Source organism: Glutamicibacter nicotianae (assembly GCF_006539525.1).
GTDB classification, from domain to species: domain Bacteria; phylum Actinomycetota; class Actinomycetes; order Actinomycetales; family Micrococcaceae; genus Glutamicibacter; species Glutamicibacter nicotianae.
In genome coordinates, this window is the sequence record NZ_BJNE01000020.1 from 1 (window position 1) to 40,959 (window position 40,959).

The window sequence follows — 40,959 nt, forward strand, 5'->3', positions numbered from 1 at the left end:
CGCAGAGGCTGACGCGACTGCTGATTCGACCGCTGACGCGACCGCTAACGCTGAAGCTGACGCAGCATCCGCGGGCGATTCTGCATCGAATGGATCTGACGAAGACTCCAGCTCCAACGGTCAGAACGATGGCAAGAACGATGACAAGCTGGCTGATACCGGCGCATCGGGTGTTCTCCTGGCAGGCGGTGCAGCAGTACTGCTGGCGCTGGCTGGTGCGGGCATCATGATTGCTCGTCGCAAGCGTGCCTAGTAGCTTGATCTTGTAATAAACTCGGCAAGCCGGGCTGACCGCATGGGTCAGCCCGGCTTATCGTCTATTCTGTGCTTAATATGTTGGGTGCAAAACCCTAAATAAGAAATAAAATTGACGATTGGCTGCTCGTAGAATGACGATCCATTCTACGAGCGAAAATCGGATTCCCGAACGGACAGGAATGGGAAATGACGGTATCTTCTGGCACCGCCAAGAGTAGGAAATATCCGTTATGGCTTCGGCTAGTTGGATTCGTCTGTGTCTTGCTCACTGCTTGGCATATTTTTGCGACGTTCCTCTGGGTGGCTCCCGCAAATGAGATTCGCAAAATAGTTCCAGATAATGCGTTGCGCAACTACATGATGCCCATGTTTGGACAAAGCTGGTCGGTATTTGCGCCCAAACCGGTCGATGGCGACTATTCCTTCGAAGTTCGTGTCAGCATCGTGGATGATGCAGGCGAAGAACGCACCACGGCATGGGTTGATCCTGTGAAGCGCGAAATGGACATGATCCATCACAATCTCTTCCCGCCGAGGGCCGCGCTAGCGGGAGACCGGCTCTCAAGCGTTTACCAGAATTCATGGCGAAAACTAAACGACAATCAGCAAGAATCAGTCGAGCTCAGTTACTTCAAAGGTGATGACTGGACTCAACGCATGACTAACCGCCTCAATAGCCAAATTACGAAGAACTCGAGCAATTCGAAAAATAGAACGGCTGATTTCCTGGTCGCAGAAAAGCAGGCAAGTGCCTACGCCACTCAAGTTGCAAAGGCGGTCTGGGGCGATGAAGAGATTACTAGAATCCAGTTCAGGGCGGGTCGCCAAGGAGTCATTCCTTTTTCGCAGAGGAATGATGAAAATGCGAAACGGCCAAAGCCTGTCACCATCGAATCAGGTTGGCGTGGAATGACGGTAATGGATGGTCAAAGCCAAGAAAACTTCGCCAAGGTTTTCAACTCGTTGGAAGCGGTGAATGCAAGTAAATGAATATAGCTTCGAAAGTATTGACCGCGATTGCTCGTATATGGTCCGCATTTTGGCGTGAGGGTCCACCGTACTTCCTCAATGTTTGCAAGAACGTAGTTGCTGCCGTTGAGGGCTGGCTGTATGACCAGAAACGCGCTCTCTATGGCATCGCTGTGGCTCGTATCCTGTTCGGGTCGGCTGCATTAGGCCTGCTGCTGACTAATTTCAACACCCGTTTCTACACCTATGGAAGCGGTGCAGCATGGTCCGGGCAACTTGAGGCACCAATCAGCTCATTTGGCGAAAGCGGCTTTTTCGATTTCTTCTTCTCGATTGCGAAGAATGATACGTCGGTGACCATCTTCTTCCTAATGATGATGATTCTGGCTGTAACCCTCATAGTTGGCTACCGCGCACGTATCTTGCTTCCAATATTCCTGTGGCTATGGATTGGGTTCATTGAAACCCCGTTCTTCGGCAGCGATCAAGGTGACAACGCGATGCGCATTGCCATGTTCCTAATGATGTTCACTGACCACTCGGCCCGATGGTCGCTTGATGCGCGCCGTCGTGGACGCAATGCCGACTTCAGCGGCAACGTGTTCCAAAAGCTGTGGAATGGTGCCCATGTATTGCCTGCCCCGTTGACCGCTCTTTGGCATAACTTGGCCATTATCGCCTTGGCCTGCCAAGTATTCATGATTTATGTTTCGGGTGCCTTGTTCAAGTCCACCGGTGAACCGTGGCAGGAAGGAACGGCTGTCTATGGTCCGCTGCACACGATGCGCTTTGGACCATGGCCCGAAATCAGCGAACTGATAACCACTATGGGCTGGTCTGTGGCCATCGCGAGTATTGGATCCATCATTCTGCAAGTCAGCTTCCCAGGGGCACTGCTATTCCGGTGGACACGAATACCTGTGCTGTTCGCGATGGTTTCGTTCCATATTGGTATTGCCATTTTGATGGGCCTTCCGTGGTTCTCCTTGGCAATGGTTGGCGTAGATGCCATCTTCATCCGTGACGTCACCTGGAGCCGCTTAGCGAATTGGTTCAAGAAGGCAGCCAAGGATGCGCCTGCCGATGTGGCCGCTCCAGAAATGAAGACGGTTGTGGGCGATAAACGGAATGAAGAGCTGCACGAAAAAGTCAGCGTCTAGTACCCGATAAAACCGAGGGGCTGTCTCCTGAATAATCAGGAAACAGCCCCTCGCTGCGCTTGGCGGACTATTCGCCTACGTAGAACAGGCGCTTGTTCACGAACTCGTCCATGCCCAGCGGGCCAAGTTCGCGGCCGAAGCCTGAACGCTTCACGCCGCCGAATGGCATTTCTGCACCTTCCGCGCTGGCTGCGTTCACGTTGGTCATGCCGGACTGCAGCTTCTGCGCCACCTTGGAAGCGCGCTCGACGTCGGTGGAGTGCACCGAACCTCCCAAGCCGTAGATGGTGTCGTTAGCCAGCTCGGTGGCTTCCTCGTCGCTGGATACCTTGTAGACCACGGCTACCGGGCCGAACAGCTCCTCGTAGTAGGCACGCATGTCCTTGGTGACGCCGCTCAGCACCGCAGGGGAGTAGTACGCGGAAGGGCCGTCGTGCAGCACGCCGCCGGCATGCAGGGTCGCGCCCTTGGAGACCGCATCCTGCACCTGTGCGTGCAGATCCTCGGCGGCCTTGCGCGAGGACATCGGGGCGAACGTGCCTTCCTCTTCCTTCATCGGGTCGCCGGCCTTCAAGCCCGACGCACGCTGGGTCAGCTCGGCAACGAAATCATCGAAGATGTCCTCCATGACGATCATGCGCTTGTTCGAGTTGCAAGCCTGTCCGGTGTTGTCGATGCGGAAGCCCCACGCAGTCTCGGCAATGCCGGCGACGTCGTCGGAGTCGAGAACGACGAATGGATCCGATCCGCCCAGCTCCAGCACTGCCTTCTTCAGGTTCCGGCCTGCCTGCTCGCCGATGATAGCGCCCGCGCGTTCCGAACCGGTCAGCGAAACGCCCTGGATGCGGGGATCAGCGATGATGGTCGAGATCTGATCGTGGGTGGCGAACAGGTTGTTGTAGACGCCTGCAGGCACGCCGGCCTCATCCATGATTTCCTGGATGGCCAGAGCCGAGCGCGGGCAGGACTCTGCATGCTTCAAGATGATGGTGTTGCCCAGCATCAGGTTTGGCGCCGCGAAGCGGGCCACCTGGTACAGCGGGAAGTTCCACGGCATGATGCCCAGCAATGGGCCCACCGGGCGCTTCTGTACGATGGCCTTGCCGCCGGAGAAGGACTTGATCTCCTGGTCCGCAGCCAATGCAGGGCCCTCGGTGGCGAAGTACTCGAAGATCTCCTGGCAGAATTCTGCCTCGCCCACGGCCTCGGACAGCGGCTTGCCCATCTCGGTGGTCATGATCTTGCCGAGCTCGGCAGCGCGCTCGGCGAAGAGCGCTCCGACCTTGGAGGCTATCTTGGCGCGTTCGTTGATGTCGACGTCCTGCCATGATTCGTAGGCGGTCTGCGCTGCAGCCAATGCCTGCTCGACTTGCTCGTCGGTTGCTGCGTCGAACTCCTCGACAACTTCACCGGTAGCCGGGTTCAAGACCTTGTAGGTTGGGGCGCTCATCAATGCTCCTGTCGTTTGCACAAAAGTGGCCAGCGTAAGCCGCGTGGCTCTAACGTTAGCGGACTCCACGCAATAAATGAATGTAATTCACTTCATATTGCGTCTACTCCGAGCTTATCTGCAGAAACAGCTTTCAGCCACCGAGGAACAGCAGGAATTTGGCTAGGGATGAAGATGCAGGCAGAAGCGAGCGAAAGAGCCGTGCTTTCCAAGTCATGACTTGGAAAGCACGGCTCGAGAGCACGGATATTTACTCTGTGACCAGTGGATCGCTAGCTGATGGCGGAGGTCCGCCACCAATCGATTCCTGCGTCGCCTTGGGCGATCTTGGCAATCTGGGCCAATTCAGCCTCGGAGAAGTCGAGGTTCTCCAGCGCACCAAGGTTCTCGTCCAGCTGCTTGGTGGACGAAGCGCCAATCAGCACCGAGGTTGCCGCACCTTCGCGCAGCAGCCAAGCCAAGGCCATCTGTGCCAGCGACTGCCCGCGCTTCCTGGCGACTTCGTTCAGGTTGCGGATCTTGGCGAGGTTCTCATCGGTCAGCTGGGCTTCGAGCGAACGGCGTCCGCCCTGGCGCACCACATCGGTGGTTTCCAGGTACTTGTCGGTGAGCAGGCCTTGGGCCAGCGGGGTGAAGGCGATGGTGCCCATGCGTTCCTTTTCCAAGGTCTGCAGCAGGCCGTGCTCTACCCATGGGTTCAGGATGTTGTACGACGGCTGGTGGATGACCAGAGGGGTCCCCAGGTCCTTGGCGATGGCGGCGGCTTCAGCAGTGCGTTCTGCCGAGTACGAGGAGATGCCCACATAGGTGGCCTTGCCTTGGCGGACCAGGGCATCCAGGGCGCCGATGGTTTCGTGCAGGGGAGTCTTCGGATCGAAACGGTGCGAATAGAAGATGTCCACGTAGTCCAGATTCATCTTCTTCAGCGAAGCCTCGCAGGAGGCCAGCAGGTATTTGCGGGAGCCAAAGGTGCCGTACGGGCCTGGCCACATGTCGTAGCCGGCCTTGGACGAAATGACCAGCTCGTTGCGGTAGGGCTTGAAGTCCTTGAGCATCATGCGGCCGAAGTTCTCTTCGGCTGAGCCTGCCGGAGGACCGTAGTTGTTAGCCAGGTCGAAGTGGTTGATGCCGTGGTCGAAGGCATGGCGCAGGATCTCGCGCTGGGTGTCGAAGGGGCGATTGTCGCCGAAGTTCCACCACAGTCCCAATGACAGCGGCGGCAAGCGCAGGCCGGATTCGCCCACGCGGCGGTAGCCGAAATGCTCGTAGCGGTCTGCGGCAGCAGTGTAGGGACGGTGCAATTCAGGGATGGACGGGAGGCGTTCGTATTCCACGAGGCACCTTTCTGCCAGGCCAAGCGCTGGCGAGCGGAAATCGATGAGAAGTCAATTTCCACAATAGGCCAGAGTCTGAACTAAACAAATAGAGCCCAGGTGAATCCGCTGTGTGCGTAAAGGATTAGCGGATCGCGTTAAATGATGAACCGACCCGCCAGGCCAAGGAGGTAACGCCTGTGCGGATCGGTTCATCTAGATCACTCGCACCTTGAGAAGGTATTAACCACACTAGGAGCTGATTCTTGTAAAAAGCTGAACACTACGTGTGCGGTCTCTCAGGAAAAGTTGTTGCTAGTAATTCGAGGGCGGATCCGAAGCGGGGAATGATTCGTCTTCCCACTCTTCGACGAGCGCTTCATCGTGCTCGTCATGGTGCTTCTTTTCCTCTTCGGCAAGCCGCAGCTTTTCCTCTTCAACGCCATCGGGCTGCCCAGCAGCTGATTGTTCAGGCATGCTCTTCCTCCCAACTTCCGTGGGCCACCCCCAGCGGGTGGCCTGACCCTGTGTCTTCAGTGTTCACCTATTCGACGCGGTTGTCGAGGGCGGGACGGAACTCTGATTTCGACTTCACCGCCGCTACAGGATTTAATCGGAGGCATGCCGATGATCAATAATCCCGCAGACGGTTCCGAAATCTTCTTTGACGATGACGGGGCCGCCGGGGAACCGATTCTGTTCCTCCACGGCTCCGCCCTGTCACGCTCCATCTGGAGAGGGCTCGGCTACACCAAGGCGCTCGGCGAGAACCACCGCACCATCCGCATGGACCTGCGCGGACATGGGAAATCAGCCAAATCCCACGACGTAGCCGACTACACCATGGACAAGGTGGTCAGCGACATCCACGCCGTCATGGATCATCTGGGCATCAAACGCATCCATATCGTCGGCTACTCCTTCGGCGCACGCACCGGCCTGCACATGGCCATGCACCATCCCGAGCAGGTGATTTCGCTGATCATGCTCGGCGGCACCTATGAAATCACCCCCGGCGAAATCGGGAAGCTCTTCTTTCCTGGTTACCTTGATGTCCTCCGCAACGGCGATATCGAAGGTTTCGTCACCGGGCAGGAAAAGAATGGGCGTCTGGATCCAGCCACCCGACTGGCCTTCAAGTCCAACGACCCGCTGGCGCTGGCCGCCTACTACGAAGCTGCCGAGACCCTGCAGAACATCGAGGTGTCCGAGCTGGCGAAGATCAGGATCCCGACCCTGCTGCTGATCGGCACCAGGGACCAGCCGCGCTTCGACCAGAACAAGATCATGGTCCGCACCTTGCCCAATGCGCGCATGGTGGCCTTGCCAGGCCGGACCCACGGCAGCACCCTGTACCCGATTGAACCGGTAGTGAGCGCCATCAAGTCCTTCTGGTCAGGTCGCCAGGCATGAGTTTTGCCCCCTTCGACCTGAACCGGATCTCTTCCGGCCTGGCCTTCGGGCCCAGCAGGGAAGAGCTCTTCGTATCCGTGGCGGCCAATCCCGCGCAGCCGCTGGTGATCCAGGCTCCGCCGGGATCCGGCAAGACGACCATCGTTCCGCCCACGGTAGCCAACGCGCTGCATCAGGCCGGGTTGGGCGGCAAGGTCATCGTGACCCAGCCGCGCCGTGTCGCCGCCCGCGCGGCAGCCCGCCGCCTCGCCCAGCTGGATGGATCGGCGGTAGGGCAGCGCGTCGGCTTCGCCGTGCGAGGGGAACGCAAAGCGTCGGCGCAGACCCGCGTGGAATTCGTGACAGCCGGCCTCATGCTGCGCCGGCTGCTGGCGGATCCGGATCTTGACGGTATCAGTGCGGTGATCATTGATGAGGTCCATGAGCGGTCGATTGATACCGATTTGCTGCTGGCCATGGTCAACCAGGTGAGCGAATTGCGCGATGACTTCTCGCTGATCGTGATGAGTGCTACCTTACATGCCAGCGAGCTTTCGGAGCTGATGGTGCGCGATACGGCAGCACCGGTGCTCAGCGCGCAGACCGCCCAGTTCGAGGTGGAAGAAGCCTTCGACAGTTTCGCGGGGATCAGGAATACCGAACGCGGGCTGAACGACGACTACTTGCGCCATGTAGCGTCCGTCGCGGTACGCCATGCGGCGGAAGCCAATGCGGCCAGCGACACCCCGGTGGACACGCTGGTCTTCGTGCCCGGCGTTCGGGAAGTCGAACGCGTCTGCTCGCAGATCGCAGCCGCAGGCGTGCCGGTCTTTGCCTTGCACTCGCAGATTTCTTCCAAGGAACAGGACCGGATCCTGGGCGAACCGGAACCCGGCAGCGACCCGCGGATCATCGTCTCCACCTCCATTGCCGAATCATCGGTCACGGTGCCGCGGGTGCACCTGGTCATCGATGCCGGCTACGCCCGCGAGCCGCGCCGAGACAGCTCGCGCGGCTTCTCCGGGTTGATGACCGTGGTGGCCAGCCGTTCCGCAGCCACCCAGCGGGCGGGCCGTGCAGGACGCCTTGGGCCGGGCAAGGTGGTGCGCACCCTGGATCCGAAATCCTTCGCCGCCGCACCAGCGCACTCCACGCCGGAAATCCGAACCGGAGATCTGGTGGCCGCGGGCTTGTCGCTGGCGGCGTGGGGGACCCCGCGTGGCGAGGGGCTTGCCATGTGGGAGGCTCCGCCGACTGGCGCCATGGCCAGCGACGAACAGGTCCTGCGCAGCCTGGACGCGGTGGATGAGGCAGGCCAGATCACCTCGCTGGGCGAGCAGATGATGAAGATTCCAGCGGACCCGCGTGCCGCCCGCGCGCTGCTGGAGGGAAGCCGGATCTTCGGTGCCCGGGCTGCTGCGGATGCTGTTGCCTTGCTGGCCAGCTCCGAGCGCATCGCCAGCGCGGACCTGAACGAGCTGCTGGCCGCGGTGGCCCGGATTTCGCATCCGGCGCACCGCGCCTGGAAGCATGAAGCGCAGCGCCTGGAAAAGCTCGTGGGAGCTGCGGGGCCGAGCACCGGAAGGCAGGCTGGATCGGCAGCCACGGCATTGGCAGGGGTGTGCGCGTTGGCGTACCCGCAATGGATTGCCCGCAAGACCGGGCCGGACGAGTACCTCCTGGCCTCGGGAACCCGGGCCACGCTGCCTCGGGGCAGCGCGCTGATGCATGAAGAATTTCTCGCGGTCGCCGAGGTGTCCCGCACCGGATCCAAGGCCATGATCCGGCGGGCTATCGGCATTGACTTGGAGACGGCCATAGACCTGCTGCCGCAGATGCACCAGATGCGTGAGGTGGCAGAAATGTCCGACGGCAGGATCACCGCCCGCCGGATCGAAAGCTTCGGCGAGATCGAGCTTGCAGCCCATCCGATCAAGGCCACCGAGGAACTGGGGGTGCAGGCTGTGGCCAGTGCCCTTGCCACGCAGGGCATGCGCTTCTTCGGTACCCACGAGAAATTCGATGCCTTGCGCCGGCGCATGGCGGTGGCCCGCCGTTTGCTCGGGGAACCTTTTGTCCGGGTTGACGACCAGAGCCTGGTTGACGCTGCAGATCATTGGCTGCAGCCGGTACTGCGGAAGATTGCTTCCGGCACGAATGCGGCCAAGGTCGACCTGTATTCGGCATTGCGGACATTGCTGCCCTGGGAGCATGCCCATGATTTCGATTCCCTGGTGCCCGAGCGGCTCCAGGTTCCTTCGGGATCGAGAATTTCCGTGGCCTACCCCGAGGTCGGTGAATCTGGTCCTGCGGTTGTCGCGGTGAAACTGCAGGAATGCTTCGGGCTGGAGGACTCGCCCCGCCTGGTCAATGGCAAGCTGCCGGTGCAATTCCATCTGCTGTCGCCAGGTGGCAGGCCGCTGGCGGTGACCGATGACTTGGTGAGTTTCTTCAATGGACCCTATGCCCAGGTGCGTGCTGAAATGCGCGGGCGCTACCCGAAGCATCCCTGGCCGGAGAATCCGTGGGATCACGTGGCCACCGCAAAGACGAAGAAGCGCTTGGGCGAGCAATAGAAAAAGCACGCCCGGACCGCGGCTCAGATTGAGCCAGGTCCCGGCGTGCTTTCCTGCGTCCTGGTACTAAGCGAAGGCGGAGAAGCCGGTGATGTCGCGGCCCATGATCAAAGCCTGCACGGTTTCGGTGCCTTCATAGGTGTGGATCGCTTCCACATCGGCGAAGTGGCGGGCCACGCGGTTGCTGGTTAGGATGCCGTTGCCGCCGAGCAGGTCGCGGGCATTCGCCGCGATGGAGCGTGCGGTGCGGGTGGCGGTGTACTTGGCCAGCGAAGCCTGCGGCCCGGTCAGCTCACCGGAGGTTTCGCGCTTGGCCGCCTGCATCACCAGAACCTGGATGGTGGCCAGCTCGGACTGCATGCGCGCCAGCCGTTCCTGGACGATCTGGCTGGCAGCCAGCGGGCGGCCGAACTGCACGCGCTGCTTGGCATAGTTCACTGCCGACTCGTAGCATGCGGTCGCGTGGCCTACGGCAGACCAGGCGACGCCCAGGCGAGTGGCGAACAGGACGCGGGAGGTGTCCTTGAAGCTCTTGGCTTCCGGCATCACATCCTCATCCGGAACGAAGACGTTGTCCATGCGGATATGCGCCTGCCAGATGGCGCGAAGGGACAGCTTGTTCTCGATGGTGGTGGCCTTGTAGCCCTCGGCGTCCTGGTGGACGATGAAGCCGCGGACCTTCCCCTCGTCATCACGAGCCCAGACGATGCTCACGCCGCCGATGGAGCCGTTGCCGATCCATTTCTTCTCGCCGCTCAGGCGATAGCCGCCCTCGACCTTGGTTGCTCGGGTTTCCAGCGATACCGAGTCGGAACCGTGGGTCGGCTCGGTCAGCGCGAAGGAGCCTGGGAGCTCGCCGCGCAGCATGGGGATGGCGTACTTCTGGATCTGCTCTTCGTTGCCGCAGTACAGCACCGAGCGAAGGGCCAGGCCGCCCTGGACGCCGACAATGGTGGAGACGGAGCCATCGCCACGGGCCATTTCCATGTTGACCAGGCCGGCAGCAAGCGGACTCATTTCCACGTAGCCCTCGGGATTCAGGCCATCGCGCAGGAGATCTGCGTCGCCAAGCTTCTTGATCAGGTGCAGCGGGTAGTCGGCCTTGTCCCAGTACTCGTGGATGTCGTGCTTAACCTCATCGAGGATGAACTCGCGGGCCTTGGCGCGCCAAGCATTGTCCGCTTCGCCGACTTCGGCAAAGACTCCGGTCGGGTCGGTGTTGACGTCCTCCGACCACAGGTCGTATTCGGGTTCAACAACGCCTGCGGGAAATTCGAATTCGGTCTCCAGCTGGGACATTTCAGGTGCTCCTAATAGCTAGGGTGAAAAAGTTTCACTCACTAGACTAGTGGAACGCAGTGCCATGTCAAGAAACTAGGTTTCAAGGTGTGGGGGCAGATTACTTTCCGTGCTCTTTAAGTGCGCGGGAGACCGCTTGGAGAATATCCTTCTCCTCGGCGGCGGCGTCCAGCACCGAGACCACCACGCTGGGGGCCGCGGGCTTGGCAGGGGTTGCCTTCTGGTCCGGGTCGAGCAGATCTGCGAAGCGGTTGAGGAACTGGCGTACGTCGTTGGCCAGCTTGGTGCGGTCAGTGCTGTGCGCATCCTTCAGCCAGCTGCGCAGATGGTCATTATGGATGGCCACCAGACCGGCGCTGACGCCTAGGCACAGCGACTTCTCCGATGCGGTCTTCGCCAAGTCACGGCGCTTCAAGAATCCATAGAATGCGCGTTCGTATCGGTGGGTGGAAACCAGCTCGCGCTCGCGCAACGATGGCACCGAGGAGAGCAGCTTGTGGCGCAGCGCTGCTCCTTCGGGATTGACCGTGTACTGGTCGAAAACTACATGCGCTGCATCGATGAGCGTAGTGATCGCATCAACCGACGAGGCTGCCAGCGTGGTCTCGACGTGCGCAATGATCATTTCCTGGTCGGCAAAGACCATGTTCTCTTTCGAACCGAAACGGCGGAAGAAGGTGGAACGGGAAATACCGGCGGCAGCTGCCAGCTCATCGACGCTGGTGGCATCGAAGCCCTGCGTAATGAGCAGATCTAAGGCTGCTGGGGGAACTGCGGAAGAAGCGATCATGATTCACGAATTTAGCATGATTCAAGCTGGGAGATTCTTGGGTTCAGCTTTGCGCGCCGCCCAAATGATTGTGAACTACTGCGCCCATGACTACGCTGAACATCAGGGCGTTCTATAGAAGATCGCCATTTCTGGACTAAAAGAAAGAGAAGTGAGGGCCCATGGGAATCTCGATTGCAAACGCCGCGCTACGTTTGGTCAGTGGCGCGTTCATTCTCAACAGCGGCATCAACAAGTTGCGCATCGATGAAGCGAGCGCGGCAGGCCTGCAGCAGATGGCAGCCAACGGCGTGCCGCAGCTGGCCGAGCTGGAACCAGCAGTTTTCGGCAAAGCTGTCTCCATCAGCGAGATCTCGCTGGGCAGCGCCCTGCTGCTTCCGCTGATTCCATCGCGTCTTGCGGGCTTGGGCCTGGGTGCCTTCTCCGGCGTGCTGCTGGCTTCCTACCTGCGCACCCCGGGCATGACGGAATCCGATGGCATCCGTCCGACCGCGGACGGCACCGCCCTGGCCAAGGATGTCTGGCTGGCAGGTATTGCGGTGGCCCTGATCTTTGGCCGCAAGGCAGCCAAGAAGATCAAGAAAGCGAAATAAACGCTTGAGCAAAGCGCTCAGCTGGCCTTAAGTTGATCTTGAAGACTGCGGTTTTCAGCGGCCATATTTGAACCACAAGCTAAGAGGAGAACCAATGGGTTTCTTAGATGATGCAAAGAAGAAGCTGGGCGAGGCAGTCGAAAACGCGAAGGAATTCGCCGGAGACGCCAGCGAGAACATCAAGAGCTTCGCAGCTGATGCCCAGGAGAAAATCGGCGAGAAGGTCGACGAGTTCAAGCACGGCGACAACGAAGAAGATCCTGAAGACAAGGTCTAAGGGCCATAAGGCAAACGCCTGATCCACCGACGTTCACGTCATGGATCAGGCGTTTGCCTTTGACGCGTTGCCTAGCGCCGGGCCTTCTGGCCGTCGCTGAGGAACGCAACAACCAGCACGGCGGCCACGGCGATGAAGCCTGGCAGCATCAACGCCTGCCCCAAGCCGACAGACATGGCTTCCATGATCACCGCAGGATCCTTGGAGTCCGCCTGCGCGATCTGCGCCGAAACACGGGCATCCATCATCACCGCGATCAGCGCCGACCCAAGGACCGAACCGATTTGCCGGGTGGTGTTGTAGATTCCCGAACCGGCACCGGCATCACGCGCGGTCAAGTCCTTGGTGGCCGCCAGCGACAGGGACGGCCAGATCATGGCTGAACCGACGCCTTGGACCGCCGAAGGGATCAGCAGGGCCCACAGCGGGATATCGGCGTGCATCATGAAGGCATAGGCCACCGTGGCACCGCCAAACAGGAAGAACCCGGGCACAGCCAGGATCCGCGGACTGAGCTGATTGACCTTCTTGCCCAGCTGCGGAGCGATGAAGATCGCCACCAGGGCCATCGGGGAAATCATCAATGCGGACTCGGTCGGACTCAGACCACGCACGTTCTGCAGGAAGAACACCATAGGCAAGGCGATGGTCGCGATCGTCAGGCCCATGAACGTGATCGCCACATTGGCCAGCGAGAAATTGCGCACCGTGAACAAGCGCAGTGGCACCAGCGGCTCGGATTTGGTCTTCGACTGCCACCAGACGAAGGCACCCATCAGCACAATGCCGATGATGATCAGATGCCACGAATTCAGCGGGCCAATAAATGGTTCCCAATTGGTGGCGTCGCCTTCCTGGATGCCGAAGACCAAGCAGAACATGGCCAGCGCCGAGAGGAAGACTCCGAACCAGTCGAAGGAATGCGCATGGGCTTCAAGCGCGGGAACGAACTTGAAGACCATGGCCAGGCTGAGAACCGAGATGGGCAGGTTGATGAAGAAAATCCACTCCCAACCAACGGAGTCCACCAGCAAGCCGCCGGCAATCGGTCCGATCAGCGAGGCGATGCCCGCCACCGCACCCCACAATCCCATGGCCGCGCCGCGGTGCTGGTACGGGAAGAGCCGGGTAATCAGCGTCATGGCCTGCGGGGAAATCATCGACGCGCCCAGGCCCTGGACGGCGCGTGCTGCCACCAGGGAACCGAGGGAATCGGACAGGCCGCACCACAGCGAGGCCAGCGAGAAGACCACCATGCCGATGAGGTAGATGTTGCGCGGGCCAAAGCGGTCGCCGAGCCTTCCGGTGACCAGCAGCGGCACGGCGAAGGTGAGCAGGTAGGCGCTGTTGACCCACAGGATGCTGGAGATGTCGGCATCCAGCGACTTCATGATGGCAGGCATCGCGGTGGACACGATGGTGGTGTCCAGCAGGATCATGAAGAAGCCGATGACCAATGCCCAGAGGGCTCGCCACGCGGCTTTTCTGTCGAAGTGTGATTCGGGATTCGCAGTTTCAGGCACCGCTCAAGGCTATTCCCTATTCGCCGGTTGCGGAACCGATAGCGAACCTATGAAGGTTAATCAGTCGAAGCTCACATCACCGGAGATGCGGGTGGCGACATCGCCGCTGACCCAAACACCGCGTTCGGTCGCTTCGATATGCAGGATCGCTTCACGACCCAGGCGGGTGCCCTGGCGTACCGTATAGCGTTGCGGCGCATACCCGGATTGCGTCAGCCAGGTGCCGAACGCGGCGTTCAGCGAACCAGTGGCAGGGTCTTCAGGAACGGCCTCGCCGGGGATGAAGGCACGCACCTCATAGTCGGCGGGAGGCTGGAGCACCACATTGCGGAAACGCTCCTCGGAACGCTCGAAATCAGAAAAGTCCAAGGGACGCAGTTCTTCACGGGTCCCGGAAACCCGCGGGATGACCGATCCGCGCGGTTGCCACACGCTCTGCGAGACGCTGGAGGCCGTGTAGGGGCCGATGACGCCGACTTCCAACCCCTGGAGCGCCACGTAGTCCGGTTCGATACCCAGCACGATATCGGCGTCACGCAGCACCAGGCCGGCAGGATGCGGGCCGTTGACCAGCCACTGGTGGTCCACCACGTCTTCCTCGCGAATGCCCAGACCGGCAATCGCCCATTGCAGGACATCCGGCTCCAAAGGACCGGAGCGGGTGAGCGGGGGAGCGAGGAAAGCCAATCGCCGCGAGTGCCGGTCGCTGCTCTCGCGCTCCACGCGCACCGGGATCAAGCCGGCGCCGCACTGCTGGATCAGATGGCCGGACGGGCCGGCTTCCCCACCGGATTCCAACCAGGCATGGGCAGCGCCAAGGGTCGGATGGCCGGCAAAGGGAAGCTCGGTGCTCGGGGTGAAAATGCGGATGGCATAGTCGGCTTCCTCGTCGCTCGGTTCGACGAAGAATACGGTTTCAGCAAGATTCATCCACTGCGCAAAGTGCTGCATCTGGTCATCGCTCAGGCTGTCAGCATTGAACACGACTCCCAGGCCATTGCCGTTGAAAGCAGTGGGTGCAAAGACGTCAACCTGCTGATAAGAGAATGTGCGCGACATACTTAGCATGGTGGCACATTAACCAGCAGGTTGACCCGGTGTTACGTGTTAGGTCACGCAAAAAGTTGCGAACGCATCATGCAAGCGGACCTTCCTTACCAATGGTGCGCAACATCGATGACCAAGCGTGAACCGCCGCCAGGTCCAGCCAGGGTGAACACGCGCATCGGAAGCCGGGCCCTGGTGGAGATCCCCACCTTGGTCTGGCCTTCAAAGCTGCCCAGCCAGACCAACTGGCGGAACGTCGTATAGCCCAGATTCTTCACCTTCGCTCCGGGATTGAACCCCGGAGCTGTTGGTGCCTGCACCAGGATTTCCAAGTTGGCCCCACCCGTGGTGGCCACCGGCAGTCCGGAACCGATTCCAGTCAGTTCGCTGACATACCTTGCCGAGTAGCTGGCAGCCGGTCCTGCCAGATCAATGACCAGCCGGTCAAAGCACAAATGGCGTCCGGTACGCAGATCCTGAACCGTGGAATGCGTAGACAAGGAACCGGTTTTGGCCAAAGAACCCCAATAGACCGTTGGACAGGAAGTGGATGCCTGCGCGGCCGGCGCCGGAGCCGCCGCGGAAGCCGGCGTCACCACGAGCAAGGCCGCCGCCACCGCGCCCAGCGCGATTCCGATTTTTCCGTGGCGCATAGGGATCACCGTCTTTCTTGGTTTGCGCCTGCTGGCAGAGCATACTGCCAGTGAATCTACTAAAGTCCTGGAGCACGTGAAGCACAAGGGCAAAAAGGAATTGGAACCACACTGAGACGGTTCTGCAATGGTGCTGGAAACCTCCCGAACCATATGGTGGGACGAAGGTTCCGCACAGCATTTATTTAGCGCCATATGACATGCTTAAAGCATGTCTCCTACCCCCGTTGAACCTCTAGACGAAACCGTCGAGGAAGTCATTACAGCATCAAGCTTCCTCCCCGAATCGTTGCAATTCTGGGTTGTCCTGCTGATTGGCGCGCTCGTAGCCGCAATCTTGGCATTCGTTTTCAGCGGCGTGGCACGCCGCGTGCTGCGCCGGATCGGCGTGGATGAAGCCGATGTGAAAGCCACCAGATTCCCGTTCTTCGGCATGGTCACATCGATCATCGCGAAGTCGGCCTTCGCGGTCTTCTATAGCGATCGTCCCTGGTACAACCCCTGGCAGTTCGCCATCCTGATCGTCTTGGTCTTCTTCCTCACCTGGTTCATCATCAAGCTGGTGCGCGTGATTGAAGCCGGCATGATGGCACGCTTCGAGTCGAGATTCGGCCCAGGACGCAGGCTTGCCAAGGTCCAGACGCAGGTCGGCCTGATGCGCCGCGTGCTGATCGCGGTGCTGTGCATCCTTGCCGTCGCCGCGGTGCTGCTGACAATCGAACAGGTCAGGGCGCTGGGCGCCGGCCTGTTGGCTTCGGCCGGTCTGGCATCGGTGGTCGTCGGCTTGGCCGTGCAATCAACCTTGGCCAACGTCTTCGCCGGCTTGCAGGTCGCCTTCACCGACTCCATTCGCGTGGATGACACGGTGGTGGTCGAAGGGGAGCGCGGCACCGTCGAGGAAATCACCCTCTCCTATGTCGTCGTGCATCTGATCGATGGGCGCCGGATGATCCTGCCATCGACCTACTTCACCACCACGCCGTTCGAGAACTGGTCGCGGCGCAGCACCGAGATTTCCGGAAATGTTGCGCTGCAGCTGAAGCTCAACGCGCCGATTGCCTACTTGCGCCAGCGCAGCACCGAACTGCTTGAGTCCTCCGACTGGTGGGACGGCCGGGATAATGAGCTACTCGTGACGGATGCCCAAAATGGCTTGCAGACAGTGACCATTTATTTATCTGCGCGCAACGCCGGGGACCTGTGGAACCTGCGCAACATGCTGCGCGAGAAGCTGCTGGCCGAGCTGGTGGAAAACTACCCTGACTGCCTGCCAGATCCCCGGATGATCCCGAGCAACCCAGTCTGATGGCATAGAGATAGCCACTGATTCCAGTCCTTCGAACTGGTTTCAGTGGCTATTTCCGTTTCCCGGTGAAATCAAAGCCGCAACGCCGCAGGCCCGTAGTCGTTGTAGCGCTCCTGGCGGGCCGTCGCCTCGCGCAATGCGTCGATCAGCGACTCGGCCTTGCCAATCAGATCGCTGATCAAATCATCGTCCCGTTCCACCCAGAGGTATTCGGGAACCGCGCGCACCGGCACGAAATTGTCGTGTTCTTCCCAGACGAACAGCGTGCGTTCGGCACCGATCACGTGCTGCTGCCACAGGATCTGGCGCAGATAGTTCTTCGGGATTTTCTTGAACGGCTTATTGGTGGTCTTGATTTCAGCCAATACCGGAACCCCCGAAGCGTCAAAGCCAAGGCCATCGGGAGTTGCCAGATGCAGCTTCGATTGCTGCGAGTGGAAGAGCTGGGTGGAAGGAAAAATATTGAAATTCTCTTGGACCCAGGCGGCAATGACCGGTTCGCGCTTGCGCCCATGGTCGGTGTAGGGATTGCCGGAGAAGCCATTGCCGTACAGCTTGTCCCACGCGGCATTCTTGATGGACTTCTCGGTGGACAGCTTGGCCACGTCCGTTGCCGTGATGCCCTGCGCTCGTGCCCGCAGCCACTCGATGCGGTTGGAAGAGTCAGCTAAAACACGTTCGAAGCATTCATGGTGGACGCCGGGCACAGTAATCACTTGATCTATTCTTCCCCATGAAGGGGCAAAAATCGTGCACCTTGGCCTCGCAGCCGGCGTGAGACTAGTCGCTGGATCCGGCGATAGCGGTCAACAGCTGATTGATAGTCGGCGTCTCACTGGCACGGAATTTCTCTGTGCCGTCCTGCAATAGCCGGATGACCGGGGTGCTGGTGATTCCCAATTCCTCGCCACGGGCCACCTGCTCCACGACGTTGATCTCTTCGACCTCCAACGCGGGCAGCAATTCCTGCACTCGGGCCACGGTTTGCCGGGTGCGGACGCATGGCGCGCAAAATGGCTGCGTATACAATTCCAGCTTCATTTGCCGCTGACTGCTCCTGCTGTAGTTGTGAACACGGCGCCGGCAACTCCTACCGGGGGATGAGCCCGGCCGGAAGCGACTTGGCCCCCTGCGCCGATGCGCGTAAGGGCACACGATTGAAAACATTGGGTCATGCTTGAAAATTCCCTTGGCCATCCACCCGTCCTCGACGCTCGCGGACTCTACCGCAGCTTCGGCTCCACCACCGCATTGAACGGCATCGACCTGCAGATTGCACTGGGCCAATCGCTGGCCATCATGGGTCCCTCGGGGTCCGGCAAATCCACGCTGCTGCACGCACTGGCCGGTATCGAACTTCCAGACGCCGGCAGCATCATGCTGAACCTCCCGGGCCGGGCACCGGTGGATATCCAAGGGCTCAAGGACAAGGCGCGCACCAAGCTGCGCCGCGAATACTTCGGCTTCGTCTTCCAATCCGGACTGCTGATTCCCGAGCTTACCGCCGAGGAGAACGTGGCCATGGCCCTGATGATCAACGGGGTGCCACGCAATGCCGCCATTGCCAGCGCCGGATCAGCGTTGGCCGAACTGGGCCTGACGGGGATGGAGCAACGCCGCATCGGCCAGCTCTCCGGCGGGCAGCAGCAACGCGTTGCCATAGCCCGCGCACAGGTCACCGGGGCCATGGTGGTCTTCGCCGATGAACCCACCGGCGCCCTGGACTCGACCACGGGATTCGAGGTGCTCGATACCTTGCTGCGCTGCACCGTCGGCGCCGGCAAATCACTGGTGATGGTGACCCACGATCCCAACGTAGCCGCACGCTGCGACCGCATTGTGCAGCTGCAGGACGGCCAGTTGACCAGCGACAGCCTGCACCCGTCGAATGCAGCGAAGGACGGTGCCCAGCAGTGAATATCCTGCACCTTTCATGGATGTTCGGCCGGCCGGCGAAATCCCGGATGGCACCGCAGATCCTGACCGCCAGCGCCTACGCCATGGTCAGCGCGATCCTGCTGATCGTGCTCGGCGGCGCCTACTCCTTCACCAGTTTCGAGCTCGAAGCCCAGGGAACCTATCTGCCCTTGGCCATCTTCGCCGTGGTGCTGCTGGTGGTCCCGCTGCTGGTGCTCGGCTCGGCCGCGGCCCGGCTTTCCGCACGCTCCAATGACCGGGCCCTGTCATCCTTGCGCTTGCTCGGCGCCACCGGTGCGCAGATCAGCCTCGTGGCAGTGCTCCAGGCAGCAGGCACGGCACTGGCCGGTGCGCTCGCCGGTATCGCGCTGTACTTCCTGGCAGCCCCGTTGGCTTCCTTGATTCCGTTCCAAGGTGCGCCGATCGGCTCAGCCATCTACTTGCCGCTGTGGGTGCTGGCGGTAGCGGTAGCCGCTATCGTGCTCCTCTCGGCGGGCAGTGCAGCTGCCGGCCTGCGCAAGCTGGTTATCACCCCGCTGGCAGTGGCAACCCGCAGCACGGTGCCCACCCCCAGCTGGCTGCGCGCGGTGATCTGTATCGGCGGCATCCTGCTGCTGTACGCGCTGTTCTCGAACATGGGCCAGTTCATGCAGTCCATCGCCGCGATCATCGCAGTGATAGCGGGCGGATTCGGCCTGGGCTTGCTGGTGATGAATCTTCTCGGCCCGTACCTGGTGGCCAAGGTGGGCAAGGGCAAGCTGCGCAAGGCCAGCACTCCGCAGCAGCTGCTGGCGGCCCGCATGATCCTGGAAAGCCCTGTCGAGTCCTGGCGCCAGGTCTCCGGGGTGGCCATGGCTTCCTTCGTCGCGGTGGTGGGCGGAAGCGGTGCCGCCCTGATGGCATCGCCCGGCAATGAATTCGGCCAGGGCACCTGGATGGAGCATGTGCCGGCAGATATCGTCACCGGCGTGCTGGTGACCCTTGCCATCAGCTTCATCTGCGTGGCCGCCTCGGCAGCGATTTCGCAAAGCGCCAGCACCTTGGACCGTGCCCCGCTGTATCGCGGGCTGAACCGCTTGGGCATGCCCTACACGACGATGAACGCCGCGCGCACCAAGTCGATCATGATCCCGGCGCTGACTGCCTCGATCGGTTTCGCCATCGCCTCCACAATCCTCGTGCTGCCCCTGGCCGGGGCCGCCGTCCTGCTCCAGCCGCTGACAGTCATTACGGTCATTGCCTGCGTCGTGCTTGGATTGCTGCTGGTGCGAACGGCAATTTCGGTTGCCGATCCGCAGAAGCTGCTAGCAAGTAGAGAATAAATTCTCTGGTCAGCACACCGAAATAATGGCCGGATTTGGTTAGGGTCACTTCCGGGCCGGTGATTAGAGACGTTTCGTGTTGCGTAATGCTGACAAAAACGCGTATTGTGGCATACGGCCCGGATAGGCTTGCCTAACCTTGCTGACCGATACGCTTACAGTACCTCGCATAGTCTGGAATTACCGACCCATGAACATTTCACGTCGCGCCGGAATTTTCGCCGCATCATCCGTCATCCTCGCCCTCAGCCTGACCGCCTGCGGCGCGTCGAGCAACTCGGCGGATCCATCGGCTGACACCTCTGCCAAGGCTGCAGAAGACTTCACCCCGGTCACCATCGAGAACATCTATGGCGAGACCACCATCGAAGAAGTCCCAGAACGCATTGCGACCATCTCGTGGGTCAACGCCGACACCCTGCTGGCACTGGATACCGTGCCGGTAGGCATGGACACCGACACCTACGGCATGAACGAGAACAACTCCACCGCGTGGAAGGACGCCGCGCTTCAAGAGCAGGGCGCCGCCATCGGCTCCGAGAACGCTCCCGTGCAGTACAAGGTGGGCGACGACATCGACTACACCGGCATCGCCGCCAGCAAGCCGGATGTCATCTTCGCCCCATACTCGGGCCTGAAGCAGGAACAGTACGAAAAACTGCAGGAAATCGCCCCGGTCGTTGGCCCGATTGAGCCGAACTACCTGACCAGCTGGGAGCAGGCTACCGAAGCTGCCGGCCAGATGCTGGGCAAGGAAGAAGAAGCCGACGCCCTGATCGAAGAGATCGAAGGCAAGCTGGCCAAGGTCGGCGAAGACAACCCAGTGCTGAAGGACACCACCTTCATCGCCGCCGACCTGTCCGCTCCGGACACCGCCTACGTCTACTCCGAGGGCGACACCCGCCCGCGCTTCCTGAGCGCGCTGGGCATGACCCAGGCCGAGTTCGTGCAGGAGAACGCCGCCAAGGACACCTTCTTCTTCACCGTTTCCCCTGAAAAGGTCAACGAGTGGGATTCGGACATCGTCTTCGCCTCGGCAGTTGCGGGCAACACCATGGACGACATCATCAAGGGCCAGCCGCTGTACGGCCAGATCCCTGCCGCGAAGAACGATGCAGTGGCACTGCCAGGCACCGACGAGGCAACCCTGGCCATCTCCGCGGCATCGCCGCTATCCATCGAATGGGCACTGGAGAACGTGGTTCCAGGCATCGTGAAGGCTGCCGAAAACGCGGCTGCCGCGAAGTAGCTTCGGGCTAGGGATTCACTGACAGATAGTGCAATTGCGCTTCCAGGGAATGGGTAGCCGCGCCCACCAGGCGCGCATCGAGGTCGGGGTAGACGTGCTCCAGCAATTCTGCTGGCTGCGTGTCGGCCCCGGCCTTGCCGAGTTTCCGCAGCGCCGCACGCACCTGGTCCAGCCGGGACTGGCGGTGCTCGATGTACATCTGCAGCAGCGGATGCGAGGACTCGTGCTGTTCGCCGTGCGCCGGATGCAATGCCATGTCGGGCAGCGCCAGCAGCCGCTGCAGGGAGTCCAGGTAATCGGCCAGCGTGCCATCGGGATGCTCCAGGATGGTGGTGCCACGGCCCAGCACGGTATCCCCGGTGAACAGGTGGGCGCGTTCGCCCTGGCGGATGAAGCACACCGAGTCCGAGGTGTGTCCCGGGGTGGAGAGCACCTGGATGCTGGCCCCGGCCGCATGGATCACCTCGCCATCGGCGAGGACTGGCGCATCCCGGCAGTACTCGGGGAGCTTGGCCCGCACCGGCGCCACGGCCATCCGGCGCAGCGCATCGATGCCTCCGGTGTGATCGGCATGCCGATGGGTAATGAGCACCAGCTGGATGTCGAACACCGCCAAGGCCTGCAGATGCACTTCGAGCTCGGGGCCCGGATCGATCAGCACCACCGGTGTTCCCGGCGCAAGTTCGTCCGCAGCCGGGTCGAACAGCAGATACGAATTAGTCCCGTCCAAAGTCATTTCAGAAGGATTCGGCGCGCACAGCACGCCAATACCGGGGGCGATAATAGTGGGCAAGGGAAGAAGAGCCATAGCAATGAGTGTAGGAACCAATGACCGCGACTGAAAGCGTGACGCGCCAGTCACCGGGGGCCGGGCCGGCGAAAACCACCCGGAAGCTCGGCACCGTGCTGCTGCTGATCGCGCTGCTCGCACTGGCACTGTTCGCCTCGCTGCTGCTCGGTGCGCGCAGCGTCTCGATCGGCACCGTCATCGATGCCATCTGGAATTTCGACCCGTCCAACGGCGACCAGGGCGTGGTCGCCTCGCGCTTCGCCCGCACCGTCGGGGCCATCGTGGTGGGCGCCGCCCTGGGGTTGGCCGGCGCAGGCCTGCAGGGGCTGACCCGCAACCCGCTGGCCGATACCGGCATCCTCGGACTGAACGCCGGATCCTCCATGGCAGTGGTGCTGGCGATCGCCTTCCTCGGCGTCAGCTCGCTGGGCGGAATCATGGTCGCCGCCTTCGTCGGCGCCGCCGGGGTGATGGCGCTGGTCTACCTCGTGGCGAACGTGGGCCGCGACGGCGCCACCCCGATCAAGCTGGCCCTCGGCGGTGCCGCCATGGCGGTGGGCGTCGGGGCGATCACCAATGCGATCTTGATGATTTCCGATGCCACCATGGACCGCTTCCGCATGTGGCAAGTGGGCACCCTGTCCAGCAGCGGCATCGACACCTTCCTCGGCGCGATTCCCGGGGTGGCGGCCGGCGCGCTGATCGTGCTGTCAACCGCCAGGGCCTCCAATGCCGTGTCCATGGGCGATGACACCGCGATCGCCCTGGGCTTCAACCTGAACCGCGCCCGGCTCATCGGCTCCATCGGCGTGGTCATTCTCGCCGGGACAGCTACCGCTGTGGCCGGGCCCATCGCCTTCGTCGGCCTGATGATCCCGCATGCGGTGCGCCTGCTTGTCGGTTCCGACTACCGCTGGCTGATGCCGGCGTGCCTGATCGCCGGTCCGATCCTGCTGCTGGTCGCTGATACGGTGGGACGGATCATCGCCCCGCCCAGCGAGATCCAGGTAGGCGTCATGTGCGCCATGCTCGGCGGACCGATCTTCATCATCATGATGCGCAGCGGCATGAAGTCGGTGAGCCTGTGAGCACGAGCGAAATGGAAGCAACCACCATGGCCCAGCCGACCAGTACCGGGGACGCGGACGTGCCGGCGAAGCCGCCGGCTGCCGCCCAGTCCGGCACGACGCTGGCGGCCCGGCGCCGCTCCCGCGTGCGCCGCACCGCCCTGTGGATGGTCGTGGCGCTGGTGCTGGCCATCGCCGCCTACCTGTTCTGGGGACGGGACCGACTTCCGGCGGCCGAGGTGTTCCAGGTGCTTGGCGGCGAGAAGGTGCCGGGCACCAGCTTCATCATCATGTCCGACCGCCTGCCGCGCATCGCCGTGGGCATGCTCGCCGGTGCTGGCCTGGGCATTTCCGGTGCGCTGTTCCAGCGCTGGCTGGGCAACCCGCTGGCCAGCCCCGACGTGATCGGCGTGGGCTACGGCGCCTCGGCGGCCGCCGTCTTCGCCATGATCATCCGCGGCTACACCGACTGGAAGCTCAACGCCTTCTCGCTGGCCGGCGGGCTGCTGGTCGCCGCGCTGATCTATTGGCTCTCGGCCGCGGGCAAGCGCACCGGGTCCCGGCTGATCCTGGCCGGCTTGGCCATCGGCGCAATGCTGCAGGCGCTGATCCAGTACCTGCTCACCCAGGCGCAGGTGAACACCGCCAGCGATGTCATGCACTGGTTGACCGGTTCACTGGCCAGCAGCAACTGGGAGAACGCGCTGCTGCTGCTGGTCTCCCTCGGCGCCATCGGCATCTTGCTGCTGCCGCTGGTGCTGCGCCAGCTGAAGATGCTGGAGCTGGGCGAGGACGCCGCGGCGGCCCTGGGCCTGCATGTCGGCTGGGCCCGTGCCCTGCTGGTCTTCGTGGCCGTGGCCATGGGCGCCCTGCCGATCGCCGTCACCGGGCCGATGGCGTTCGTCGCCTTCCTGGCCGGCCCGATTACCGCCGCGCTGACCCGCGGACCGATCAACATCCTGCTGGCCGGCCTGACCGGAGCCACGCTGGTGACCATCGCCAATTTCTTTGCCGCGAACTTGTTCGCGGACCTGTCGCTGCCGGTGGGCGTTATCACCGGCGCATTCGGTGCACCCTTCCTGATTTGGATTCTGGTGCGCGCCAACTCAACTGGAAGCGGGGCATAACCCATGGCCACTTTGCAGGCTAGCGATCTGACCTTGGCCTATGACAAGGTCACCATCGTCGACGAGCTGTCGCTGGATATCCCCACCGGGCAGGTGAGCATCGTCGTCGGAGCCAACGGCTGCGGCAAGTCCACCCTGCTGCGCGCCCTCTCCAGGCTGCTGAAGCCGGCCGGGGGGCAGGTGCTCCTGGACGGCGCGGATATCCACTCGAAGCCGGCCAAGGAGGTCGCCAAGACCCTGGGCCTGCTGCCGCAGTCGCCGACAGCGCCGGACGGCATTACCGCCCGCGAGCTGATCAGCCGCGGCCGCTACCCGCACCAGGGCCTGTTCAAGCGCTTCTCCGCCGAGGACGAGGCGGCGGTGAACCGCGCCATGGAACTGACCGGCACCACCGAGCTGGCCGACCGCTCGGTGGACGAGCTCTCCGGCGGGCAGCGCCAGCGCGTCTGGATCGCCATGGCCCTGGCCCAGGAGACCGACCTGCTGCTGCTCGATGAGCCGACCACCTTCCTGGACGTGGCGCACCAGCTCGAAGTCCTGGATGTGGTCAGCGAGCTGAACCGCAGCCGCGGGATCACCGTGGTGATCGTGCTGCACGATCTGAACCTGGCTGCCCGCTACGCCGACTACCTGGTGGCCCTGCGCCACGGCAAGATCTACGCCGCCGGCCACCCCAACGACGTGGTCACCGAAAAGACTGTCAAGGATGTCTTCGGCATGCCAAGCCGCGTGATCCCGGACCCGGTGGGCGGCACCCCGCTGGTGCTGCCCATTGGCCGGCACCGCGTGCTGCGCACCGAACAGGTCCTGGCCACCAAGGGCATCTACCGCAGCGAAGCGTCGGCGCGGGACACCGCGGCGAAGCAGGCCGCCAGCGTGAAGGAAGCCGCCGAAGCCGCGGCCCAGCTCGATCCGCAGGCCATGCGCCCGGCCCATGAGCATGTGCCGACCCTGGCCTTCGACACCACCGTGGTCAAGAGCGAGCAGCTGGCCCCGTCCTTCCGCCGGCTCACCGTCAGCGGCGAGGACCTGGAATACTTCGGCACCAACAGCCACCCACTGGATATGCGCATCAAGCTGCTGCTGCCGCCGGCCGGCGGAACCGCGCTGACGGACGAGATCGCCTCTATGCGCCCGGAGGCGCTGACCAGCCCGGCCGAGCAGCAGGGCTGGTACAAGCGCTGGCTGTCCATTGATCCGGACACCCGAGGCTACATGCGCACCTATACGGTGCGGGCCTTCCGCGAAGCAGGGCACCGGGACAACATCGGGGCCACCGCAGAGCTGGACATCGACTTCGTGATGCACGGCGACATCGTTGACGGCCAACTGCAGGGCGGACCTGCGACGGAATTCGGCGACCGGGCCAAGGTCGGCGACCAGCTCTTGCTGCTGGGCCCGAACAAGACCCTGAACGACTCCACCTACGGCGGTATCGAATTCCGCCGCGGCGAAGCAACCCGCGTGGTGCTGGCCGGCGACGAAACCGCCGCCCCGGCGATCTGCGCGATCCTCGAAGAGCTGCCGTCGAACGTCACCGGCCATGCGCTGATCGAGGTTCCGGAGACCACCGACATCCTCGGTGCCTCCACCCGCTCGGGCGTCTCGGTGCAGTGGCTGACCCGCGGCAGCCACGAGCATGGAGAATTGCTGCAGGCCGCCTTGCGCCAGGTGGTCGCGATTCCGGCCGCCGGAGTGGTGCATACCAATGCCGAGCCGGAAGATATCGATGTGGATGCCGACATCCTGTGGGAGACCGGCCAAGCGAACACCGCGCCGTTCTACGCATGGATTGCAGGCGAGGCCGGCACGGTCAAGGAAATGCGCCGTTATCTGGTGCGCGATGCCGGTGTGGACCGCAAGCAGGTGGCCTTCATGGGCTACTGGCGCCGCGGAAAGACCGAGAACTAGGCGGCAGCGTCAACCAGTACCAGGGCCCCGGCACACTGTGCCGGGGCCCTGGTTCGCTCTGGCAGCGGTCCGCTATTTTTCTTTGGCCGGGTTCTGGCACGCGCCGCGTGCAGGCCGCGGGTTTTCGCGGTCGAGGATTGCCAGAAGCCGGGTGAGCTCGGCGCGATCCTCGTCGTCGAGCTTGTCGAAGTAGCCATCCATGCTGGAACGGCGCAGCTCGGCAAGCTCCCCGAGCTGGGCGCGGCCCGTGTCGCTGAGCGCGATCAGCGTGGCCCGGCGGTCCGCTGGATCAGGGGCGCGCACGACCAATTTCTTGGCCTCCAGCTGGTCGACCACCTCAGTGGTCGAGCGGGCGGCAATATGCAATCGTTCTGCAAGCTGCGAGTTGCGCAGCCCTGCGTCTTCGGCGCGGGCCAACAGGGCCAGTACCCGTGATTGGTGCGGAGTGATTCCCAGGGGAATCAAGCTGTCCCTCCACCTGCCGCGAAGCATGCGCGAAGCGTGGAGGAAAAGATCTGCCAAGTCAGGCTTGGACTCGTCGTTCTGCATGTCTTCAAGAATAGTGTGTTTCCGCGGACATTTTCAAGATGCAACCACATAGTGAGGTTCCCTCTGTTATTCTGGACCTGGGAAATCCAGGACGAGGAGGGGGGCTTATGAGCGCCATGGGAATGCCAGATCCGCATCCAGGCGGTGGCGGACGGGGCCGGTCCGCGAATGCCGCAAAGGACAAGCAGTGGCTCTCCGAGCATCCGGTGTCGCTCGCACGCATCGCCGGGCTCTTCCGTCCTCATCTGGGATCGGTGATCGCCGTCATGCTGCTGATCGTGGCATCCTCGATCATCGGCTTGGCCCAGCCGTTCATCATCCGGGAACTCATTGACGACGCCATTCCCCACAGCAACGTCCGATTGCTGCTCTGGGGCGCCGGGGGACTGGTGCTGATCGCCTTGGCCACCGCAATCCTGGAAGTCCTCCAGACCTGGCGGGCAACCCTGATGGGCCAACGCGTGATGCATGGCCTGCGAACCGGGCTGTTCACGCACCTGCAAAAGCAATCCCTGGGATTCTTCACCAACTCCCGCTCCGGGGACGTGCAGTCCCGCCTGGTCAACGACGTGGGGCAGATGCAATCGGTGATCACCAATTCGGCCACGAGCATTGCCTCGAACCTGACCACGGTCGTTGCCACCGCCTGCGCGATGGTGGCGATTTCGTGGAAGCTGAGCCTGATCTCCCTGGTCGTCCTGCCTCCAGCAGTGCTCCTGGCCAAGCAAACCGCGGAGCTGCGCCGCGCCGTGACAGGAAAGCGCCAGCGCGAGATGTCCAACTTGACCTCGCTGATCGAAGAACGCCTGAGCATCTCCGGGGTCCGGCTCTCCAAGATCATGGGCACCGGCACCGCCGATGCCCAAGCTTTCGGAGACTCCAGCCGCAAGCTCATCGACCTGGAAATGAAAAGCGCCTTGGCCGGGCGATGGCGCATGGCCACGATGAGCATCATCTTCGCTGCCATCCCCGCGGTGCTCTACATCGTGGCAGGCCTGCCCGTAATCGGGCAGGGCATGAGCATCGGCACCCTGGTGGCCTTCACCGGGTTGCAGGCCGGGATCTTCCGTCCAGTCATGGGGCTGATGCAGATTTCGGTCCAGTGGATCTCGGCCATGGCCCTGTTCAGCCGCGTCTTCGAATACCTCGATACCGACCAGGCGCTGCCGGTAGCCGAGCACCCGCGGGTGATTGAGCCCGAGAAGCTGCGCGGCGAAGTGCAGTTGCGCAATGTCAGCTTCCGCTACCCCGAAGCCGATCGCGCCACCCTGGATCAGCTGAATCTGGAGCTGGAAGCCGGGACCATCACCGCGGTGGTTGGCGCTACCGGCTCGGGCAAATCCACCCTGGGATCCTTGCTGCCCCGGTTGCTTGATCCCACCGAGGGCCAGCTGCTGCTCGACGGCATTGACCTGAAGGAATTCGAACCCGAGGGGATCGCGCAGGCGGTCTCCGTGGTGGCTCAGGAAAGCTACCTGCTGCATGCCTCGATTCGCGAGAACCTCTTGTGGGCGGCGCCGGAGTCAACGGAAGAAGAGCTCTGGGATGCATTGGAAGCCGCGCAGATTGCGCCACTGATCCGCAGCCTGCCACGCGGCCTGGAAACACAGGTGGGGCAGCGCGGGCACCGCTTCTCCGGTGGCGAGCAGCAGCGACTGGCCATTGCCCGCACCATGCTGCGCAAGCCGAAGGTGCTGGTGCTCGATGAAGCCACCAGTGCGCTGGATACCGTCACCGAGGCACTGGTGCAGCGGGCGCTGGATGAGCTGGCGGCGGGGCGCACCACCTTGCTCATCGCGCACCGGTTGAGCACGGTGATGCGGGCAGACCGCATCGTGGTGCTGGAGGATGGACGGATTGCCGAATCCGGTACCTTTGATGAACTGGTCCAGCGCGGGGGCCAGTTCGCCCAGCTAATAGCCAAGAGCGAACTAGCCCAGAGGACCAGCTAGCACCCGTCCGGTTTCAGGCCCTGCTGCTCCAGGGAAGCCAGGATCTTGGGCAGCGCCGATTCGAAGGCGGTGCGCTCGGACGGCTCCAGCGAGTCGAAGATGGTTTCACGCACGAAGTTCACGTGGCTTGGCGCGGCCTCTTCGATGGTCTGGCGCCCTTGGGCAGTCAGCGTGATCTGGTGCCCGCGGCGGTCGGTTTCATCCGAGCAGCGGCTGATCAGGCCCTTGGCTTCCATGCGGCGCAGCAGGTGGGAGAGGCGGGAGCGATCCCAGCGCAATGCGGTGGCCACGTCGGCCGGGCGCAGGCTCGGCTCGGCCGTTTCCGAGAGCACGGCTAGCACCGAGTATTCGCCGGACTGCATCTTCGAATCGCGGAGCATCTGGCGGTCCATGGCGCTGGGGAACTGCCAGAGGAATTCGCGCAGGGTACGCCAGAGGTCCTGCTCGCTATCGGTGAGCCAGCGGGTCTCTTCGCTCTTCATTCTCTTTCCTAACCATGTTCTGCCCAACGGGATGCCGAAATATTGTTGACGCATCAATTATCTCCTGTATAGTGGGATTTGGCAAGAGATGATGACGTGTCAACTAAAGTGGTTGGCCGCAGAGCTCCAAGGAGATTGAATTGTCGAAGATCGCTATCGTTACCGGTTCCACCCGTCCAGGCCGCGTCAACCAGTCTGTCGCGCATTGGGTTCTGGCCAAGGCCGAGGAATTCGGCGGTGCCGACTATGAGCTGGTGGACATCGTGGATTTCAACCTGCCGATTCTCGATGAGCCCTTCCCGGCCGCCTACCAGAACTACCAGAACGACCACACCAAGGCCTTCGCCGCCAAGATGAGTGAATTCGACGGCTACATTTTCATTGTTGGCGAGTACAACCACTCTGTCCAGCCTGCCTTGGCCAACGCGCTGAGCTACTTGAATGCCGAGCTGAACAACAAGGCCGCAGGCATGGTCGGCTACGGTTCCGCCATGGGTTCGCGCGCGGTGGAGCACTTGCGTGGAATCCTCTCCGAACTGCAGATCGCCCATGTGCAGAAGACCGGCATGTTCTCGCTGTTCACCGACTTCGAGAACTTCTCCACCTTCGCACCGACCGAGCAGTCCGCTGGCAGCGTGCAGCCGATGTTAGAGCAGCTTCTGGCCTGGAGCAAGGCCATGGCGACCGTGCGCGACAGCGCCTCGGTCAACGCCTAAGGAAGATCGAATATGGCGGGGTGCTGGCAATCGGCACCCTGCCATTTCCAAACTTGTCCAACTGCCATAGTCTCGACATGAATGGTTTATGCACGGGACCGCAAAATTCTTTGGAAGGAATGCGATGAGCGACGAATACTCGACCAAGGGCTCCTACGTCACCGGCGGAGAATTCACCCGGGACACCAACTACATCCAGGACCGCATCGTCGCTGATGCCAGCGCCGAGCACTATGGGCATAAGGACAGCCACAGCAAGATCGGGCATCCCGACGCAGGGCTGTCCGAAGGCGCCCAGCTCTGGCCGGTGGAGGCCGGCCGCTACCATCTGGTGGCTGCCCGCGCGTGCCCATGGGCCAACCGGACCCTGATAGTCCGCCGCCTGCTGGGCCTGGAAGACGCGCTGTCCATCGGACTGCCCGGTCCCACCCACGATGCGCGCAGCTGGACCTTCGATCTGGACCCGGAGGGCAAGGATCCCGTGCTGGGCACCGAGCGGATCCAGGAAAACTACTTCAAGCGCTTTGCCGATTATCCACGCGGGATCACCGTTCCGGCCATTGTCGATATCCCCACCGGCGCGGTTGTCACCAACGATTACCCGCAAATCACCTGGGACATGTCCACGCAGTGGAAGGAATTCCATCGTGAAGGCGCACCGGATCTCGTTGCCCATGACCAGCTCGATGAGATGCTGCCGCTGATCAAGCGGATTTTCACCGAGGTGAATAACGGGGTCTACCGTGCCGGGTTCGCGGGGGACCAGAAGTCCTACGACGACGCCTACGACAGGCTATTCACCACGTTGGACCACCTCGAAGAACGGCTATCCACCCGCCGCTTCCTCATGGGCGATTACATCACCGAGGCCGACGTGCGGTTGTTCACCACTCTGGTGCGATTCGACCCGGTCTACCATGGCCACTTCAAGGCCAATCGCAACAAGCTCATCGACATGCCCAACCTCTGGGGCTACTCCCGGGATCTGTTCCAAACCCCAGGCTTTGGCGACACCATCGACTTCGAGCAGATCAAGGCCCACTACTATGTGGTCCACGAAGACATCAACCCGACCGGGATCATTCCGAAGGGACCGGATTTGGCGAACTGGCTCGAAGCCCCGGACCGGGAAGAACTGGCAGAGCACGGCCCGTTCCTGAACGGCACGGCACCGGACGAAGTCCGTGCCGGGGAGCGTGTCCAGGCGGGACACAACCCGCTGTACCCTGCCTAGGCTCCGGAAGAACCAGCCTGGCGGCCCGGGATTCGCTCCATCCTATGGAGCGGATCCCGGGCCGCTGTGCTTTATTCGAAGTCGAAGCCCTGCGCTTCGCATGCCTTCTGGAATGCTTCCAAGTCGGTGATCTTCGGCGTGCCGGAGCTATCGGTGGCCACGGCAGCGCTGATTTCTCTGGTCGTGGCCTTCGCCCCGTGCTCAGCGGCTTTCGCCATGTTCGTTGCGCCCATGCCCTCGGGGTCAACCATGCCCCCGCCAAAGTGCACGCACGCGGTATGGCCCTGCGGATCCTGCTCGCGCAGCTCATCGATCGACGGGCCGCCGCAAGCGGTGAGCGCCAAGGCTAGGGTGGCCAGTACAGGCATAATTTTCTTCACAACCCAATCCTAGGCATGGATCCGCTGGGATGCTGTGTTCCGCTCTGCAGGAATTCGCTGGCGACATGGCCCTATGCCTGGAACCCTGCGGTGCGGTGAACGTGGCAGGATTAAACCATGACAATCATTGCAGCGGCGGATGGATCAGCCCTAGGGAATCCCGGACCAGCAGGTTGGGCCTGGTACGTGGACCAGGACAACTGGGCCGCTGGCGGTTGGGACCACGGAACCAACAACATGGGCGAGCTCCAGGCGGTGCTCGAGCTCTTCCGGGCTACCGAGCACCTGCCAGACGAAGAACTGAAGATCCTGTGCGACTCGCAGTACGCGATCAACTGCATCAGCAAATGGATGCCAGGGTGGAAGAAAAAGGGCTGGAAGAAGGCCGACGGCAAACCGGTACTGAACCAGGACATCCTCAAGGAACTGGATCAGGCCATTTCCGGGCGCAAATACACTTTTGAATGGGTCAAGGGCCATGCCGGCCATGAGTTGAACGAGGCAGCAGACGGACACGCCCGTGCAGCTGCCACCGCGCACCAGCAGGGCACGGCAGTAGAGGCTGGACCCGGCTACACTGCCGGTGGATCAGCCTCGTCCGGCTCTCCGGCTGAGACGGAGGCGGCACCAGCACCGGCGGAAGAAACCGCTGCCACGCCAGAACCCGGCATGGACATCGCGGCCGCCGCCTATGAGCTGGAGCAGGGATTTCTCGACCCGCAGATCCGCGCCAGCTTCGCCGAGCTGAACGACTTCCTGCACCCCGGCTATCAGGAAGTGACCCGGCATGGGGGCCTGCTGGACGTGGCCACGGTCCGATCCATGCTGGAATCCGGGGCGGCACTGCCAAGCACCGGTGCGGTGCAGGTGCTTGCGGCGCGCGAAGTGGATGCGCAGATGGTGCTGCTCGCCTACCGCATGAAGCCCGCGGATTCCCCGGTGCTCGTGGTCTCGTCGTGGTGGCAACGCACCGAACGCGGCCTGAAGCTTCGTTTCCGCCAGGAAACCGTCGAGCAGGCGGCGTAGAAAACGCGCTTAACGCAGCAATGCCCGCCGAATCAATCGGCGGGCATCGCTGCATTAAGAACTAGGGATCAGTACTGGCCCGGGCGGGTTCCAATGACACCCTTCTTGTAATTGATCCGGTTGATCAGCCAGGTGACTGCCCACAGCACGATGCCGATCACCAGCAGCAGGCCGGCAATCTCGTACTGTACCCAGTCCTCGCGGGAGCGAGCCCAAGGGCCGGCAAGGAACAGGCAGAAGACCACGCCGAGGATCGGGATGATCGTTGGCGCGCGGAACGCGCCGGGCTCCGGCTTGTCGCGGCGCAGCACCAGCAGGGCGACGTTCACGACGGCGAATACGCACAGCAGCAGCAGTGCGGTGGTGCCGCCCAGCGAGCCGACGATGCTGCTGCCGGTATCCAGGTTCACGTAGGCAACCAGTGCGATGGCCAGCGCGGTGCTGAACAGGATCGCAACCCATGGGGAGCGCCGGGTCGAGTGCACCTTGCCCAGGAACTGCGGAAGCACGCCCTGGCGGGCCATGCCGTAGAGCAGGCGGCTGGCCATCAGCATGTTCATCAGCGCCGTGTTGACCACCGCGAAGACGGTCAGGAACGGGAAGATCGCGTCCACCGGCAGATTCGGCAGGCCAATGCGCACCACATCCAGCAGGATGCCGGCATCCGGGTTCTTCGGATTCAGCAGGTCACCGGTGGGGATCACCATGATGACGGTGACGGCCACCAGCATGTAGATCACGGCGCAGATGCCCAGGCCGATGAGCATGATCTTCGGGAAGTCCTTCTTCGGGTTCTTGGTTTCCTCCACCAGGTTCACCGAGTCCTCGAAGCCCACCATGGCGAAGAATGCAATGGCGGTGCCCATGGTCACGGCGGCGAAGACGCTGCGGTCGGTCGGGGTCTCGAAGACCACCAGGCGGGAGATGTCTCCGTGGCCCGAAGCGATCACGGCGAAGCCGATGCCGATGATCGCGGCCATGATGGCCAGCGACACGACGGTCAGGAAGAGGTTGAACTTCACGCTCTCGCCGACGCCGCGGAAGTTGATGATCGCGAGGATGACGATCACCGCAATAGCCGCCCACATGCCCGCTTCAGGCGTGTTGGGCACGCCCTCGACGAACTGGCCGATGCCAATCAGCAGGTTCCGCCCGACCAGGGTGGCCGAGGTGGCGGCGCTGGTAATGCCGGAGCAGGCAACGGTGAAGGCCACCAGGAAGGTCACGAAGTGGATGCCGAACGCCTTGTGGATGTACAGGGCGGCACCTGCTGCGTGCGGGTACTTGGTGACCAGTTCGAGGTAGCTGAAGGCGGTGAGGGTCGCGATCGCGAAGGCGATCAGGAACGGCAGCCACGCGGCTCCACCCACCTGGCCGGCAACCTTGCCGGTAATGGCGAAAATGCCGGCGCCGATGATATCGCCCATGATGAGGAATAGCAGCAGCTTCGGGCCAATCACCCGGTGGAGTTCTGTTTCTTTGCCGTCGGTAACGGCCGTGTCACTGTTCACAGTCATGCGATCGAGATCATCTCCTTCAAATTTGTAGGCAAACGTTACAACTTTAGGGTCAGCGCATGAAGTGGGCAAACCGGGCTCTGAGCTGGCTCGCAGAATCGCGGGACGAACGGCATCATTACGTCGGCGAGTGGCTTAATCGCTTCAAAGGTGTGAGCTGACCTACCTATATGCTGGGTGGTGGACAGCATGTGGAACCTTCGGGAAATGGGAGCACTGCGGTTAGGGTTGGTTGTTGAGGAACAAGCACTTTAAGGATTTAGATGCAATCGGTGATCACTGAGGATTTCGCGCCCCTGGCCCAGGCTTTGGAAGCGCGCGCCGCTGAGGAAGAAGGCTACTCGGCGCAGCTGGCCGTATACCACCGCGGAGAACTGGTGCTCAGCCACACCGTCGGAGAGCACCTCTCGGGCGACGCGTTGACCTGTGTTTTCTCCTGTACCAAGGGCCTGGGCGCGCTGGTCGTGGCACTGCTCGTGCAAGATGGCCTGATTGATCCGAATGCGCCCATGGCCACCTACTGGCCTGAATTCGGCGAGAACGGGAAATCCAGGCTCACCGTCGGCGAGGTGCTCAGCCACCAGGCCGGCGTACTGGGCGTTCCCGGGGGCGTGCCCAGCAAGATCCTCCTGGACTCCGCCGAGTACGCCAAGGTGCTCGCTTCCATGCCCAGTGTCTGGCCGCTAGGGCAGAATATCGTCGGCTACCACGCGATCACCATGGGCGTGCTAATGGAAGAACTGGTCCGCCGGGTCACCGGCAAGGAGCTCAAGGAGGTCTTCGAGGAGCGCATCCGCAAGCCGCTGGGCGCCGAGGCCTACATCGGCCAGGACCCAGCGCTGGAATCGCGCTACCGCGATGTGCTGCCAGCTGCCGAAGCTGCCACCGAATTCTTCGACCCGTTTTCCCCGGCCGGACTGGCGGTGAATTCGGCCTCCGGGTTCGCGCTGGAAACTGGCCCGGTCTACAACTGGCACGAACTGGCCAATGCGCCGCAGGTGCGCGAACTGGGCCCGGCATCCATGGGAGCGGTGGCCAACGCGCAGGGCCTGGCCGCCATCTATGCCGCCTCCTTCGGTGCAGTTCCGGCACTGGGAACCACGCGCGGATTCCTTTCCGCCGACACCTGGTCCCAGGTATCCACCGAACTGGTCTACGGCCATGACCGGACCAATGGACTGCTGCAGGCCTTCGCCCTGGGATTCATGAAGGCCACCGCGCGCAACAATTACGGCTCGATTTTCGCCTACGGCCATGACGGTGCGAACTCCTCGCTGGCCTTCGCCGATCCGGCCCACCAGCTGGGCTTCGGATTCATCCCCTCGCGCAATGAAGGTCTCAAGGAGACCTCCACCGGGGTGAAGCTCAGCCAGCTGGCGCGCCAGCTGATCATGCAGAAGAACATGGCGGCCCAGGCTGCCGGCAACAACGCATAGCCGCCCCACCGGGCAAGGAACGAAGCAGGAGCGAAGTGAAGAAGTTTGTGGCACTGGGTGACTCGTTCACCGAAGGCGTTGGCGACGCGGATCCGGTCCGCCCTAACCAGGTGCGCGGCTGGGCGGACCGGGTGGCCGAGGTGCTCTGCGCCGAAGGAGAATGGGAATACGCCAATCTGGCCGTGCGCGGCAAGAAGATCGGCCAGGTGATCAACCAGCAGCTGGACCAGGCCCTTGCGTTGGCCCCGGATCTGGTCTCCATCTACGCCGGCGGCAACGACATCCTGCGGCCCAAGGCCGACCTGGATGCGCTGATGCGCGGCTATGCCGGCATGGTGCGCCGCTTTTCCGAAGCCGGAAGCACGGTGCTGCTGTTCACCGGTTTCGACACCGTGGACTCGCCGCTGTTCTCCAAGACCCGTCCGCGCACTGCCATCTACAACGAGAAGGTCCGCGAAATCGCGGACGAATACGGTGCGCTGATCGCCGACTACTGGCGATGGCGCGAATTCTCTGACCTGCGCTACTGGGCGCCGGACCGGCTGCACATGAACGAGCTGGGCCACACGCTGATGGCCTCCAAGGTCCTGGACGTGCTCGGCGCCGGGCAGATCACCAAGGAGAACTGGTCTGCGAAGATCCAGCAGCCGTCGCTGCCGGAGCTGGCGGTGAACTCGCGCGGCGAGAAACTGAAGCAGGAATTGGGCTGGGCCAGGGAGCATTTGGCTCCGTGGATCAAGCGACGGCTCACCGGCACCTCGTCGGGAGATTCCTTATCAGCGAAGTATCCCGATTACATCCGTTTAACCGCAGGCGCAAACTGAACGCGTTTATGACTTTTCCTGTCCCCGCTCCTGTTTGACCTTGGGAGCGGGGCAGGTAACATGGTGGTGTGCTGCAGGCCTCCGGCCGGCGGCACACGCCATAGACGGATGGCGGGAGAGTCCCGTTCACACCATGGACGGGCGCCGTAGGAGCAATTCCTCCCCAGGAAACTCTCAGGCACCCGTACCGCCATCATGAGGCAACTCTGGAAAGAAACCGGCCCGTTCCGGTTCACCGAAGGTGCAAGTACCCGGCTTGGTTTGCTGGATGCGTAAAACTCTCAGGTTATGCAACAGGGATGGGGAGGTAAAAAGACCTTCCTTTGGCATGCGCCAAGACAGATCCCATGGAGATACCCGCACCATGACCATCACGCAGACTTCGGCACCAGCGAATACTGAATTCGTCTCCCGCCATATCGGCCCGCGTCCTTCCGACGTCGCCACCATGCTTCAGAGCCTGGGCTACGACAGCCTGGAAGCACTGATCGACACCGCCGTTCCGGCAGACATCCGCCAGGACTCCGCACTGGATATCCCTGATGCGCTGAGCGAAACCGAAGCCTTGGCCCACCTGCGTGCGCTTGCCTTGAAGAACGTCATGAAGACCCAGATGATCGGCCAGGGCTTCTACGACACCATCACCCCAGCCGTAATCCGCCGCAACATCGTGGAAAACCCTGCCTGGTACACCGCCTACACCCCGTACCAGCCAGAAATCTCCCAGGGCCGCCTCGAAGCCCTGCTGAACTTCCAGACCATGGTCATGGACCTGACCGGCCTGCCGATCGCCAACGCTTCGCTGCTGGACGAATCCTCGGCCGCCGCCGAAGCCGTGCTGATGATGCGCCGCGCCAACAAGAAGAAGGCCAAGGGCAAGACCGTCCTGGACTCCAACATCTTCCCGCAGACCTTGAAGGTCGTGCAGGGCCGCGCCGACGCGCTGGGCTTCGAGATCGAGGTCGCCGACCTCTCCGCAGGCCTGCCCGAGGGCGACATTTCCGGCATCGTGCTGCAGCAGCCGGGCAATGACGGCTCGATCGCCGACCACGCCTCGATCATCGCCGCCGCCAAGGAAGCCGGCGCCATGGTGACCGTGATCGCCGACCTGCTGTCGCTGACCATGATCACCCCTCCGGGCGAGCAGGGCGCCGACATCGCCGTGGGCAACACCCAGCGCTTCGGCGTGCCGCTGTTCTTCGGCGGACCGCACGCAGCCTACATGGCTGTTGCCGACGGCCTGACCCGCTCGATGCCAGGCCGCCTGGTGGGCGTCTCGGCCGATGACGCCGGCGTTCCCGCCTACCGCTTGGCGCTGCAGACCCGCGAGCAGCACATCCGCCGCGAGAAGGCCACTTCCAACATCTGAACCGCGCAGGCCCTGCTGGCCATCTGCGCATCGATGTACGCCGTCTACCACGGTCCTGCCGGCCTGAAGCAGATCGCAACCCGTGCCAACAACCACGCCCGCGTGATCGCCAGCTCGCTGGTCGCAGGCGGCTTCACCCTGGCATCGGATACCTTTTTCGACACCGTTGTGGTGAACGTCGAGAACGCCGATGCCATCATTTCCAAGGCCGTCGAGGCAGGCATCAACCTGCGCAAGGTGGGCGAAACCCAGGTGGGCATCTCCACCGACGAAACCACCACCTCCGCCGTGGTCAAGACCCTGCTTGAGGTCTTCGGCGTGCAGCTGTCGGCTCCGGAAGGCTTCGAGCTGCCCGAGGCCATGGTGCGCACCAGCGACTTCATGACCCACCCGATCTTCAACTCGATCTCCTCCGAGACCCAGATGATGCGCTACCTGCGCCGCCTCTCGGATCGCGACCTGGCGCTGGACCGCACCATGATCCCGCTGGGCTCGTGCACCATGAAGCTGAACTCGGCCGCCGAGATGGAATCCATCACCTGGCCTGAATTCGCATCCATCCACCCGTACGCACCTGCCGCGCAGACCGCCGGCTGGCGCGAGCTGATCACCGACCTGGAAGGCCGCCTGACCGCCATCACCGGCTACGCAGGCGTCTCCATCCAGCCGAACGCCGGCTCGCAGGGCGAGTACGCCGGCCTGCTGGCCATCTCGGACTACCACCGTTCGCGCGGCGAAAGCCAGCGCGACCTGTGCCTGATCCCTGCATCCGCGCACGGCACCAATGCCGCTTCGGCGGTGCTGGCAGGCATGCGCGTGGTCGTCGTGAAGACCGCGGCCGATGGCACCATCGACGCCAATGACCTGGATGCCAAGATCGAGGCCAACAAGGACGTCCTTGCCGCCATCATGATCACTTACCCATCCACCCACGGTGTCTACGACGCCGACGTGCGCGAGGTCTGCGACAAGGTCCACGCCGCCGGCGGCCAGGTGTACATCGACGGCGCGAACATGAACGCCATGGTGGGCCTGGCCCAGCCGGGCAAGTTCGGCGGCGACGTGTCGCACCTGAACCTGCACAAGACCTTCTGCATCCCGCACGGCGGCGGCGGTCCGGGCGTTGGCCCGATCGGCGTGGGCGAGCACCTGCTGCCGTTCCTGCCGGGCGACGCCTCGGGCACCTACTCGGAGCGCGACGGCGTGCCGGTCGTGGCAACCGCCTTCGGCTCGGCCGGCGTGCTGCCGATCTCCTGGGCCTACATCGCGATGATGGGCGGCGACGGACTGACCGAAGCCACCAAGCACGCGATCCTGAACGCGAACTACATCGCCAAGCGCCTGGGCGAGCACTTCCCGATCCTGTTCACCGGCAACCAGGACCTGGTCGCCCACGAATGCATCCTGGACCTGCGCGAACTGACCGCCAAGACCGGGGTCACCGCCGAGGACGTGGCCAAGCGCCTGATCGACTTCGGCTTCCACGCGCCAACCCTGTCCTTCCCGGTCGCCGGCACCCTGATGGTGGAGCCGACCGAGTCCGAGGACCTGGCCGAGATCGAGCGCTTCATCGAAGCCATGATCACCATCCGCCAGGAAATGGACGAGGTGCTCTCCGGTGCGTACAGCATCGAGGAATCCCCGCTGCGCAACGCTCCGCACACGGTCTCGGCAGTGGTCAACAGCAACTGGGACCGCAAGTACTCGGTGGAGCAGGCAGCCTTCCCGGTAGCCAGCCTGAAGTTCGACAAGTACTTCCCAACCGTGGGCCGCATCGACGGCGCCGGCGGCGACCGCAACCTGATCTGCTCCTGCCCGGCTCCTGAAGCCTTCGAAGACTAAGGAAGAGTTAGAGATGACTGAGACTACCCAAGCACTCAAGCGCACCGCACTGCACGCCCAGCATGAAGCTTTGGGCGCGAACTTCACCGACTTCGGCGGCTGGGACATGCCGCTGAAGTACGGCTCGGAACTGGCAGAGCACAAGGCCGTGCGCTCCACCGCCGGCCTGTTCGACCTGTCCCACATGGGCGAGGTCTACCTCACCGGACCGGAGGCCGGCGTCGCGCTGAACACCGCGCTGGCAGGCAACCTGAGCATCATGAAGGTCGGCAAGGCGAAGTACTCGCTGATCCTGAACGCCGAGGGCAAGATCATCGACGACCTGATCGTCTACCGCCTGGAAGAGGAGAAGTTCCTCGTCGTGCCGAACGCCGGCAATGCCCCGGTGGTCGCCGCCGAGCTGGCAGCCCGCGCCGCTGATTTCGATGTAGTCGTGGACGACGCATCGGGCCGCCAGTCGCTGATCGCGGTCCAGGGCCCGAACGCCGAGGCGATCGTGAGCAAGCTGGCCGCCGACGAGGCAACCGCCCAGGCCGTCGCAGTGCTGAAGTATTACGCGGCTGTGAAGCTGGTGCTCGGCGGTATCGACGTGCTGCTGGCCCGCACCGGCTACACCGGCGAGGACGGCTTCGAGCTGATCATCGAGAACGAGGATGCGGCAGCCCTCTGGGAGAAGACCGTTGAGGCAGGCAAGGACCACGAGCTGGTTCCTTGCGGCCTGGCCGCCCGCGACTCCCTGCGCCTGGAAGCCGGCATGCCGCTGTACGGCAACGAGCTGTCCCTGGAACGCACCCCGTTCGATGCGGGCTTCGGCCCGGTGGTTTCCTTCAAAAAGGAAGAGAACTTCGTGGGCCGCGAGGCACTTGAAGCGCTGCGTGGCACCACTCCGCCACGCAAGCTCGTGGGCCTCAAGGGCCTGGGCAAGCGCGCCGGCCGCGGCGGCTACTCCATCGTCAAGGACGGCACCGTCATTGGCGAAATCACCTCCGGCCAGCCATCGCCAACGCTGGGCTACCCGGTGGCGCTGGGCTACGTGGATGCCGAATTCAGCGCAACCGGAACCGAGCTGGAGGTCGATCTGCGCGGTAAGACTTTGCCATTTGTCGTAGTCGAACTGCCGTTCTACACCCGAGCCAAGTAACGTTAAACATCAGTAGGGCTAAGCTAAGCGCCCGCTAATTCCCTTGGGAGAGGAAATACCGTGAGTAAAGTTCTTTCGTCATTGCGCTACTCGGCTGAGCACGAGTGGATCGATGCATCGTCCCCAGCAAAGATCGGCATCACCCAGGTTGCCGCTGACGCCCTGGGCGACGTGGTCTACGTCGACCTGCCAGAGGTTGGCGACACCGTGACCGCAGGCGAGACCTGCGGCGAGGTCGAGTCCACCAAGTCGGTCTCCGACCTGTACTCGCCAGTGACCGGCACCATCGTTGAGGTCAACCAGGAAGCCGTGGACAACCCGGCCATCCTGAACGAGGATCCATACGGTGCCGGCTGGCTGTTCACCGTTGAGGTCACCGAAGAAGGACCGCTGCTCTCGGCAGCAGATTACGCAAGCGCGAACGGTGGAAACGTCGAGTAATGAGCAACCAGACTTTTGAAACCGTTGCCTCGAGCTCGCTGACCCAGTCGCTGGCATCGCT

The 40,959-nt window shown here is 62.5% G+C and carries 37 protein-coding genes, 1 pseudogene and 1 riboswitch; of the genes and pseudogenes, 23 read left to right on the plus strand and 15 right to left on the minus strand.

Annotated features, from left to right (window positions below; genetic code table 11):
- The 3 genes from ANI01nite_RS14980 to ANI01nite_RS14990 form a co-directional block, all read left to right on the plus strand.
- The coding region (locus tag ANI01nite_RS14980) for an LPXTG cell wall anchor domain-containing protein (RefSeq protein ID WP_141358938.1) at positions 1 to 253 on the plus strand (253 nt) is incomplete at its 5' end.
- Between the two features lie 191 nt (positions 254 to 444).
- Positions 445 to 1,248 carry a DUF5819 family protein gene (locus tag ANI01nite_RS14985; protein WP_141358940.1) on the plus strand — a complete coding sequence of 268 codons (804 nt, stop codon included), beginning with the start codon at positions 445 to 447 and terminating at the stop codon, positions 1,246 to 1,248.
- Positions 1,245 to 2,387: an HTTM domain-containing protein gene (locus tag ANI01nite_RS14990; RefSeq protein ID WP_141358942.1), complete on the plus strand. Its 1,143-nt coding sequence runs from the start codon at positions 1,245 to 1,247 to the stop codon at positions 2,385 to 2,387. Before ANI01nite_RS14985 ends, ANI01nite_RS14990 begins: the two co-directional genes overlap by 4 nt.
- A 67-nt stretch (positions 2,388 to 2,454) precedes the next feature.
- Here ANI01nite_RS14990 and ANI01nite_RS14995 read toward each other — a convergent pair whose 3' ends face one another.
- The 3 genes from ANI01nite_RS14995 to ANI01nite_RS16785 form a co-directional block, all read right to left on the minus strand.
- A complete protein-coding gene (locus ANI01nite_RS14995) occupies positions 2,455 to 3,837 on the minus strand; it encodes an NAD-dependent succinate-semialdehyde dehydrogenase (RefSeq protein ID WP_141358944.1) in 1,383 nt (460 codons plus the stop codon).
- Positions 3,838 to 4,109: 272 nt separating this feature from the next.
- Positions 4,110 to 5,171, minus strand: a complete 1,062-nt coding sequence (gene mgrA / locus ANI01nite_RS15000; protein WP_284698466.1) for an L-glyceraldehyde 3-phosphate reductase — start codon at positions 5,169 to 5,171, stop codon at positions 4,110 to 4,112.
- 294 nt (positions 5,172 to 5,465) lie between these two features.
- Positions 5,466 to 5,627: a hypothetical protein gene (locus ANI01nite_RS16785; RefSeq protein WP_162989337.1), complete on the minus strand. Its 162-nt coding sequence runs from the start codon at positions 5,625 to 5,627 to the stop codon at positions 5,466 to 5,468.
- Positions 5,628 to 5,771: 144 nt separating this feature from the next.
- On the opposite strand from ANI01nite_RS16785, the gene ANI01nite_RS15005 reads away from it, so the two are divergent.
- Both ANI01nite_RS15005 and hrpB read left to right on the plus strand, forming a co-directional pair.
- Entirely contained in the window at positions 5,772 to 6,563 is a 792-nt protein-coding gene (locus ANI01nite_RS15005; RefSeq protein WP_255314568.1) for an alpha/beta fold hydrolase, read from the plus strand.
- A complete protein-coding gene (hrpB, locus tag ANI01nite_RS15010) occupies positions 6,560 to 9,118 on the plus strand; it encodes an ATP-dependent helicase HrpB (protein WP_141358946.1) in 2,559 nt (852 codons plus the stop codon). Before ANI01nite_RS15005 ends, hrpB begins: the two co-directional genes overlap by 4 nt.
- Before the next feature lie 66 nt (positions 9,119 to 9,184).
- Here hrpB and ANI01nite_RS15015 read toward each other — a convergent pair whose 3' ends face one another.
- Positions 9,185 to 10,417, minus strand: a complete 1,233-nt coding sequence (locus ANI01nite_RS15015; RefSeq protein ID WP_141358948.1) for an acyl-CoA dehydrogenase family protein — start codon at positions 10,415 to 10,417, stop codon at positions 9,185 to 9,187.
- A gap of 100 nt (positions 10,418 to 10,517) precedes the next feature.
- Entirely contained in the window at positions 10,518 to 11,207 is a 690-nt protein-coding gene (locus tag ANI01nite_RS15020; RefSeq protein ID WP_073707925.1) for a TetR/AcrR family transcriptional regulator, read from the minus strand.
- A gap of 161 nt (positions 11,208 to 11,368) precedes the next feature.
- Here ANI01nite_RS15020 and ANI01nite_RS15025 point away from each other — a divergent pair, with 161 nt between their 5' ends.
- Both ANI01nite_RS15025 and ANI01nite_RS15030 read left to right on the plus strand, forming a co-directional pair.
- Positions 11,369 to 11,800 carry a DoxX family membrane protein gene (locus ANI01nite_RS15025; protein ID WP_100339263.1) on the plus strand — a complete coding sequence of 144 codons (432 nt, stop codon included), beginning with the start codon at positions 11,369 to 11,371 and terminating at the stop codon, positions 11,798 to 11,800.
- Between the two features lie 94 nt (positions 11,801 to 11,894).
- Positions 11,895 to 12,077, plus strand: a complete 183-nt coding sequence (locus ANI01nite_RS15030; RefSeq protein ID WP_066141310.1) for a hypothetical protein — start codon at positions 11,895 to 11,897, stop codon at positions 12,075 to 12,077.
- Positions 12,078 to 12,148: 71 nt separating this feature from the next.
- Here the strand turns inward: ANI01nite_RS15030 and ANI01nite_RS15035 are convergent, their stop codons facing one another.
- From ANI01nite_RS15035 to ANI01nite_RS15045, 3 genes are all read right to left on the minus strand, one after another.
- A complete protein-coding gene (locus ANI01nite_RS15035; protein WP_141358950.1) occupies positions 12,149 to 13,600 on the minus strand; it encodes a DHA2 family efflux MFS transporter permease subunit in 1,452 nt (483 codons plus the stop codon).
- A gap of 60 nt (positions 13,601 to 13,660) precedes the next feature.
- Positions 13,661 to 14,659 (minus strand): PhzF family phenazine biosynthesis protein, encoded by a 999-nt coding sequence (locus ANI01nite_RS15040; RefSeq protein ID WP_233125400.1) that lies wholly within the window; start codon positions 14,657 to 14,659, stop codon positions 13,661 to 13,663.
- A gap of 95 nt (positions 14,660 to 14,754) precedes the next feature.
- On the minus strand, positions 14,755 to 15,300 hold the full coding sequence (locus ANI01nite_RS15045) for an AMIN-like domain-containing (lipo)protein (protein WP_141358952.1): 546 nt from the start codon (positions 15,298 to 15,300) through the stop codon (positions 14,755 to 14,757).
- 211 nt (positions 15,301 to 15,511) lie between these two features.
- On the opposite strand from ANI01nite_RS15045, the gene ANI01nite_RS15050 reads away from it, so the two are divergent.
- The gene (locus tag ANI01nite_RS15050; protein WP_052254100.1) at positions 15,512 to 16,606 is read left to right on the plus strand and encodes a mechanosensitive ion channel family protein; all 1,095 of its coding nucleotides are present in this window, start codon (positions 15,512 to 15,514) and stop codon (positions 16,604 to 16,606) included.
- A gap of 71 nt (positions 16,607 to 16,677) precedes the next feature.
- On the opposite strand, the gene ANI01nite_RS15055 is transcribed toward ANI01nite_RS15050, so the two are convergent.
- Together ANI01nite_RS15055 and ANI01nite_RS15060 are read right to left on the minus strand one after the other, a co-directional pair.
- Positions 16,678 to 17,322 (minus strand): YqaJ viral recombinase family protein, encoded by a 645-nt coding sequence (locus ANI01nite_RS15055; protein ID WP_233125401.1) that lies wholly within the window; start codon positions 17,320 to 17,322, stop codon positions 16,678 to 16,680.
- A gap of 64 nt (positions 17,323 to 17,386) precedes the next feature.
- Positions 17,387 to 17,647: a glutaredoxin family protein gene (locus ANI01nite_RS15060; protein ID WP_141358954.1), complete on the minus strand. Its 261-nt coding sequence runs from the start codon at positions 17,645 to 17,647 to the stop codon at positions 17,387 to 17,389.
- 132 nt (positions 17,648 to 17,779) lie between these two features.
- On the opposite strand from ANI01nite_RS15060, the gene ANI01nite_RS15065 reads away from it, so the two are divergent.
- The 3 genes from ANI01nite_RS15065 (at position 17,780) to ANI01nite_RS15075 (ending at position 21,094) form a co-directional block, all read left to right on the plus strand.
- On the plus strand, positions 17,780 to 18,523 hold the full coding sequence (locus ANI01nite_RS15065; protein WP_141358956.1) for an ABC transporter ATP-binding protein: 744 nt from the start codon (positions 17,780 to 17,782) through the stop codon (positions 18,521 to 18,523).
- Complete coding sequence (locus ANI01nite_RS15070) at positions 18,520 to 19,845, plus strand: FtsX-like permease family protein (RefSeq protein ID WP_141358958.1); 1,326 nt, start codon at positions 18,520 to 18,522, stop codon at positions 19,843 to 19,845. The genes ANI01nite_RS15065 and ANI01nite_RS15070 overlap by 4 nt, the downstream gene beginning before the upstream one ends.
- A gap of 190 nt (positions 19,846 to 20,035) precedes the next feature.
- A complete protein-coding gene (locus tag ANI01nite_RS15075; protein WP_141358960.1) occupies positions 20,036 to 21,094 on the plus strand; it encodes an ABC transporter substrate-binding protein in 1,059 nt (352 codons plus the stop codon).
- A gap of 7 nt (positions 21,095 to 21,101) precedes the next feature.
- Here ANI01nite_RS15075 and ANI01nite_RS15080 read toward each other — a convergent pair whose 3' ends face one another.
- The gene (locus tag ANI01nite_RS15080; protein WP_255314569.1) at positions 21,102 to 21,830 is read right to left on the minus strand and encodes an MBL fold metallo-hydrolase; all 729 of its coding nucleotides are present in this window, start codon (positions 21,828 to 21,830) and stop codon (positions 21,102 to 21,104) included.
- Between the two features lie 92 nt (positions 21,831 to 21,922).
- Between ANI01nite_RS15080 and ANI01nite_RS15085 the strand changes: the two genes are divergently transcribed.
- Genes ANI01nite_RS15085 through ANI01nite_RS15095 form a run of 3 tightly spaced genes read left to right on the plus strand, consistent with a single transcriptional unit; the run spans position 21,923 to position 25,989 of the window.
- Positions 21,923 to 22,972 (plus strand): FecCD family ABC transporter permease, encoded by a 1,050-nt coding sequence (locus ANI01nite_RS15085; protein WP_141358964.1) that lies wholly within the window; start codon positions 21,923 to 21,925, stop codon positions 22,970 to 22,972.
- Positions 22,969 to 24,078 (plus strand): FecCD family ABC transporter permease, encoded by a 1,110-nt coding sequence (locus ANI01nite_RS15090; RefSeq protein ID WP_255314570.1) that lies wholly within the window; start codon positions 22,969 to 22,971, stop codon positions 24,076 to 24,078. Before ANI01nite_RS15085 ends, ANI01nite_RS15090 begins: the two co-directional genes overlap by 4 nt.
- A 3-nt stretch (positions 24,079 to 24,081) precedes the next feature.
- Entirely contained in the window at positions 24,082 to 25,989 is a 1,908-nt protein-coding gene (locus tag ANI01nite_RS15095) for an SIP domain-containing protein (protein WP_141358966.1), read from the plus strand.
- A gap of 72 nt (positions 25,990 to 26,061) precedes the next feature.
- On the opposite strand, the gene ANI01nite_RS15100 is transcribed toward ANI01nite_RS15095, so the two are convergent.
- Positions 26,062 to 26,538: a MarR family winged helix-turn-helix transcriptional regulator gene (locus ANI01nite_RS15100; protein WP_141358968.1), complete on the minus strand. Its 477-nt coding sequence runs from the start codon at positions 26,536 to 26,538 to the stop codon at positions 26,062 to 26,064.
- Positions 26,539 to 26,645: 107 nt separating this feature from the next.
- Between ANI01nite_RS15100 and ANI01nite_RS15105 the strand changes: the two genes are divergently transcribed.
- Entirely contained in the window at positions 26,646 to 28,490 is a 1,845-nt protein-coding gene (locus tag ANI01nite_RS15105) for an ABC transporter ATP-binding protein (RefSeq protein ID WP_141358970.1), read from the plus strand.
- On the opposite strand, the gene ANI01nite_RS15110 is transcribed toward ANI01nite_RS15105, so the two are convergent.
- Positions 28,487 to 28,972, minus strand: a complete 486-nt coding sequence (locus tag ANI01nite_RS15110; RefSeq protein WP_141358972.1) for a MarR family winged helix-turn-helix transcriptional regulator — start codon at positions 28,970 to 28,972, stop codon at positions 28,487 to 28,489. The two genes, ANI01nite_RS15105 and ANI01nite_RS15110, sit on opposite strands and share 4 nt — an antisense overlap.
- A 140-nt stretch (positions 28,973 to 29,112) precedes the next feature.
- Here ANI01nite_RS15110 and ANI01nite_RS15115 point away from each other — a divergent pair, with 140 nt between their 5' ends.
- Both ANI01nite_RS15115 and ANI01nite_RS15120 read left to right on the plus strand, forming a co-directional pair.
- The gene (locus ANI01nite_RS15115; RefSeq protein ID WP_141358974.1) at positions 29,113 to 29,688 is read left to right on the plus strand and encodes an NADPH-dependent FMN reductase; all 576 of its coding nucleotides are present in this window, start codon (positions 29,113 to 29,115) and stop codon (positions 29,686 to 29,688) included.
- Between the two features lie 124 nt (positions 29,689 to 29,812).
- Positions 29,813 to 30,922 (plus strand): glutathione S-transferase C-terminal domain-containing protein, encoded by a 1,110-nt coding sequence (locus ANI01nite_RS15120; protein WP_141358976.1) that lies wholly within the window; start codon positions 29,813 to 29,815, stop codon positions 30,920 to 30,922.
- Between the two features lie 71 nt (positions 30,923 to 30,993).
- Here the strand turns inward: ANI01nite_RS15120 and ANI01nite_RS15125 are convergent, their stop codons facing one another.
- On the minus strand, positions 30,994 to 31,302 hold the full coding sequence (locus ANI01nite_RS15125) for a hypothetical protein (protein ID WP_141358978.1): 309 nt from the start codon (positions 31,300 to 31,302) through the stop codon (positions 30,994 to 30,996).
- A 117-nt stretch (positions 31,303 to 31,419) separates the two neighbouring features.
- Here ANI01nite_RS15125 and ANI01nite_RS15130 point away from each other — a divergent pair, with 117 nt between their 5' ends.
- The gene (locus tag ANI01nite_RS15130) at positions 31,420 to 32,328 is read left to right on the plus strand and encodes an RNase H family protein (RefSeq protein WP_038993753.1); all 909 of its coding nucleotides are present in this window, start codon (positions 31,420 to 31,422) and stop codon (positions 32,326 to 32,328) included.
- A 68-nt stretch (positions 32,329 to 32,396) separates the two neighbouring features.
- Here ANI01nite_RS15130 and ANI01nite_RS15135 read toward each other — a convergent pair whose 3' ends face one another.
- On the minus strand, positions 32,397 to 33,845 hold the full coding sequence (locus ANI01nite_RS15135; RefSeq protein WP_141358980.1) for an APC family permease: 1,449 nt from the start codon (positions 33,843 to 33,845) through the stop codon (positions 32,397 to 32,399).
- Between the two features lie 272 nt (positions 33,846 to 34,117).
- Here ANI01nite_RS15135 and ANI01nite_RS15140 point away from each other — a divergent pair, with 272 nt between their 5' ends.
- From ANI01nite_RS15140 to gcvH, 5 genes and pseudogenes are all read left to right on the plus strand, one after another.
- Positions 34,118 to 35,281, plus strand: coding sequence for a serine hydrolase domain-containing protein (locus tag ANI01nite_RS15140; protein ID WP_157801651.1), 1,164 nt, complete (start codon positions 34,118 to 34,120; stop codon positions 35,279 to 35,281).
- A gap of 35 nt (positions 35,282 to 35,316) precedes the next feature.
- On the plus strand, positions 35,317 to 36,105 hold the full coding sequence (locus tag ANI01nite_RS15145) for an SGNH/GDSL hydrolase family protein (RefSeq protein WP_223308767.1): 789 nt from the start codon (positions 35,317 to 35,319) through the stop codon (positions 36,103 to 36,105).
- A 102-nt stretch (positions 36,106 to 36,207) separates the two neighbouring features.
- Positions 36,208 to 36,305, plus strand: a riboswitch (glycine riboswitch).
- A gap of 164 nt (positions 36,306 to 36,469) precedes the next feature.
- Positions 36,470 to 39,316 (plus strand): annotated as a pseudogene (gene gcvP / locus ANI01nite_RS15150) (aminomethyl-transferring glycine dehydrogenase).
- Positions 39,317 to 39,329: 13 nt separating this feature from the next.
- Complete coding sequence (gene gcvT / locus ANI01nite_RS15155) at positions 39,330 to 40,457, plus strand: glycine cleavage system aminomethyltransferase GcvT (RefSeq protein WP_141358982.1); 1,128 nt, start codon at positions 39,330 to 39,332, stop codon at positions 40,455 to 40,457.
- A 60-nt stretch (positions 40,458 to 40,517) separates the two neighbouring features.
- The gene (gene gcvH / locus ANI01nite_RS15160; protein ID WP_038993761.1) at positions 40,518 to 40,898 is read left to right on the plus strand and encodes a glycine cleavage system protein GcvH; all 381 of its coding nucleotides are present in this window, start codon (positions 40,518 to 40,520) and stop codon (positions 40,896 to 40,898) included.
- Positions 40,899 to 40,959: the final 61 nt, after the last annotated feature.

Bases quoted from the DNA above. Each gene is read 5' to 3' on its own strand.
- ANI01nite_RS14985 (WP_141358940.1), top strand. From the start codon at position 445: ATGACGGTATCTTCTGGCACCGCCAAGAGTAGGAAATATCCGTTATGG.
- ANI01nite_RS14990 (WP_141358942.1), top strand. From the start codon at position 1,245: ATGAATATAGCTTCGAAAGTATTGACCGCGATTGCTCGTATATGGTCC.
- ANI01nite_RS14995 (WP_141358944.1), bottom strand. From the start codon at position 3,837: ATGAGCGCCCCAACCTACAAGGTCTTGAACCCGGCTACCGGTGAAGTT.
- ANI01nite_RS16785 (WP_162989337.1), bottom strand. From the start codon at position 5,627: ATGCCTGAACAATCAGCTGCTGGGCAGCCCGATGGCGTTGAAGAGGAA.
- ANI01nite_RS15005 (WP_255314568.1), top strand. From the start codon at position 5,772: ATGCCGATGATCAATAATCCCGCAGACGGTTCCGAAATCTTCTTTGAC.
- hrpB (WP_141358946.1), top strand. From the start codon at position 6,560: ATGAGTTTTGCCCCCTTCGACCTGAACCGGATCTCTTCCGGCCTGGCC.
- ANI01nite_RS15015 (WP_141358948.1), bottom strand. From the start codon at position 10,417: ATGTCCCAGCTGGAGACCGAATTCGAATTTCCCGCAGGCGTTGTTGAA.
- ANI01nite_RS15020 (WP_073707925.1), bottom strand. From the start codon at position 11,207: ATGATCGCTTCTTCCGCAGTTCCCCCAGCAGCCTTAGATCTGCTCATT.
- ANI01nite_RS15025 (WP_100339263.1), top strand. From the start codon at position 11,369: ATGGGAATCTCGATTGCAAACGCCGCGCTACGTTTGGTCAGTGGCGCG.
- ANI01nite_RS15030 (WP_066141310.1), top strand. From the start codon at position 11,895: ATGGGTTTCTTAGATGATGCAAAGAAGAAGCTGGGCGAGGCAGTCGAA.
- ANI01nite_RS15040 (WP_233125400.1), bottom strand. From the start codon at position 14,659: ATGTCGCGCACATTCTCTTATCAGCAGGTTGACGTCTTTGCACCCACT.
- ANI01nite_RS15045 (WP_141358952.1), bottom strand. From the start codon at position 15,300: ATGCGCCACGGAAAAATCGGAATCGCGCTGGGCGCGGTGGCGGCGGCC.
- ANI01nite_RS15050 (WP_052254100.1), top strand. From the start codon at position 15,512: ATGTCTCCTACCCCCGTTGAACCTCTAGACGAAACCGTCGAGGAAGTC.
- ANI01nite_RS15060 (WP_141358954.1), bottom strand. From the start codon at position 17,647: ATGAAGCTGGAATTGTATACGCAGCCATTTTGCGCGCCATGCGTCCGC.
- ANI01nite_RS15065 (WP_141358956.1), top strand. From the start codon at position 17,780: ATGCTTGAAAATTCCCTTGGCCATCCACCCGTCCTCGACGCTCGCGGA.
- ANI01nite_RS15075 (WP_141358960.1), top strand. From the start codon at position 20,036: ATGAACATTTCACGTCGCGCCGGAATTTTCGCCGCATCATCCGTCATC.
- ANI01nite_RS15080 (WP_255314569.1), bottom strand. From the start codon at position 21,830: ATGACTTTGGACGGGACTAATTCGTATCTGCTGTTCGACCCGGCTGCG.
- ANI01nite_RS15085 (WP_141358964.1), top strand. From the start codon at position 21,923: ATGACCGCGACTGAAAGCGTGACGCGCCAGTCACCGGGGGCCGGGCCG.
- ANI01nite_RS15095 (WP_141358966.1), top strand. From the start codon at position 24,082: ATGGCCACTTTGCAGGCTAGCGATCTGACCTTGGCCTATGACAAGGTC.
- ANI01nite_RS15100 (WP_141358968.1), bottom strand. From the start codon at position 26,538: ATGCAGAACGACGAGTCCAAGCCTGACTTGGCAGATCTTTTCCTCCAC.
- ANI01nite_RS15105 (WP_141358970.1), top strand. From the start codon at position 26,646: ATGAGCGCCATGGGAATGCCAGATCCGCATCCAGGCGGTGGCGGACGG.
- ANI01nite_RS15110 (WP_141358972.1), bottom strand. From the start codon at position 28,972: ATGAAGAGCGAAGAGACCCGCTGGCTCACCGATAGCGAGCAGGACCTC.
- ANI01nite_RS15120 (WP_141358976.1), top strand. From the start codon at position 29,813: ATGAGCGACGAATACTCGACCAAGGGCTCCTACGTCACCGGCGGAGAA.
- ANI01nite_RS15130 (WP_038993753.1), top strand. From the start codon at position 31,420: ATGACAATCATTGCAGCGGCGGATGGATCAGCCCTAGGGAATCCCGGA.
- ANI01nite_RS15135 (WP_141358980.1), bottom strand. From the start codon at position 33,845: ATGACTGTGAACAGTGACACGGCCGTTACCGACGGCAAAGAAACAGAA.
- gcvT (WP_141358982.1), top strand. From the start codon at position 39,330: ATGACTGAGACTACCCAAGCACTCAAGCGCACCGCACTGCACGCCCAG.